The organism is Streptococcus gingivalis, assembly GCF_035544715.1.
In the GTDB taxonomy this organism is placed as follows: Bacteria; Bacillota; Bacilli; order Lactobacillales; family Streptococcaceae; genus Streptococcus; species Streptococcus gingivalis.
In genome coordinates this window covers 1,152,530-1,210,200 of record NZ_JAYKTO010000001.1, presented here as the reverse complement: position 1 = coordinate 1,210,200, position 57,671 = coordinate 1,152,530, and the positions used below count along the sequence as shown (strand labels likewise).

General features: G+C 42.4%; 50 protein-coding genes (1 of these 50 cut by a window edge). 46 read left to right on the top strand and 4 right to left on the bottom strand.

What is annotated here, in order from left to right; genetic code table 11:
* Positions 1-378, bottom strand: the start of a protein-coding gene (locus SM122_RS05950; RefSeq protein ID WP_324737874.1) for a 5'-nucleotidase, lipoprotein e(P4) family. It extends 480 nt beyond the left edge of the window; the window shows 378 of its 858 coding nt (coding positions 1-378); its start codon is at positions 376-378; its stop codon lies off the left edge, out of view.
* Positions 379-812: 434 nt separating this feature from the next.
* Here SM122_RS05950 and SM122_RS05945 point away from each other — a divergent pair, with 434 nt between their 5' ends.
* The 21 genes from SM122_RS05945 (at position 813) to SM122_RS05845 (ending at position 18,743) form a co-directional block, all read left to right on the top strand.
* A complete protein-coding gene (locus SM122_RS05945; protein WP_045759043.1) occupies positions 813-1,814 on the top strand; it encodes a uroporphyrinogen decarboxylase family protein in 1,002 nt (333 codons plus the stop codon).
* A 17-nt stretch (positions 1,815-1,831) separates the two neighbouring features.
* A complete protein-coding gene (locus SM122_RS05940; protein WP_049482364.1) occupies positions 1,832-2,032 on the top strand; it encodes a hypothetical protein in 201 nt (66 codons plus the stop codon).
* Positions 2,033-2,130: 98 nt separating this feature from the next.
* Positions 2,131-3,132, top strand: a complete 1,002-nt coding sequence (locus SM122_RS05935; RefSeq protein ID WP_272107055.1) for a uroporphyrinogen decarboxylase family protein — start codon at positions 2,131-2,133, stop codon at positions 3,130-3,132.
* 28 nt (positions 3,133-3,160) lie between these two features.
* Positions 3,161-4,039, top strand: a complete 879-nt coding sequence (locus SM122_RS05930) for a transporter substrate-binding domain-containing protein (protein ID WP_049514944.1) — start codon at positions 3,161-3,163, stop codon at positions 4,037-4,039.
* 66 nt (positions 4,040-4,105) lie between these two features.
* Positions 4,106-4,798, top strand: coding sequence for an amino acid ABC transporter permease (locus SM122_RS05925; RefSeq protein ID WP_049514943.1), 693 nt, complete (start codon positions 4,106-4,108; stop codon positions 4,796-4,798).
* Positions 4,799-4,801: 3 nt separating this feature from the next.
* The gene (locus tag SM122_RS05920) at positions 4,802-5,488 is read left to right on the top strand and encodes an amino acid ABC transporter permease (protein ID WP_003004305.1); all 687 of its coding nucleotides are present in this window, start codon (positions 4,802-4,804) and stop codon (positions 5,486-5,488) included.
* Between the two features lie 19 nt (positions 5,489-5,507).
* Positions 5,508-6,272: an amino acid ABC transporter ATP-binding protein gene (locus SM122_RS05915; protein WP_195327183.1), complete on the top strand. Its 765-nt coding sequence runs from the start codon at positions 5,508-5,510 to the stop codon at positions 6,270-6,272.
* Between the two features lie 105 nt (positions 6,273-6,377).
* Positions 6,378-6,776 (top strand): DUF1310 family protein, encoded by a 399-nt coding sequence (locus SM122_RS05910; RefSeq protein ID WP_070448947.1) that lies wholly within the window; start codon positions 6,378-6,380, stop codon positions 6,774-6,776.
* A gap of 19 nt (positions 6,777-6,795) precedes the next feature.
* Entirely contained in the window at positions 6,796-7,203 is a 408-nt protein-coding gene (locus tag SM122_RS05905; RefSeq protein WP_024056359.1) for a DUF1310 family protein, read from the top strand.
* A gap of 14 nt (positions 7,204-7,217) precedes the next feature.
* Positions 7,218-7,604, top strand: a complete 387-nt coding sequence (locus SM122_RS05900) for a DUF1310 family protein (RefSeq protein WP_024056358.1) — start codon at positions 7,218-7,220, stop codon at positions 7,602-7,604.
* 163 nt (positions 7,605-7,767) lie between these two features.
* Positions 7,768-8,163: a DUF1310 family protein gene (locus SM122_RS05895; RefSeq protein ID WP_024056357.1), complete on the top strand. Its 396-nt coding sequence runs from the start codon at positions 7,768-7,770 to the stop codon at positions 8,161-8,163.
* Positions 8,153-9,748 carry an alpha/beta hydrolase family protein gene (locus SM122_RS05890; RefSeq protein ID WP_070448949.1) on the top strand — a complete coding sequence of 532 codons (1,596 nt, stop codon included), beginning with the start codon at positions 8,153-8,155 and terminating at the stop codon, positions 9,746-9,748. Before SM122_RS05895 ends, SM122_RS05890 begins: the two co-directional genes overlap by 11 nt.
* Positions 9,727-10,107 (top strand): hypothetical protein, encoded by a 381-nt coding sequence (locus SM122_RS05885; RefSeq protein WP_024056354.1) that lies wholly within the window; start codon positions 9,727-9,729, stop codon positions 10,105-10,107. The genes SM122_RS05890 and SM122_RS05885 overlap by 22 nt, the downstream gene beginning before the upstream one ends.
* An 18-nt stretch (positions 10,108-10,125) precedes the next feature.
* Positions 10,126-10,425, top strand: a complete 300-nt coding sequence (locus SM122_RS05880; protein WP_024056353.1) for a hypothetical protein — start codon at positions 10,126-10,128, stop codon at positions 10,423-10,425.
* A 355-nt stretch (positions 10,426-10,780) separates the two neighbouring features.
* Positions 10,781-12,910 (top strand): ATP-dependent Clp protease ATP-binding subunit, encoded by a 2,130-nt coding sequence (locus tag SM122_RS05875; protein WP_324737873.1) that lies wholly within the window; start codon positions 10,781-10,783, stop codon positions 12,908-12,910.
* A 225-nt stretch (positions 12,911-13,135) separates the two neighbouring features.
* A complete protein-coding gene (locus SM122_RS05870) occupies positions 13,136-13,381 on the top strand; it encodes a hypothetical protein (protein ID WP_003009969.1) in 246 nt (81 codons plus the stop codon).
* Between the two features lie 156 nt (positions 13,382-13,537).
* Complete coding sequence (gene yajC / locus SM122_RS05865; RefSeq protein ID WP_003004444.1) at positions 13,538-13,864, top strand: preprotein translocase subunit YajC; 327 nt, start codon at positions 13,538-13,540, stop codon at positions 13,862-13,864.
* A gap of 154 nt (positions 13,865-14,018) precedes the next feature.
* Positions 14,019-14,768, top strand: coding sequence for an isoprenyl transferase (locus SM122_RS05860; RefSeq protein WP_024054624.1), 750 nt, complete (start codon positions 14,019-14,021; stop codon positions 14,766-14,768).
* Positions 14,769-14,777: 9 nt separating this feature from the next.
* Positions 14,778-15,581, top strand: a complete 804-nt coding sequence (locus SM122_RS05855; protein ID WP_024054625.1) for a phosphatidate cytidylyltransferase — start codon at positions 14,778-14,780, stop codon at positions 15,579-15,581.
* A 36-nt stretch (positions 15,582-15,617) separates the two neighbouring features.
* Positions 15,618-16,877 (top strand): RIP metalloprotease RseP, encoded by a 1,260-nt coding sequence (rseP, locus tag SM122_RS05850; RefSeq protein WP_049523159.1) that lies wholly within the window; start codon positions 15,618-15,620, stop codon positions 16,875-16,877.
* 15 nt (positions 16,878-16,892) lie between these two features.
* On the top strand, positions 16,893-18,743 hold the full coding sequence (locus SM122_RS05845) for a proline--tRNA ligase (protein WP_023919525.1): 1,851 nt from the start codon (positions 16,893-16,895) through the stop codon (positions 18,741-18,743).
* Between the two features lie 54 nt (positions 18,744-18,797).
* Here SM122_RS05845 and SM122_RS05840 read toward each other — a convergent pair whose 3' ends face one another.
* Positions 18,798-19,349 (bottom strand): hypothetical protein, encoded by a 552-nt coding sequence (locus tag SM122_RS05840; protein ID WP_023919523.1) that lies wholly within the window; start codon positions 19,347-19,349, stop codon positions 18,798-18,800.
* Positions 19,350-19,826: 477 nt separating this feature from the next.
* Here SM122_RS05840 and SM122_RS05835 point away from each other — a divergent pair, with 477 nt between their 5' ends.
* From SM122_RS05835 to SM122_RS05740, 20 genes are all read left to right on the top strand, one after another.
* Positions 19,827-20,114 (top strand): WXG100 family type VII secretion target, encoded by a 288-nt coding sequence (locus tag SM122_RS05835; RefSeq protein ID WP_049474440.1) that lies wholly within the window; start codon positions 19,827-19,829, stop codon positions 20,112-20,114.
* A gap of 131 nt (positions 20,115-20,245) precedes the next feature.
* A complete protein-coding gene (esaA, locus tag SM122_RS05830; RefSeq protein WP_070465181.1) occupies positions 20,246-23,269 on the top strand; it encodes a type VII secretion protein EsaA in 3,024 nt (1,007 codons plus the stop codon).
* The gene (gene essA / locus SM122_RS05825) at positions 23,266-23,721 is read left to right on the top strand and encodes a type VII secretion protein EssA (protein WP_272107061.1); all 456 of its coding nucleotides are present in this window, start codon (positions 23,266-23,268) and stop codon (positions 23,719-23,721) included. Before esaA ends, essA begins: the two co-directional genes overlap by 4 nt.
* Entirely contained in the window at positions 23,722-23,964 is a 243-nt protein-coding gene (locus SM122_RS05820; protein ID WP_003013697.1) for an EsaB/YukD family protein, read from the top strand. It abuts the gene before it with no gap.
* A gap of 1 nt (position 23,965) precedes the next feature.
* Positions 23,966-25,255, top strand: coding sequence for a type VII secretion protein EssB (gene essB / locus SM122_RS05815; protein ID WP_272107062.1), 1,290 nt, complete (start codon positions 23,966-23,968; stop codon positions 25,253-25,255).
* Between the two features lie 3 nt (positions 25,256-25,258).
* Entirely contained in the window at positions 25,259-29,662 is a 4,404-nt protein-coding gene (gene essC, locus SM122_RS05810; protein ID WP_324737872.1) for a type VII secretion protein EssC, read from the top strand.
* Between the two features lie 9 nt (positions 29,663-29,671).
* Positions 29,672-30,040 carry a hypothetical protein gene (locus tag SM122_RS05805; RefSeq protein ID WP_272107064.1) on the top strand — a complete coding sequence of 123 codons (369 nt, stop codon included), beginning with the start codon at positions 29,672-29,674 and terminating at the stop codon, positions 30,038-30,040.
* A gap of 1 nt (position 30,041) precedes the next feature.
* Positions 30,042-32,183 (top strand): hypothetical protein, encoded by a 2,142-nt coding sequence (locus SM122_RS05800; RefSeq protein WP_324737871.1) that lies wholly within the window; start codon positions 30,042-30,044, stop codon positions 32,181-32,183.
* The gene (locus SM122_RS05795; RefSeq protein ID WP_272107068.1) at positions 32,176-33,135 is read left to right on the top strand and encodes a hypothetical protein; all 960 of its coding nucleotides are present in this window, start codon (positions 32,176-32,178) and stop codon (positions 33,133-33,135) included. The genes SM122_RS05800 and SM122_RS05795 overlap by 8 nt, the downstream gene beginning before the upstream one ends.
* 13 nt (positions 33,136-33,148) lie before the next feature.
* Positions 33,149-33,517: a hypothetical protein gene (locus SM122_RS05790; protein ID WP_272107069.1), complete on the top strand. Its 369-nt coding sequence runs from the start codon at positions 33,149-33,151 to the stop codon at positions 33,515-33,517.
* Positions 33,518-33,708: 191 nt separating this feature from the next.
* Entirely contained in the window at positions 33,709-34,263 is a 555-nt protein-coding gene (locus tag SM122_RS05785; RefSeq protein WP_272107070.1) for a hypothetical protein, read from the top strand.
* 144 nt (positions 34,264-34,407) lie between these two features.
* Positions 34,408-34,812 carry a DUF3592 domain-containing protein gene (locus tag SM122_RS05780; protein ID WP_272107072.1) on the top strand — a complete coding sequence of 135 codons (405 nt, stop codon included), beginning with the start codon at positions 34,408-34,410 and terminating at the stop codon, positions 34,810-34,812.
* Positions 34,813-35,011: 199 nt separating this feature from the next.
* On the top strand, positions 35,012-39,406 hold the full coding sequence (locus tag SM122_RS05775) for a PolC-type DNA polymerase III (protein WP_324737869.1): 4,395 nt from the start codon (positions 35,012-35,014) through the stop codon (positions 39,404-39,406).
* Between the two features lie 95 nt (positions 39,407-39,501).
* The gene (locus SM122_RS05770; protein WP_101770791.1) at positions 39,502-40,812 is read left to right on the top strand and encodes a DUF262 domain-containing protein; all 1,311 of its coding nucleotides are present in this window, start codon (positions 39,502-39,504) and stop codon (positions 40,810-40,812) included.
* Complete coding sequence (locus tag SM122_RS05765) at positions 40,806-42,683, top strand: DUF262 domain-containing protein (RefSeq protein WP_134974598.1); 1,878 nt, start codon at positions 40,806-40,808, stop codon at positions 42,681-42,683. The genes SM122_RS05770 and SM122_RS05765 overlap by 7 nt, the downstream gene beginning before the upstream one ends.
* A 101-nt stretch (positions 42,684-42,784) precedes the next feature.
* Entirely contained in the window at positions 42,785-43,048 is a 264-nt protein-coding gene (locus SM122_RS05760) for a type II toxin-antitoxin system RelB/DinJ family antitoxin (protein ID WP_009732165.1), read from the top strand.
* Positions 43,041-43,319 (top strand): type II toxin-antitoxin system YafQ family toxin, encoded by a 279-nt coding sequence (locus SM122_RS05755; protein ID WP_134974599.1) that lies wholly within the window; start codon positions 43,041-43,043, stop codon positions 43,317-43,319. Before SM122_RS05760 ends, SM122_RS05755 begins: the two co-directional genes overlap by 8 nt.
* A 37-nt stretch (positions 43,320-43,356) precedes the next feature.
* Positions 43,357-44,034, top strand: a complete 678-nt coding sequence (locus SM122_RS05750) for a hypothetical protein (RefSeq protein WP_272107076.1) — start codon at positions 43,357-43,359, stop codon at positions 44,032-44,034.
* A gap of 314 nt (positions 44,035-44,348) precedes the next feature.
* Positions 44,349-47,201 carry an AAA family ATPase gene (locus tag SM122_RS05745; protein WP_272107077.1) on the top strand — a complete coding sequence of 951 codons (2,853 nt, stop codon included), beginning with the start codon at positions 44,349-44,351 and terminating at the stop codon, positions 47,199-47,201.
* A 364-nt stretch (positions 47,202-47,565) separates the two neighbouring features.
* Entirely contained in the window at positions 47,566-48,807 is a 1,242-nt protein-coding gene (locus tag SM122_RS05740; RefSeq protein ID WP_272107079.1) for an aminopeptidase, read from the top strand.
* A 91-nt stretch (positions 48,808-48,898) separates the two neighbouring features.
* On the opposite strand, the gene def is transcribed toward SM122_RS05740, so the two are convergent.
* Positions 48,899-49,513, bottom strand: a complete 615-nt coding sequence (def, locus tag SM122_RS05735; RefSeq protein ID WP_003004253.1) for a peptide deformylase — start codon at positions 49,511-49,513, stop codon at positions 48,899-48,901.
* 60 nt (positions 49,514-49,573) lie between these two features.
* Complete coding sequence (locus tag SM122_RS05730; protein ID WP_272107081.1) at positions 49,574-50,260, bottom strand: Crp/Fnr family transcriptional regulator; 687 nt, start codon at positions 50,258-50,260, stop codon at positions 49,574-49,576.
* A gap of 145 nt (positions 50,261-50,405) precedes the next feature.
* On the opposite strand from SM122_RS05730, the gene SM122_RS05725 reads away from it, so the two are divergent.
* The 5 genes from SM122_RS05725 (at position 50,406) to rpsO (ending at position 57,309) form a co-directional block, all read left to right on the top strand.
* The gene (locus SM122_RS05725) at positions 50,406-51,569 is read left to right on the top strand and encodes an MFS transporter (protein WP_195529607.1); all 1,164 of its coding nucleotides are present in this window, start codon (positions 50,406-50,408) and stop codon (positions 51,567-51,569) included.
* Between the two features lie 105 nt (positions 51,570-51,674).
* Complete coding sequence (locus tag SM122_RS05720) at positions 51,675-52,826, top strand: MFS transporter (RefSeq protein WP_195529606.1); 1,152 nt, start codon at positions 51,675-51,677, stop codon at positions 52,824-52,826.
* Between the two features lie 2 nt (positions 52,827-52,828).
* Positions 52,829-53,557 (top strand): pseudouridine synthase, encoded by a 729-nt coding sequence (locus tag SM122_RS05715; protein ID WP_070665115.1) that lies wholly within the window; start codon positions 52,829-52,831, stop codon positions 53,555-53,557.
* A gap of 372 nt (positions 53,558-53,929) precedes the next feature.
* On the top strand, positions 53,930-56,629 hold the full coding sequence (locus SM122_RS05710; RefSeq protein ID WP_272107082.1) for a Cna B-type domain-containing protein: 2,700 nt from the start codon (positions 53,930-53,932) through the stop codon (positions 56,627-56,629).
* A 410-nt stretch (positions 56,630-57,039) separates the two neighbouring features.
* Positions 57,040-57,309: a 30S ribosomal protein S15 gene (rpsO, locus tag SM122_RS05705; RefSeq protein ID WP_003004251.1), complete on the top strand. Its 270-nt coding sequence runs from the start codon at positions 57,040-57,042 to the stop codon at positions 57,307-57,309.
* Positions 57,310-57,671 lie beyond the last annotated feature (362 nt).

Genomic DNA, 57,671 nt, shown 5'->3' with positions numbered 1-57,671 from the left:
CCAATCTTTAGGATTGAAGGCCGTACCATCTTTGACGTTTTGAACTTGGTAAGGGCTGTTGTCTAAAACAGTTTCGTCCAAATCCAAGACGATGGAATAAGGCTTATCAGAAGGAGTTTGGAGGATCACTTTCAAACGGTCAGTAGCGACATTGTAGCCTTGTAAATACAAAGCCTTGGTTTCTGCTGCCTTTTGGTACCAGAGAACAGACATGGTATTTTCTTGTGAGCGCTGCTGATCATAGGTCATCGTCACCTGATTTTTAGTGCTACTTGCTTTTGTCTCTTGCGTTTTGTTGGTGTTGCTTCCACAACTCGTCAGTAAAATGACAGAAGCAAGAGCAGAAACGATGGTAAAGGTGGTTTTTGTTGTTTTCATAAACCGTACACTCCTTAAAATTATTCTATAAAAATTATACTCCTTTCAATCTTGCCTGACAAGAAAGAGAAGAAGGTGTCTAGGAATCGGTGAAAAGAAAAAGAAGGAAAAACGCTGCTATGAAAGGTTTCTTCGCCTCAACATATGCTATTTTTTCCTTTAAAAGAAGGGATATAGTTTTCTGCTATAACCGGATCAAGAAAAGATCAAAGCATCCCTTTTCTTCTAAAATGAAACAATAAAGAAAGATACTCGCAAGTCCCTATTTTCAAGCACTTGCGTTTTTTTGATGCCTTTCTCAATAAAGAAATTTTAAGGCCTTGATAGGGAAAATATATTAGTCAGCTACTTTTTGAGGTGATATCATGGTTACAAATTCCAGAAGGAAAGCAGTCAGTCTTTCTGTTGGAGAAATATTGAGGAGGATGTACAGTATGAGTAAAAAAGAATTGGTTCTTCGTGCCATTCGAGGCGAAACAGTAGAGCGAATCCCTGTAGGATTTTGGCTCCATTATGTGACCCAAGAAGAAAAAGAATTGGGTCTAGACAATCCGGCTGTAGTAGAAAAAAGTATTAAGGGCCACCAACACTATGTAGAAGAAATTTCACCTGATTTTGTCAAGATCATGAGTGATGGCTTCTTCCGCTATCCGAGTGCTCTTTATTCGAGAGAGATCAGATCGATCCGAGAATTGAAGGATATTCAACCGATTGGAGAGCATCATCCATGGATTGAAAAACAAATCGAGGTGGTCAAGGAAATTTGTTCTCATTTCCATGAAGAGATTGCTTCTTTCTACAATATCTTCTCGCCCATTTCTTATTTGAAACGCTGGTTCCGTACGGATCAATCTCGTGGAGACCAAGTGATTGCAGACTTTATCAAGGAAGATCCAGAAACTTTAGCTCATGTCCTTGACGTGATTGCAGGAGACATCGCTACTTTAAGTCGTCGCTTGATCCAAGAAGCAGGTATTGAAGGTATTTACTTTTCAACCCAGCAGATCCAAGATGAGCGTGTGACAGATGAAGAATACCGCAAGTTCATTGAGCCTAGCAGCATCGCTGTCCTAGAAGCAGCCAATGAAGCTGGAGGCATCAATATCCTTCATATTTGTGGTTTTGAAGGGGCCAGCAATGAAGTGGAGCTCTTCAAGGATTATCCAGCCCAAGTCATTAACTGGGCGACCCATCATGAAGGCCTTAGCCTAGCCGCAGGTCGTAAACTTTTCGGCGATCGTGCCGTCTTGGGTGGCTTTGTCAATGGCAAGAAAGGTTTGCTCTACCAAGGGGAACGAGAAGCTATTGAGCAAGAAACGCGTCGCTTGGTGGCTGAAGCCGGAAGTCGTGGTTTGATTCTTGGAGCAGACTGCACCGTGCCAGATGATTTCCAATTGGAACGCTTAGATTGGGTGCGTCAAGCAGCCGTATTGTAAAAAGAAAGGAGAGGGAGATGAAAAAGATCAATGTATGGTGTATCCTGGTAACCGTTTTGTTTTTGCTTCTCGGGCTTAGTAAAGTTGCTCTAGCAAGCAGTCATGGGATTGTACGGAAAGATCCGGACATCGAAAAATTGGAGAAAATTCCAGCCCATAGTCTCTCTCTCCTTCGCCCCTCTGATATAGCGGGAATTTTACTTCTTGAAGATCAGTGATAAAAAAAGATGAAGAGCTTGATAAAAAATATATATTAGTCAAAGCATAATTGAAGTGATAAGATAACAAACAAGAAAAGATGGAACGAGGTAAGAACATGTCAGCAAAAAGAGAATTAGTGTTAAAAGCTTTTAAAGGAGAAGCAGTTGATCGTGTGCCAGTTGGATTTTGGCACCATTTCACGACAGAAGAAGAGTGGCTAAAAGGATTTTCAAATCCTGAAATTATTGAAAAAAACCTGAAGGGTCATCAAAACTTCCTTCACAAGGTCCAACCAGACTTTGTCAAACTCATGAGTGATGGCTACTTTGCTTATCCAAATCCAGCCATTCACAAAGGCCTTGAAAACATCTCTGACTTAGCAGGAATTGAACCTCTCGGAGCCGATCATCCATGGATCACAGAGCAGGTAGAGCTTGTGAAAAAAATCCGTGTCGGTTTTGAAGAGGACATTGTAGCCATCTACAATATCTTTGCTCCAGTAACTTACTTTAAATGGTTGGTCGGAGAAGTTTCAGGAGGAGATGACTTGATCGCAAACTTCATCGATCAAGATGCTGCAACCCTTAAAAAAGTATTGGATACGATTGGTCAAGATATTGCAAGTTTGAGCCAACGCATCATTAAAGAAGCAGGAGCAGACGGGATCTACCTCAGTGTTCAAAGTATCCAAGATGCGCGCGTGAGCCAAGAAGTTTATAAAAATAGTATTGCACCGAGTGAACTCCATGTCTTAGAGACAGCTAAGGAAGCAGGTGGGGTAAATATCCTTCATATCTGTGGCTACGAAGGGGCTCGCAATGATATCCATCTCTTCACAGACTACCCAGCTCAAGTCATTAACTGGGCAGTTGGACCAGAAGGAATCAGCCTAGCAGAAGGACGCGAAATCTTCGGTGGACGTACGGTTCTTGGTGGCTTTGAAAATGGCAAAAATGGTCTTCTCTATACAGGAGACAAGGCTGCGATTCAAGCAGAAACCAAACGCATCATCGCAGAAACCGGAACCACAGGCTTGGTCATCGGTGCCGATTGTACGATTCCAAGTGACATTGATGAAGAGCGAATCGAATGGATTCGTGAAGCTGCAGCAGAATAAGAAAAAATAGAATCAGGGAGAACAGAGTATGAGTAAAAAAACATGGATTATCGGTGGGGTGGCCGTTCTTGCCCTTGCAGGTGCAACCATTCTTGGACGGAGCTTGAACCATGCAAACGATAGCAAAGGCTCAACAGGATCTAATAAAGTAACAACCTTGAAAGTAGCCCACACGCAAAACTACGTGCCTTATGATTTCGTCGATGAAAAAGGAGAATCAGATGGTTATGAAGTAGCCGTTCTCAAAGCTATTGACGAAAAATTACCAGACTACAAGTTTGAGTACACTGGAACAAGTGATGACGACCTTTTGATCGGTCTAGAATCTGGTAAGTATGATATCGGAACTAAAGGAGCTTGGTATACAGAAGAACGCGCCAAGAAATTTATCATTCCAAAAGAACCAATCGGAGCAAGTATCATCGGGTTTACCGTACGAAAAGAAGATGCGGATAAATACAAGAACATTGATGACTTTGCGAAAGAAAAAGGGAAATTGGTTCCAATTTCACCACAAAATGCGCAATGGAATGTTATTAAAGAATACAATGAAAAGCATAAGGACCAACAAATCGAATTAACAGCTGCCGAATCGTTCAAAGTCGCAGATGCTTATGCTTGGGTACTTGAAGGTCGTTACGATGCCTTCTTTGACATCAAACTTTCCTTTGAAAAAGCTGTCACAGATAAAGATGGTTCTTACCACCAATACGCAGACAAACTCAGCTGGTTTGCCTACAAAGGAATTCCAACTTATCCATTGATCCATAAGGATAAGAAAAACGAAAAATTTGCGGAAGAATACAGCAAGGCCATCAAAGAATTGGAAAAAGATGGAACGCTTGCGAAATTGTCGAAAAAATATTTCGGTGAAGATGTCTTCAGTTATGTAGATAAAGAGAAATAAGATGGAACTGGGTGCGCATAGCCCCAGCTTCCTTATTTCTATCCGGATATAGAAAGGAAAAGAAACATGGTCTCATACGACATTTCCAAGGTCTGGTCATTTCTTCCAACCTTGGTCCAAGCTCTACCAGCGACCTTAGCTTTGATGGTGTTAACGACGCTTCTTGGTTCTGCATTTGGCTTGGTTTTGACTTGGGCACAAGTATCAGAAGAGAAGGTAGGAGCAGGTCTGGCAAAAGGCTATGTCTTTACTTTGCGTTGTACCCCTCCGATTGTCTTGCTCTTCTTGGTCTTTTATGGGCTCCCCCAATTTTTGAACTGGTGGTTGGGTATTGACATTGATCACTGGTCCAAGTTTGTCTTTGTTCTTGTGGCCATGTTTCTTCTCTTTGCGGCTATGATTTCTGAGGTCTTTAAGGCAGCCTATTTGGCCATTCCCAAAGGTCAGATGGAGGCAGGCTTGAGTATTGGCTTGACGCCAGCTCAAACCATTTGGCGGATTGTCCTTCCCCAAGCCTTTCGCGTGGCTCTTCCAAATATGACGACGGCCATCTTGAACCTCATGCGCGACGCCGCTTTGGCTTATACCATTGGCTTTATCGATATCATGGGAGCAGGAAACAACTTGATCAGTCGTAATCTTGGGAATTATTCCCTCGAGACCTATACAGCCGTAGCAGTGATTTACTGGGGAATTGCCCTTGTAATCTCCCTCTCAGCTCAACTCCTTGAGAAACGACTCAGCGTAACAGAAAGGTAGCTTATGGATTTCAATTTTATTAGTAAAACATTTCTAGCCACCTTGGGTGGTGTTCCAGTGACCCTTCTGATCATGGTCGTATCGATCCTCTTGAGTTTTTTTCCAGCCCTCTTTTTGGCGCTCGGTCAGATCTATAAGGTCAAAGGGGTTCGCAGTTTCTCAGTGGTTTACTTAGCCTTTATTCGCGCGACTCCTCCGATTCTCTTAATTCTCTTCTTTTATAGTCTCTTTCCCAGTCTCTTAAATAGCTTTTTTAAGAGTATTGGCAGTCACTTTAATGTCTTTGAGATCAATCCCATTTACTATGCCTTTATCATCTTTAGCTTGATGACAACAGGGAGTCTGGCTGAAATTCTACGCTCAGCCATCCTGACGGTAGATAAGGGCCAGCTAGAAGCAGCGCAAGCCATTGGTTTGACCAATCGTCAAGCCTATATCCGCATTGTTTTTCCACAAGCCCTGCGTTCAGCCCTTCCAAATTTGTGTAACCTGGTCATCAACTTGGTCAAAGGAACTTCCCTTGTCTTTGTCATGACGATCAAGGATATCACCGCCATCGCCAAGGTCGAAGCCTCTTATGGTTATCAATATTTTGAATCCTATCTCGTGATTTTTATTCTTTATATTGTCATTTGTGGGGTGATTCAGTGGGGATTCAACCTCTTGGAAAAACGCCTGACACTCGCATAGAAGAAGGAGAAATAAGAAGATGTTAGAAGTAGAACACGTATCGAAAAAATTTAAGGACCACCAAGTCCTGGTAGATGTTAATCTCAAGGTCAACCAAGGGGATGTCGTCGTTATTTTGGGTCCATCTGGATCAGGAAAAACAACCTTCCTTCGCTGCCTCAATCACTTAGAAAAGGCAGATACAGGCCACCTAACCCTAGGTGGAAAAGAGTATGACCTCTCAAAACTCAGCAAAAAAGAGATTCTAGAAATCCGCCAAAAGACAGCCTTTGTCTTCCAGCATTACAATCTATTTGCCAACAAAACAGCACTTGAAAATATCTTGGAAGGCTTGATTGTAGCTCGGAAGATTCCAAAAGAAGAAGCCATCCAACGGGCGGAATCCGCCCTTGAAAAAGTTGGTCTCCTCGCTTACAAGGATTACTATCCTTCTCAATTGTCAGGTGGTCAGCAGCAACGGATCGGAATCGCGCGTGCCATCGCAGTGAAACCAGACGTGATCTTGCTGGACGAGCCGACTTCAGCGCTAGACCCAGAATTGGTTGGAGATGTCTTAGATGTCATGAAACAGCTAGCCAAAGAAGGAGTGACCATGGTTGTCGTAACCCATGAGATGGGCTTTGCGCGTGATGTGGCCAACCATGTCATCTTTATGGATGGCGGGCATATTATTGAAGAAAATGAGCCCCATGAATTCTTCAACAGTCCAAAAGAAGAACGAACCAAACAATTCCTATCACGGATTTTATCTGACGCCACTTATAGTGTCGAATACATGATTTAACAAGAGGCACACCTATGTAGGGTGTGTTTTTTGGATTCTGGAAAAAATTTAAAAATTAGCTCAATTTTTAAAAATCATTACGAATAATATAAGTGAGAGGGAAATATGACTGATAAAAAACAACGATTTGTACTACTATTCTTACTGACTTTGTTTCTAGGAGGTTGCAGTCTTTTTACGGATAAAGCTGCTGAGAGAAGAGAAATGATTCAGATTGCAGAAAGCACGAAAATGGAGCGAGCGATAAGACACTTGTTAATCAGTATCGATCCGAAAGCTTTCACTTCAGAAGGAGTCATTCACTCCTATACCCTGATAAAAGGTGAATTGGAATACAATCCAATGGGAGGGATGAATGTTTATCTCGTGATCAATGGCGATAAAAAGTTAACGATCGATACGACTATTCAAATGGAAGATTCAGGACAGTTCGAAGCAGGTAGTTACGGTATTTCAGCAAAATTAGATGATCTGTTAAGTAAAGCAGAAGAGACTGGGAAATAAATTCATAGTGGAGTCATTCATGGAAGCATCAAAGGAAAATATGAGAACTAAAATAATAGGGACGTTATGGTTATTGCTAACCACTTTGTGCCTAGGAGGATGTAGTCTTACTACCGGACGATCAGAGCAACGAAGAGAAATGCTAGAGATTGCAGAGAGTAAGCAATCAAAAAGAGTTCTCGAAAATATATTGAGACAAGAAGATCCCAATGCCTTGACAGCGGAGGGGATTGTGAAGTCATATAAAATTAATATCCACCGGCTGAGATCTCATCCCATGGGAGGTTTGACGATAGAAATGATGGTTAATGAGGATGAGAATTTAACCATTACGACAACCTTAACCCAAGAGTCTGATGGTCATATGGAACAGAATGGAGTAGTCATTTCAGGGGAATTATCCAAGAAATTAGTAAACGATAAATAAGGAATTGCAAGAGAATGAAAAAAAGATACAGTATGACCGTAATCATGATTCTGTCAGGGCTATTTCTAGGAGGATGCAGTCTTATTACCGGACAAGCTACAAAGAAACAAGAAATGATTCAGATCGCAGAGAGCAAGAAGATGAAAGTGGCGATTGAGAATATGTTAAAAAAATTAGATCCAAAAGCACTTACACCAGAAGGAAAAATTAAAACGTATAAAATTTCTAAAGATGATTTAGATTATAATCCAATGGGAGGACTATTAGTAAAAATAGTCATAAATAATGATGATAAGTTAGTTTTGAGCACAACTATACAAGAAGATGCTACTACAGGGAAATATGAAGAGACCTATTTTGGGAAAACAGAGGAGTTAAGTGATTTATTAACCAACAATTAAAATAGGTAACCAGAAACATTTTCTGAATCAAAGCTGGTATGTTACATCAATAGTTAGTGCTTGTAACCTTTTGGCAATGTTTTTTAACAAAAGTAACATTTCAGACGTTGATGGAATTTTGTATAATAAATTTTAAGAAAACTAGAAAAAGAAACGGGAAGAAATGAAAAAAAGTAAATTTATTGTGTTGATAATGGTAGTATTTAGCCTGAGCTTAGGAGGCTGTAGCTTTTTTAATGGACAATCTGCAAAAAAACAAGAAATGATTCAAATCGCAGAGAGTAAGCAAATGAAAGTGGCGATTGAAAAATATTTAAAAAAACAGGATCCAGAGGCATTAACTCCAAATGGGAAAATAAAGACTTATAGGATTTTAAAAGACAAATTAAAATATAACCCAATGGGAGGACTGATTCTAGAGGTAGTCATTAACAATGATGATACATTAATAATCAATATGACAGTTCAAGAGGAAGATTCTGGGGAATATACCGTTGCAGCGTCTGGGATGCCAAAAAAGTTAACGAGACTAATAAGAGGAGAAAGTGATGGTCATTAATTCTAATTTTTCGGATCTTCAACATCAGAAAACATCCTTATTGGAATATCAACCGTTAGAAATGGGTCAAGATTATTCTATTAACGATGGAGATGATTATATTGGTAACTTAGCTCACATCTATGATAGTGTAAATGGCAATGAAGAACAGGTCTTTGTACTAACGGATAGTGGCAAGGGGGTTGAACAAGATCCAGTCCCCTATTCTGCTTCTGATGAAGATCGCGCCCAAATCCATGATGTGACAGTTTTGATGAAGGGATCTGAAACTGAAATAAGTACACAAAAATTACTCCATGATACATTTACAGATTGGGTAGGGACAGATTTGCCAGCAGCTTCCAATATTTTGAACCCTGGTGGTGCAAGCGAGTATGCAACAGAATATGCGAAGAATTATGCGCGAGATAAGGCTAAAAATGGTTTTAACAATGCTGTAGAAGCTTTTGAAGATGCAATTATTCCTACATCTGTTAATCTTCCACCGGAGGCCACTCCCTTAGGTAGGTTCATACAAAAAGCGATGGACAATCCTGTCAGCAATTTCATACAGGAAAAAGCATCAGATGCGGTCGGCTTTTTTGCAGAAAGAACAGCCGAAGAACAGGTTAAATTTCCTGCTTTAATGGGAGCTGCTTTTTTAAAAAAATACAATGATGAAAACGGTACTTTCCCGCCTCCGCAGTTTAAAGATGCTGCAGCTCATTTGAAAGAGGTGATCCGAAAATACCCCAATGCCAAGATCGATCTATACGGTCACTCTCTGGGGTCTATGAATATTCAGTATGCGCTTGCCTGTTTGACGGAAGAGGAAGCTTCTCATATTGGGACTGTCCATCTATACAATGGCCCTAATGCCTATCCTATTTTAACACCCGAGCAAAAAGCGCGTATAGATTCGCTGAAGTACAAAATTTACAACCACATTGACCATAAAGATTTGGTTAGCTTGGGCTATCAGGATTCTGGAAGCAAGGAATCCAGTGGGATTGTCAAGCACCTCAAAACTAAAAATTTGATAAATACTGGCCTGCAGCACATGATGCATGGTTATATCTATGATAAGGATGGGAATTTGGTTCTTGAAAAGGGAACGGAAGCCATCACTCGCAAGGAAATCATTGAAGAGCGGATGAAGGTTTACTATCGCCTAAAGGATAAATTACAAAAAACAGGTGGTGGACTGAGTTCAAGTGAACAAATCTATCTCGATGCCTTGCAGGCACGCTTGGCTTCTGATGAGCTGATTCGAGTAGTGGATGAAGGGCTGGAGCAAGCTCAGAAATCTAAGGCACGACTGGATACAGATTTAGAAGCTTTGGAGAAAGTATTACAGACCGTTCCGAAAGGCTTCATTCTCAATCTTTCCGAAGTAGAAGAGGCCTATGCACAGGCTGGTGCAACAAGGCAAACAGTTGTCACTCAAGTAAGAGAAAGGTTCGACAATCGTTTGGCTGCATATCAGTCCTTATCGAATGAATTTCATGCTTTAAACGAGCAAGTGAATACAGGAATTGAGCTCTTAAAAGCAAAAGATCAAAAAATAGCAGGAGAAATGAACCAGTGGGAACAACTAGCTTATTAATTTCATCTACTCTTTCAAAAAAGGAAAAGAAACTAGATCACTTGGAAAGAGAGTTCCAAAAAGCGCGCTTGGAGCTAGATGAAAAGCGTTGCCTAGTGGAAAGAAAACAGCAGCTCTTCACCCAGATGCTGGAAGAAGAGTATGCGATGGCAGCTTCCTTTTTACAACAGCAGGAGATTGATAGCAGTTGTGAATGGGAGTCCCTCCATCGCTGTATCGAAGAGTATGATCTCGAAGCTAGAGAAGCTGCACAAGTAGCCTTAAAACAGATCGAAATCGAGGAAGAGAATTTATGGCAATCCTACCGGAAAGATAGACGCCAACTGGAAGAGGAGTTTGCACAAGATAAAGTTTCATAGTATAGAAGAGGAGGAAGTATGGGTGATAGTCCAGTCAAAGATTTCTTTGATTTAGATATGAAAGATAAGATGAGGATCATCGAAAGCCGAAAGAAACTTGAAAAAGATTTAATCCGTGTTGTCTATGCGCCCATTTTATTGGCCTGCAAGGCAGGAGTTGAGAAACGTTACAATGATGGATTGACTGCGATTACAACAGTAGCTGAAGAAGACGTCCAGGTAGTTGGAAAACAACTGGATCAGTCCATGGTGGGTCAATTTGCTAAAAACGTACAGACGGTTATTCAAGAAAAAGCTGGTAAATTTAAATCTATCTAGCCAAGAACTTCTATTTAAATATAGAATCTGGAGTGACTCCAGATTTTTTTAATAAATTTAAAAAATTATGTAAAAAAGTGTTGACAAAGAATTCAGTCTGCGTTATAATAATTTATGTAAACAAAAAGAGGTTGAAAAACCTACTGGTTTACAAGATCAATAGTGGAAAGGAGATGGTGATATGCTATTTCCAGAATTAAGACAACTAATTGATAAAAGGAAAAATAGAAACTGTTAGCCTGTAGGGCTATTATTATATAAATGAATTTAAATTATGTAAACAATCAAACAGCAGCCAATTGGTCTGCTAATTTTCAAGAATGAATTAAAATTATGTAAATTAGAGGTATACAATATGAACAACAACTTTAACAATATGGATGATCTTTTCAATCAACTAATGGGAAACATGGGTGGTTTTCGTTCTGAAAGCCGTCGCTACATGATCAACGGTCGTGAAGTGACACCAGAAAAATTCGCTATTTACCGCCAAACTGGTCAACTTCCAAATGAAGGAAGCGAGCAAGTGCAACACCATCAAGGTAAAGGAATGAAACAAGATGGGATCCTTGCAAAACTTGGTCGCAACTTGACCGAAGAAGCTCGTGAAGGAAAATTGGATCCGGTCATCGGACGTAATAAAGAAATTCAAGAAACTGCTGAAATCTTGTCTCGTCGTACCAAGAACAACCCTGTCCTTGTAGGGGATGCCGGTGTTGGTAAAACAGCAGTTGTAGAAGGTTTGGCACAAGCTATTGTGAACGGGGATGTTCCAGCTGCTATCAAGAATAAAGAAATCATCTCGATTGATATTTCTGGTCTAGAAGCTGGTACGCAATACCGTGGTAGCTTTGAAGAAAATATTCAAAATCTGATCCAAGAAGTCAAAGCTATGGGAAATGTTATTCTCTTCTTTGATGAAATCCATCAAATCCTTGGTGCAGGTAGCACAGGTGATGGTCAAGGCTCTAAAGGTCTTGCGGATATCATCAAACCTGCTCTTTCACGTGGGGAATTGACAGTCATTGGTGCAACGACTCAAGATGAATACCGTAACACTATCTTGAAGAATGCAGCTCTTGCTCGTCGTTTCAACGAAGTGAAAGTCAATGCTCCATCAGCTGAAGATACTTTCAAGATTCTCCAAGGGATCCGTGATCTTTATGAAAAACACCACAATGTCATCTTGCCAGATGAAGTTTTGAAAGCAGCAGTTGATTATTCTATCCAATACATTCCACAACGTAGCTTGCCTGATAAGGCCATTGACTTGGTCGATGTAACAGCTGCTCACTTGGCGGCTCAACATCCAGTAACAGATGTCCATGCTGTGGAACATGAAATTGAAGAAGAAAAAACCAAACAAGAAGAAGCTGCGGCTAAAGAAGATTACGAAGCAGCTTTGAAAGCAAAAGTTCGTATCGAAGAGCTTGAAAAGAAAATTGAAAACCATACAGAAGACCATAAGGTAACTGCAACAATCAACGATGTGGCTGAATCAGTAGAACGGATGACGGGTATCCCAGTGTCTCAAATGGGTGCAACTGATATCGAACGTTTGAAAGATATGGGTCACCGTTTGCAAACCAAGGTTATCGGTCAAGATAAAGCCGTTGAAGCAGTGGCACGTGCCATCCGTCGTAACCGTGCAGGATTTGACGAAGGGAACCGTCCAATCGGTAGCTTCCTCTTTGTAGGTCCTACTGGTGTCGGTAAGACTGAATTGGCTAAACAATTGGCTCTTGATATGTTCGGAACCAAAGATGCCATCATCCGTTTGGACATGTCAGAATACAGCGACCGCACAGCCGTTTCTAAATTGATTGGTACAACTGCTGGTTATGTTGGTTACGATGACAATAGCAATACTTTGACAGAACGTGTTCGCCGTAACCCTTACTCAATCGTCCTTCTCGATGAAATTGAAAAGGCAGATCCTCAAGTGATCACCCTTCTCCTTCAAGTCTTGGATGATGGTCGTTTGACAGATGGTCAAGGGAACACGGTCAACTTCAAGAACACTGTGATTATCGCCACTTCAAACGCTGGCTTTGGTTACGAAGCTAACTTGACAGAAGATGCGGATAAACCAGAACTCATGGATCGTTTGAAACCTTACTTCCGTCCAGAATTCTTGAACCGTTTCAACGCTGTCATTGAATTCTCACACTTGAGCAAGGAAGACCTTTCTAAGATTGTTGATTTGATGTTGGTAGATGTCAATAAGACCCTTTCTAAGAAAGAAATCGACTTGGCAGTGAGCGATGCAGCTAAAGAATATATGACTGAAGAAGGTTATGATGAAGTGATGGGTGTTCGTCCACTCCGTCGGGTAGTTGAACAACAAATCCGTGACAAAGTCACAGACTTCCACTTGGATAACTTGGATGCCAAACATCTCGAAGCAGACATGGAAGATGGTGTCCTTGTGATCAGAGAAAAAGACACAAAGAAGGAAGAAAACACTGATAAACAAGCAGACTAAGGCGAATTAGTTTGTGAAAAATAGAGACTGCTATCATATAGCAGTCTTTATTTTTTCTTCCCACCTGGGGGAAATTATTCGCCGTATGAGGCGAAAAATACCCTATTTGGGCTAAAAAAACATCAATAATTAGTGAAATTAATCCAATTTGAGCAAAATTATTAATAAATAAAGAAAATAAGTATATAATCTATACAAGAATAAAATTTGAGGAATGGAAGTAAGATGAGCAATACAATTGATATCTACTCAACTCCCGAATACAGAAAAGTGGAAGCCGTTGTTCAACTGATGGTTGACGGTCGCTTGACGAGCTATCGTGTCGCAACTGAAACAAACATCAGCAAAATGAGCCTAGCGACTTTGACGAAGGGAACGAGTAAAATCAAAAATATTACCTATCAAACGGCTTTGGCCTTGATTGATTGGTATGATGAGAATCATGAAAAGTATGGCATTACGATTGACTAGTCAGTAGCCCACTTTTCGTGGTTTTTTTCTTTTTCATCAAAACTTGCCTCCTCTCTGAGACTGAGGTCTGATTTTGCTTGAAGAGGATGGGGAAACTTGAAAAGACGGGCGAAATTTGATATAGTATAGCATATATGAAAATTAAAGGAGAAACATATGCAAGGCGGAAGTTTGCTAATTATGCTCGTTCTTATGGTCGGTTTGATGTACTTCATGAGCCGTAGCCAAAAGAAACAGTACCAAAAACGGATGGAAAGTTTGAATAAACTTCAAAAAGGAAATGAAGTCATCACGATTGGTGGCTTGTACGGAACCATCGATGAAGTCGATACAGATCGCAAGACCGTTGTCTTGGATGTTGATGGTGTCTACCTGACCTTTGAATTGGGAGCGATCAAAACAGTTCTTCCTGTATCAGAAGGAATCTCAGCTACTGCTACAGAAGGCGCTAGCTCAGATGCCGATTCAGCCATCGAAGAATAATCATCAAAGAAGAGGCAAAGGCCTCTTTTTTGGTGGGCAAATAGGACGATGTGATGAAGGAAAGCCTTGCTGGTTCAAAAAAGAGGCCAGAGTCCCTATTTTATGGGGATTTATGGTATAATGAAGCGATAAATATTGAAATAGGTAGAAAAACATGTTTCGTTTTAAGAAAAAAGAAAAAATCGAGATACCTTTAGAAGTCCCGAAACACATTGGGATCATTATGGATGGCAATGGTCGCTGGGCGAAAAAGCGGATGCAACCGCGCGTCTTCGGTCATAAGGCGGGGATGGAAGCTCTCCAAGAAGTGACGATTGCAGCAAAAAATATGGGGGTTCAGGTCTTGACGGTCTATGCCTTTTCTACGGAAAACTGGACACGCCCTGAAGATGAAGTCAAGTTCATTATGCACTTGCCGGTCGAGTTTTATGATCATTTCGTCCCCGAATTGCATCGCAACAATGTCAAGATTCAAATGATCGGTGATACCAAGAAATTACCAAAAGAAACGCTGGAGGCTTTGGAAAGAGCAGAAGCAATGACCCATCTCAATACAGGCTTGATCCTGAATTTCGCACTCAATTATGGTGGACGTGCTGAGATCACTCAGGCCGTGAAGCAGATCGCCCAAGAAGTCTTGGATGCGAAGTTCAGTCCAGAAGATATCACAGAAGAGATGATCGCAGATTCTCTCTATACCGAGAGTTTGCCACGCGTCCTAAGGGATCCAGATTTGATTATTCGTACCAGCGGAGAGATCCGTTTGAGTAATTTCCTTCCTTGGCAGGCTGCTTATAGTGAGTTGTATTTCACAGATGTGATGTGGCCAGATTTTGGAGAGGAAGCACTACGAAGTGCCATAGTAGAATATAGCCATCGCCATCGGAGATTTGGTGGTGTTTAGGAGAAGATGATGACGAAAGATTTACAAAAACGTGTGATTTTTGGAGGAATTGCCCTGCTCTTTTTCATTCCAACAGTAATGGTTGGAGGGGTGTTCTTCCAGATTGTGATTGGCTTGATCGCCATGCTAGGGGTTCATGAATTGCTCAAGATGAAGGGACTTGAGACAGCGACCTTTGAAGGAGCGCTAGCCATGTTAGCGGCCTTCGTCCTGACTTTGCCGATTGAGGACTACCTCCCTTACCTTCCAGCAGATGGCAATATGATTGCCTATGGTTTGGTTGTCTTGATTCTCATGGGGACAACTGTTCTTGCTCAGAATTACAATTATGAAGATGTAGTCTATCCCATTGCGTCTAGCTTTTATGTTGGACTTGGTTTCCATTCCTTAGTAGATGCGCGTATCGCTGGAATCGACAAAGTTCTGCTAGCTCTCTTTATTGTCTGGGCTACAGATTCAGGTGCTTACCTGGTCGGAAGTCAATTTGGGAAACGCAAGCTCATGCCTGCAGTCTCGCCGAATAAAACGATAGAAGGCAGTCTTGGCGGAATCTTGTCTGCAGTTGCGGTAACCGTGATCTTTATGATTGTGGATCGTTCTGTGGCGGGTGGACATGGTTTTCTTGCTATGATCTTCTTTACCATCCTCTTTAGTATCGCAGGTCAGTTTGGAGATCTGGTAGAGAGTGCGATTAAACGCCACTTCGGTGTGAAAGATTCTGGGAAATTTATTCCAGGACATGGTGGTGTTCTAGACCGCTTTGATAGTTTGATCTTTGTCTTTCCCTTGATGCATTTCTTGGGCTTGTTCTAAGACAGAAGAGATAGAAAGGAAACCACGTATAGAACGATGCAGTTTATTGCCTTTATTGTTATTTTTGGAGTGATCGTTCTCGTTCACGAGTTTGGTCATTTCTATTTTGCAAAAAAATCGGGCATCCTGGTGCGAGAATTCTCGATTGGGATGGGTCCCAAGATCTTTGCCCATATTGGTCAAGATGGAACAGCCTATACGATTCGCATTCTACCTTTAGGTGGCTATGTTCGTATGGCTGGCTGGGGTGAGGATACAACTGAGATTAAAACCGGAACGCCTGTTAGCTTGACGCTAAATGAGGCTGGCAAGGTCGTCCGGATCAATCTTTCAGGAAAGAATCTGGATCAGACAGCCCTTCCCATGAATGTTACCCAGTTTGACTTTGAAGACAAACTGGAAATTACGGGTTTGGTTCTCGATGAGACCAAGACTTATAGTGTTGATCATGATGCGACCATCGTTGAGGAAGATGGGACGGAAGTGCGGATTGCGCCGAGAGATGTTCAGTATCAGAATGCCAGCATTTGGGGACGGTTGATCACCAACTTTGCGGGTCCTATGAACAACTTTATCCTCAGTATTGTCGTTTACTCACTTCTAGCTTTTATGCGTGGTGGTGCGATTGACTACTACAGCAACAATGTTCAGGTGGCCCCCGATGGGGCGCTGGCTAAGGTCGGTGTCAAAAGTACTGTTCAGATCCTTCAAGTCAACAACGATACCGTTAGCAACTGGGATGAGCTGACAGATGCTGTTGAGAAAGCAACTAAGGACAGCAAGACGGCTCCTGAATTGACCCTGAAAGTCAAAACAGACGGCCAAGAAAAAGAAGTCAAAGTGAAGCCAACCAAGTCAGGGAATCGTTACTATCTGGGTGTGACAAACGGCCTCAAGACTGGATTTGTGGATAAACTCTTGTCTGGTTTTACAGATACCTGGAATACAGCGACACGGATTTTGGGAGCTTTGAAAGATATCATTTTCCACTTCAGTCTCAATAAACTGGGTGGTCCGGTTGCCATCTACAATGCCAGCTCACAAGCTGCTCAATTAGGGATTCCAGCAGTCTTGTCTCTTATGGCCATGCTCTCTATTAATATTGGGATCTTCAATCTAATCCCGATTCCAGCTTTGGATGGGGGTAAAATCTTGATCAATTTGATCGAGGTCGTCCGGAGAAAGCCACTGAAACAGGAAGTAGAAACCTATATGACGCTTGCAGGTGTAGCTGTAATGGTTATTTTGATGATTGCTGTCACCTGGAATGATATTATGAAATTATTTTTGAAATAGAAAAGGATATTGTCCATGAAACAAAGTAAAATGTTGATTCCAACGCTTCGCGAAATGCCAAGCGATGCCCAAGTCATTAGCCATGCTTTGATGTTGCGTGCAGGTTATGTTCGCCAAGTATCAGCTGGTGTCTATTCTTATCTGCCGTTAGCAAATCGAGTGATTGAAAAAGCAAAAGGCATCATGCGCCAAGAATTCGAAAAAATTGGAGCAGTTGAAATGCTTGCTCCAGCCCTTTTGAGTGCGGATCTCTGGCGTGAATCTGGTCGTTACGAAACTTACGGGGAAGACCTCTATAAGTTGAAAAACCGTGAAGGCTCTGACTTTATCTTAGGTCCGACTCACGAAGAAACCTTTACCGCTATTGTGCGCGACTCAGTAAAATCTTACAAACAATTGCCGTTGAATCTCTACCAAATTCAACCAAAATACCGCGATGAAAAACGCCCACGGAACGGTCTTCTGCGGACCCGTGAGTTCATCATGAAAGACGGTTATAGCTTCCATGCCAACTACGATAGCTTGGATGTCACTTATGATGAATACAAGGCAGCTTATGAGCGGATCTTCACCCGCAGTGGCATCGACTACAAAGCCATCATCGGTGATGGTGGTGCCATGGGCGGAAAAGATAGCCAAGAGTTTATGGCTGTTACACCTGCTCGTACAGACTTGGATCGTTGGGTTGTTTTAGACAAATCAGTAGCTTCCTTTGATGAAATTCCAGCAGAAGTCCAAGAAGAAATCAAAGCAGAATTGCTCAAATGGATGGTCTCTGGTGAAGATACCATTGCCTATTCAAGTGAATCCACCTATGCTGCCAACTTGGAAATGGCTACTAACGAATACAAGCCAAGTAACCGTGTTGTAGCGGAAGAAGAAGTGAAACGCGTGGAAACACCAGGTGTCAAATCGATTGATGAAGTAGCTGCATTCTTGAATGTTCCAGAAGAAGCTACTATCAAGACTTTGGTTTACATCGCAGATGGTGAGCCTGTTGTTGCCCTTCTCGTAGGTAATGATCAGCTCAATGAAGTGAAGTTGAAAAACCACCTCGGCGCAGACTTCTTTGAACCTGCAACCGAAGTGGAAGTGAAAGAATTATTAGGAGCTGATTTTGGCTCTCTCGGTCCAGTTGATCTTCCTGAAAATGTTAAGATTATCGCAGACCGCAAGGTCCAAGACAGCCGTAATGCAGTAGTCGGTGCCAATGAAACAGGCTACCACTTGACTGGTGTCAACCCAGGACGTGACTTTACTGCAGAATACGTCGATATCCGTGAAGTTCGTGAAGGCGAAATCTCACCAGATGGGAAAGGGTTCTTGAACTTTGCACGTGGGATCGAAATCGGTCACATTTTCAAACTCGGTACACGCTACTCCGCTAGCATGGGAGCAGATGTCTTGGACGAAAACGGTCGTGCAGTTCCGATCATCATGGGCTGCTACGGAATCGGTGTCAGCCGTCTTCTTTCAGCTGTTATGGAGCAACATGCACGCCTCTTTGTCAATAAGACTCCAAAAGGGGAATACCGTTACGCTTGGGGAATTAACTTCCCTAAAGAATTGGCGCCATTTGATGTGCATTTGATTCCAGTCAATGTCAAGGATGAAGCAAGCCTTGCTTTGACCGATCGGATCGAAGAAGCTTTGGTGAATAAAGGCTACGAAGTCTTGGTGGATGACCGAAATGAACGCGCTGGTGTCAAATTCAGCGATAGTGATTTGATTGGACTTCCAATCCGCGTAACAGTTGGTAAGAAAGCAGCTGAAGGCATCGTTGAAGTGAAAATCAAAGCGACAGGAGATACCATTGAAGTTCATGCGGACAATCTCCTTGAAACTCTTTCAATCTTGAACAAATAAGAAAAAGCTTTCTGAGCTCTCACCAGTGTGGTGATGAAACTCAGGAAGCTCTTTTTATTTTTCTTCTTTGAGGCCTTGATCTTTGAAATAGGTAAAGAGATCTTGAGGTTTGCCATTGAGGTATTTCTTGAACTCGGCTCTTTCTTCCTCCCCTTGATCCCCGTAGATGGAAGCAAACTCATCTTTCTTGATTTTTGAGAAGTCAGCTTGTAAGACCTTGGCATAGGATTGTTTATCTTTCGAAATTTGAATGCGGAAGCTAAGACCAGGCTTGCCATTTAAGCTTTTATAGATATCGCTATGTTCTAATTCTTCTTGGTAGATTTCCTTTAACTCGGAAAGATCCATGTCTTGCAAATCTGAGGAAATGGGTTCAAAACTAAGAAAAGTAAAAGAGACAATTTCATCTTTTTTGTAGCCGATTTGAATTTTGTTTTGGTGGTGATCGCCGAGGTCACTAACAAAGGTCTTGTTTTGGACTTGCTCCTTTTTGGTTTGAGTGGCCTCTTGCTTGGAAGAAGCGTTAGTAGTCCCTTTGCCTTGTTGGCCTTGGCTACAAGCGGTAAGAGCTAGTAGACAGACAGAGACAAGTAGAAATTTTTTCATATATACTCCTTATAGGTTAATGGTGTTCGATCTTGTATGAAACAAGTTTTGAACAGGTTTCATTATACCATAAAAGTTTTAAAAATGAAAAAATATACAAAAGTCATCGAAATTTGCTTTTAAAAACACCTAAAATCAACAACTTTTATCTATGTGTTGAGTTAATATAAAAGGACAGAGTGTCTTCTTTTCTTTCCAGAAATAATACTAGTTGGAGACTATTAGGGCAAGGAATTCAGGAAATATATTACGATTTTATGACAAAATGTTACACATCTGTAACAAAGTTACAATATTTTATCAGTTACCCCTCTAAACTTGACATTCTGGCAATATTTCATTAAGATACTTTTAAGTAAATAATACAAAAAGGGAGCAAAAGGTAAAATATACAGTTATCTGGCATTTTACTAATTCGTACTAAAATGTATTGTTTATGAAAAAAATATAAGGGTATCAGCCCAAAAGGAGAAACACATGGCTCAAATTAAATTAACTCCAGAAGACCTACGTCAATCAGCACAACGCTATGCACAAGGTTCTCAAGACATCGATCAAATCCTTACTACTTTGACTCATGAACAACAAGTCATCGACGCAAACTGGGATGGATCTGCATTTGATAGCTTTGAAGCACAATTCAACGAATTGTCTCCAAAAATCAAACAATTCGCTCAATTGTTGGAAGACATCAACGGTCAATTGATCAAAGTTGCTGATATCGTTGAACAAACTGACCAAGATATCGCTGCACAAATCCACTAAGATAGTCTTGGAGGTGATCTTACTTCTTGTAGGTAGATCACCCTTTTGTCTTTTGATATATAGAAAATAGGGGTTAGATTCTTAATTCCTAACCCCTATTTTGTATCTATGAATTAGAAAAAGGAAAAGGTATGGAAGTTAAAAATAAAAAATGGTTAAAATACATTGGTCAGAGCGCAGTTGTGCTCCTTTTGATGGGATCTGTAGTGGGTCTTTATACGACGGTTCAAAAGGACCAAAAGCAAAACGAAGCCAAGACCGTACAAACGACAGAAAACACCAAGCTCAATATTGCGGTGGTCAATGAAGACAAGGCGGTTAAACTGAATGATAAAGAATACAACCTTGGGGCTAGCTATGTAAAGAATATCGAACGGGATAATTCGCAAAACTGGTCTGTCCTCCCTCGTGGAGCCGCTGAGTCAGGGCTTGCAGATGGCAAGTACCAGTTGATGATCGTCATTCCAAGTGACTTCTCAGAGAAGGTCTTGGAAGTGAACGCAGTCAATGCAGAGAAGACAACTGTGACGTATAAGGTCAATGCGGCTGGGAATTCTCAGGTTGAGAACGAGGCCAATAAAGTCGCTAAAGATATCGTTTCAGACTTGAATAGCCAGTTGGTTGATATGTATATGGTCAGTATTCTAAGCAACCTTTATACAGCTCAGAAAAACGTGGAGACAAGTAACAAGATCCAATCGACCAACATTGGTTCTTACCGAAGCAACTTGCTGGATTCGGCTTTAGATTCCAAAAATATCTTCCCGAGTCTCTATAGCTTGTCGACATCATCTGTCGAGTCGAATAATGCCTTGAAGACAGTTCTTGAGTCTTATACCCAGGCTTTTGATCAGTTGACCCAATCTCAGGATCAGTACGGTCAAAACTTCGACACATTGATTAAGCAACGCTCTGAGGACAAGATCAGCCATGAAGAGTTCATGAACCAGCTGATGTCTATGAATCAGTCTGTTGTCAGTGAAAAGACGCAAGAGTTGTATAAGAATTTACAACAAAACCAAGAAGCGATTACCAAGCAATTGAGTCAACCAGCTGAAACAGAAGGAGATGCTTCAGGTACCAAGACCTATGCAGGCTTGACCAAAGATGTGAATGATCGTGTGGCAGACCTCGAAAAAGGGATCAAGGCAGAACGTGACAAATTAGATGAGCACGAAAAGAACATCGAGTCTACTGTAAAAGCGAAGATCCTTGACTACTATGGTCTAAAAGAAGGAGACAAAGTCACCCTTCGTACCTTGATTGGGAAGACAAAAATCGAAACTCTCAGCAATGCTCGTAATAAAGCGGATGATGACATTCGTCAAGCAATTGAAAAACTTCCGTCTTTAGATCCAGCTAGTCTTAATCTGAATAAATATGGCAACCTCAATTCAGCAATTAATTTTGATAGTACTTTTGCTGGGACGATGGCGAAAGCAAATGGAAATGCTGATGAATTAAAAACTTTGGCTGCAGAAGTAGATGCCAAATCAACTGCAGTTGCCGATGTCCTCAATGCTAAATCTGGAAAACAGAAGGTTAGCATCCAAGTACCAGCAGGAGTCAAGGTTGATACTTGGACCTATGATGGACATACTTATGCAGGTAGTGGCGAGCAGGAAGTCGAACTGAAAGATGGCAAACAAATCCAAATTCACCTCGCTGAAGATGGAGGAGCTATGCCAAGCGCGATTGATGTTGAAGTTCTTGTGAATGGGGTTTCTTCAACCAGTGTGACCGTATCTGCAGAAGACTTGAAAACAGCTGTTGCTAACTATGCGTCGAAAGCTAGTGAAATCGCCTTGGATTATCAACGCGCAGGAGCATTGATCGATGCTTACTATCCAAAAGATGACAAGGGAGATCGTCAATCGCTCTATGATCCAATCGAAGATATGGATTTGACGGAAGCCTTGGTCAATGTCGTGAAATCCGCGGTTACAAGCAATATCAATGACTACCGTAAGAGTATTGAAACGGATGAATCTGGGGATGCAACGAAGAGTGTGAAAGCCCAGTTAGATGGTACCCTTAAACAGTTGCAAGACTTGGGACCACAATTGCAGGCTAATCTTCAAGCCATCGAAAACACCAACAAGGATCTAACCCAAAATATCAACGATCAATTGAAGCAGTATGCAGACCTTCAAAAACGCCTAGAAGAGATCTCAAAAGCGCAAGAAACAGTGACACAGGCTCAAACCAAGACCGATGCAGACTTGTCAGCTCTTGGTTCTGAATACACCTCCTTGTTGACTTCGACAGAAGGTGTTAAGAGTTCATCTCGTAGCAATGTGGACGCTGCCAACTCTACCAATGAAATCTTTAGCCAATTGAACAAAGAATTGGAAAGAGCCCAAGGCAATACAGAGAAATTGTCTAGCAATGCAGAGAGCTTGATGGGTGAATTCGATAAGGAATTGTCTGAAAATGGAAACTTCGTTGAAGCCTTCCGCAAAGTCTTCAACAATGCTTACGAAAATGGTGTGCCAAATGAAGTCTTGCTCGACTTCTTGTCAAATCCAGTTGCAGAGAAATCTTCTTCTGTGAAAGCGACCATCAACGTCTACCGTCCATTTATCTGGATCTTTATGCTAGAAATCTTGAGCCTCTTTACAGCTTATCTCTTTGCGACTCAGCCAATCATCCGTAAGGTGAAAGATCGCTTCAAATTAAATCGCTTGCAAGAATCAGATCTCTTGTCTGTCGGTGTCCTTGTGGGACTTTCTCTCATCCTTGGACTGGTGATCGGAATGATTTCAAGTATTCAACTCTCTGTTGGTCGTGAATATGTACCTTCATGGGTATTCTTAGCGGTTCTAGCAAGTTTTGTCTTGGTACAACTGCAATACCTCCTCTTGAAACACTTCCGTGTGATTGGAATGGGACTGGCCTTCTTCATGTTGATCAGCTATGTCTACCTATCAAGCGCGATCGGAACGACCGCGACCTTGTCAGGCCTTCCAGCACTGGTGAAAAATGTCAACCTCCTTTCTATTTTAGAAGGACAGTTTGCGGGTTACTTTGATGGACAAACAGCCGGTATCGGCGTCTTCTTCGGATTGTTGGTCTTCTTCGGTCTTTTGGCGGTTGCCAATATCTTCATTCCAAAGAAGTTTACTCAAACAAAGGAAATTGAATCAAGCTTATGAAAAAAATGATGTATCTTCTCTTTGTCTTTAGTCTCTTGCCAGTAGTTGTTGTTTCTGCAGATGATTTTATCGATAATCGTCTGCAGGTCAACAACTCACGTCTTGAGACAGAGCAGGAAAAGACACTCGGGGGCCAATTGGATGCGACTGAGTCTCTTTTCAATGAGAAGGATCAGAAAAAATTAGCAGATGAAAAACGCAAGCAAGAGAAACAATTGACCGATTCAGACGGCCAGTTGTTTTCTGCTATAAAGGGAAAGAAAAAAACAGGGCCTGAAGCGGACCTGTTCCAGCCGGAAAATCAAAAATTATCTAAATTTGAGTCCAATGTGGAGGACAATTCGGCCAGTTTGGCGGATTTTATTCCAGCCTTGCAAATGCTGGCTTGGAGTGCCCTTCTCTTTGGGATTGCTGGCTATATTTCTTATCGAATCTATAGAAAAGAGGCCTAAATGGACCAACATATCAATGTCACCTTCCGTATGAATGGGGCAAGCCATGACCTCCGGATCCCAACGCGGATGGAGGTGCGACGCTTGATTCGGGAATTGGATCAGATCTTTGGGTCTGCCATGGAGCCTAGAAGCAAGTATCAGTTGCGCGTGGTAAATAAAGGCATCTTGCTGGATGAAGGCAAGGTGGTACAAGAGTATCCGATCACAAGTGGTGATCTGATCGAAATTGAGGAGTGGTAAGGTGAAAGAAGAACAATTTACACTGGAAGAACAAGTCTTCCGTTTTGAAAAAGAAGAAACGAGCTGGCGACTGGACCTCAAGCGTTCAGAAGTGGATAGCCAGGATTTGCGCAATTTATGGATTTTGGATCTCCATCATCCCCTGTTTTTAGAGCAGAGCATGACGGCCGATCAAGACCAGATTCATCTGACCTATCAGACAGATGCGCTGGGCTTGAGTGCAGAAGAAATCCAAGAATTACCCGTATCAGACCGTCTGCGTCTAGCAATCAATGTCTTGGATTTGGCGCCAGCATTGGAGCTTCCAGTGACCTTTATGTTGCATCCCGTCAATCTGTTTGTGACCAAGGATGCACAAGTCAAGATTGCTTACCGCGGGGTTCCGGGAATGATGGTGCCACGCAAGTGGGATCAGGTTGAATTCTTGCGCCAGGCTAAGTGCTATGCCGTTACTCTTTTTGGTGACTGGGACTTCATGGAGCTCTATCAAGGGACGCTTGAATTAGAAGATCTGCCAGATTTCTTGGTAGAAATCCGTGATGCCGCTAGCTTAGAAGAGATGAAAGCTCTCTTAGAGAAAGCCTACCAAGAACGCAAGGAAGAGGAAGAAAAGACCTTGACCTTGGTTTCAAGCCGTCAACACCGAATCTTTAAGTTGGCAACAGTATGGCTTTCAGCTGTAGTGGCCCTCTTACTCTTGCCTTTGATCTATTTAGTCTTTTTCCAAGCACCCTTTAAAGAAAAGTTGCTTCAAGCGGATACAGCCTATCTCAAAGTAGACTACACCGGTGTGATCGATGAGTTGGAAGGAGTAGCTCCAAGCAGTCTTCCAACGACACAGAAATATGAGTTGGCGACGTCTTATTTGCAAGGCTTGAATTTCTCAGAGGACCAAAAGAAGGTCATCCTTAACAATGTTACGCTCAAGTCAGACAGTCTCTATCTCCACTACTGGATCTATATCGGCCGTCATGACTTTACCCAAGCGCTGGATACAGCCAAGCGGATCGACGATTCAGACTTGATTATCTATGCCCTTCGTAAAGAAATCAAGGCGACACGTGATAGCGAAAAACTCTCTGGTGAACAGCGCGAGAAGAAACTCTCTGAGCTAGAGGGCGAATACAAGAAATACTGGGATGCCCGCTCTAAACTCTTGGAAGCAGAGACAGATGAAACCAAATCTTCTACTAGCAGCTCAACAACGGCTTCATCTACGGAAGGTTCCTCAACAGAAAGCTCGTCTTCCACAACTGCAAGCTCGACTGAGTCTAGCGAACACAAGGAGTAGTCTATGAAAAAACGTATCATACTCTATAAAAAAGGTTTTCGCTATGAGCTAGCGCTAGAAGAGGGAAAAACAGCGACCGTATCGAATCAAGAAACAGCTCAGTTGACCCTGGCTTCGCAAGAAAATCCCCTTCATTTCCAATGGAGTCAAGGTGAAATCTTCTTCCAGTATGGTGAAGACAAGGGCGTGCTTGAAAATAGCAAGATCCTTGGAGATGTAGTCTGCTACTTGGCGGCAGGAGAAGTCCATACCTATGAACTGCTAGATAAGGAAGAAATCCTCGTAGCAGATGAAAAGGGTGCAGATGTGCGCTTGCACTATCCAGTACGCTTTCTCCTTGTGAAAAAAGAGCAGACTTGGACTTGCCAGCTCTTATCTGGAAAACTCTATCATAACCACAAACTCGTCAGTGAAGCGACTTTTCCACTGGCCTTTGGGGATGAGCTGGCGATTGGGGATGTGACCTTTAAGCTCTATCCAGAAGAATTTGGCGTGGAAGGGGCTGCCGAAGTAAGTCCTTATCTAGTGCCGCGTTTGCATTCACGCTATGACTTCTACAAGGACTATCCAGAGTACCACCGGTCTCCGCGGATTATCTACCGGAGTTCGGAAGACAAGATCTTGATCAATCCTCCGGGAGCGGAGCCTCAAAAGCCATCAGATGAACTCTTGAAGTTGATCATGCCACCCCTCATCATGGTTGGGGTGACCCTCTTGATCACCATTTTCCAACCGCGGGGTCTCTATATCATTGCGACAGTCTCCATGTCTGTGGTCAGTGTGATCTTTTCGGTCCAAGGCTTCTTCAAGAATCGTAAGAAATACAAAGAAGACAAGAAAGAACGCGTGGAGCTCTACCATCTCTATCTCAAGGACAAGGCCAAGGACTTGGAACAGCTATCTCGTAAGCAACGAGAAGGCATGTTTTACCATTTCCCAGCGATTGCAGACTTGACTAAGATGGTCAAACGCTATGACTCGCGGATCTACGAAAAAACACCGCTTCATTTTGACTTTTTGGCCTATCGTTTGGGCTTGGGCAAGGTTCCAACCAGCTATGAGCTCAAATATGGTCAGGAAGAACGCAGTGGAAAGAAAGATGCCTTGGAAGAAGAAGGCTATGCCCTTTTCCAAGCGCATCAGAAGATCGACAATCTTCCAATTATAGCCAGCCTCAATCGGGGACCGGTCGGCTATGTCGGCCCTCGTCCCATCGTGCTCGAGCAGTTGCAGCTCCTGGTTGCTCAATTGGCTGTCTTTCACTCTTACCATGATCTGACCATTATTCCGATCATTCCAGAAGAGGAAAAAGAAAGCTGGGATTGGATGCGCTGGTTGCCTCATGCAACTCTGCAAGATATGAATGTTCGTAGCTTTGTCTACAATCAGCGGACACGCGATCAGGTCTTGAACAGTCTCAACCAAATCCTCAAGCTCCGCAAGGCGCAAAAAGAGGAAGAAAAAGCCAATGACACCAAGATCTTCCACCCTCACTATGTGGTCCTCATCACCGATGAGACCTTGATTTTGGATCATGTCATCATGGAGTTCTTCCGCGAGGATCCGACAGAGCTCGGCTGCTCCATCATCTATGTGGCAGACGTGCTCTCATCTCTTTCTGAAAATATCCAAACCGTTATCTCCATCAAGGACCGTAACCAAGGGCAATTGCTCTTGCAAGAAGGGGTTCTTCGGGAGCTCGACTTCCGATTGGATCACTTCCCTGAAGGCTATGACAAGGAAGCTATCTCGCGTGGCCTTGCCCCACTGAAACATATCCAACAGCTTAAGAGCTCGATTCCGGACTCGGTGACCTTCCTTGAAATGTACCAGGCGGAGACCTTCGATGACCTCAAGGTCTTGAGTCGTTGGGAGAGCCATGCTCCTTACCAAAGTTTGGCCGTTCCGATCGGGCTGCGCGGTAAGGACGATTTGGTCTACCTCAATCTCCATGAAAAAGCCCATGGACCCCACGGTTTGATCGCAGGGACAACCGGTTCTGGTAAGTCTGAAACCATTCAGTCTTATATCCTGAGCCTTGCTGTCAACTTCCACCCCCACGATGTGGCTTTCCTTCTCATCGACTACAAGGGTGGGGGAATGGCCAACCTCTTCAAGGATCTGCCTCACTTGCTGGGGACCATCACCAACTTGGATGGTGCCCAGTCCATGCGGGCCCTAGCCTCTATCAATGCGGAGATCCATCGTCGGGAGCGCCTATTTGGCCAATATGGGGTTAACCATATCAACCAATACCAAAAGAAATTTAAACTGGGTGAAGCGACCGAACCGCTTCCTCACCTCTTCTTGATCAGTGACGAGTTCGCCGAACTCAAGGTCAACCAACCAGACTTCATCAAGGAGTTGGTCTCTATCGCGCGTGTCGGGCGTTCCCTCGGGGTACACTTGATCCTTGCGACGCAAAAACCTTCTGGGGTCGTGGATGACCAGATCTGGTCTAACTCCCGCTTTAAGCTAGCCCTCAAGGTGGCAGACCGTGGCGACTCTATGGAGATGCTGCGGACGGCAGATGCGGCTGAGATCACCCAGACCGGTCGGGCTTATCTCCAAGTGGGGAACAACGAAGTCTATGAACTCTTCCAAACCGCTTGGTCAGGAGCAGACTACCAGCCTGAGAAGGACCAGCTAGGGATCGAAGACCATACCATCTACTTGATCAATGAACTGGGTCAATACGAAGTCCTCAACCAAGACCTCTCCGGTCTAGACATGGCAGAAGAAATCAAGGAAGTGCCGACAGAGCTAGATGTCATCGTGCAAGAAATCAATCACTTGCACCAACAAGAAGGCATCGCAGCTGTGGCCCAACCATGGTTGCCTCCCCTCAAAGAGCGGATCACGCTGGATGAGTTGGACAAGGTCGTACCGATCGAGGCTTGGCAAAAACGGACAGCTCCAAGCGTCCTGATCGGGGTCGCCGATATCCCGCAAGCGCAAAAGCAAGAAGCAGTCGCTATCGATCTGTCAAAAGATGGGAATATCCTCCTTTACGGAAGTCCAGGTACAGGAAAGACCACTTTCCTACAAACAGCCGCAATGGATCTGGCCCGCAAGCAGAACCCAGAAAATCTGACCATGTACCTGCTTGATTTCGGAACCAATGGTCTGGCACCCTTGACTCAATTGCCGCATGTGGCCGATAGCCTCTTGCTGGATCAGACGGAGAAAATCCAGAAATTTATCCGAATCATCAACCGCGAGTTGGATCGCCGCAAGAAGCTCCTTTCTGAGCATGGAGTCGGCACTATCGCCCTTTACCGTGAAGTGACCGGCAAACAAGAGCCGACCATGGTCATCCTCATGGATAGCTATGAGTCTATGAAGGACGAACCTTATGAGACAGACCTCTTCAAGCTCTTCATGCGGATCTCCCGTGAAGGTCTCAGCATCGGTGTGCACTTGATCATCACAGCTAGCCGTCAGAACAACCTACGAGCTCAGCTCTATTCAAACTTCAAGCACCAGCTGACCTTGCCACAAAATGATATCTCTGAAGTCCGCGGTATCGTAGGAGCAACCCCACTGGCGTCTACGATGGAAGACATTAAGGGACGCGCCCTCATGAAGCGTGACGAAGTCGATGTCGTCCAGTTCGCCCTACCCGTCGCAGGAGACAATGACATCCAAATCATCAACAACCTCCGTGACCAAGTCCAAAGCCTCAAAGAGATGTGGACAGGTCGCACCCCAGCAGGCATCCCAATGGTGCCAGATGAGTTGACAGAAGCAGCCTTCTACGGACGTGAGGATGTGATATTAAGTTATTTGAAAGGAGATGTTCCAGTCGGTTTAGATGTTGAGACGGTTGATCTCATTTCTTGGAAAGCAAAAGACGGTAACCTTCTTTATTTAACAGAACAGGATGAACAAATGACGGGATTAGTTAATCAACTAATCAAAGCTAAACAAACTTTTGTTATTATTGCACCACCTCACCAATCATTTGAAGGAATTGAAAATATTACAGTAGTAAATAATAAAGATGAATATCATGAATTATTATCTGTCATCGAACAAAAAATTGATGAGAGAAGAAAAAATGGTAATTCAAATCATGTTGTAACACTAGTTGTATATAATTTAACAGAGTTAGTTGAAATAATGGACAATGAAACAATTGCTATTTTAGCTAACGTGCTTGAAAAAGGACAAAAAGGTGGGTATGCATCTATTGTTATAAGTACACCTAGATTAAGTAGATTAGTTGATAAAGCCTCTATAGTAGTAAAATCATATAAATTAGCATTAGTAGGTATTAGACTAAATGACCAAACGATCATAAATGTTAACAATAAACCAAATATGAGAGAACCTCAATTAGATGAACAACTTCATTATTATGTCCAAAATAAAATGGCAAGAAAAATTAAAGTACTAATGAAATAGGAGAAATTTATGTCAGCTTCACAGAATACTATAAATTTGCAGAATGAGATAACCGCTATAGATACTAAAATTACGGCACTTAACAATGCATCATCTAAAATTGATGGGGTAAAAGTGAAAGTGAAGACGACAAAAGATGATATGTCTTCCCTTCATATTGCTGGTCAAAAATACGATGAAGAGTATGAAGATGAGCAAAATGGAATTAAGGCTTGTAAGAAAAAGATTACTTCAAAAAAATCTTCGGTTAAAGAAATAATTGATGAACAAATTGGAGTTTTACAAACATATCGCATGATTGTTAGTGCTGAATTGCTGGCTTCTAAAGCAGCAGATAAGCTACGTGAAGAGTACGAAAAATTGAAGGGAGGAAAATAATATGAAGGTTACTGTTAAGGATAAAGAAGGATTGCAAACACATGCTACTGAATCAGAAAATTCTGCAGCGGAGTATGTCAATAACATAAGTGCAACTGAGCGACAGTTTACGATGAAAGTTGAAGGAAGCTATACGTCAGCTATTAATAAATTTCAAGAGAGATTAAATTCGATTTCAACAATATTACATGAAGATTTTCCTCAATCTTTAGAGAAATATGGGGAAACGATTCTAACTTATATTGCAGACTTAGGTGATGCGGGATTTTCACCGAGTCAAGTAATTAAGACCAAAGATGATGATATAGAAAAAATTAAAAATTGGTTAACAAGTGAAAAAAGTAAAGAATTTTCCACTATATTAGGGGATCTTACTCCAGCAATAACAGCAGCCAAAGATGCTTTAGCATTATCTCCAAAACCATATGAAATGTCGGAAAAACCAACGGTTGAATCAATACAAAAAGATATTGATGCTAAATTAAAAACGTTATCAGATGCTAGAGAAACAACACATCAAGCATTAAATACAGCCTTGAATACTTTTAAAACTAATTTACAGGAAGTTTCTGCTTCTCTTGCTGGAATAAATGCTGCTATACTGAATGCAGCAAATATCGGTACTTTATCAATTAGTGAATTAACAAAGATGATCAAAAATGGACAATTAACTGATCAGAATATGCAATTAATTAATTCAATACAAGATGCAAAGGATATTGATGTGCTTCGATTGCTGCTAAATGAAGGTGATGATAAGAAGGATTTCTTTACAAAATTAGGTTCGGTAGAATCTAAACATGTGAGTAATGCTATGATGGATCTGCTTTACTATCGAGTAAATCAAGAATACAATTTAGCCCTAACTTATGAGGATAACAAACAAAATATTCAAACATTTGTTGTAACTATTTCTGAACAAGATAAAGATGCTGCCAAAGATTATTTTGAAAAATTAACAATGGCTGGTGATCGATATGCCTCTATTCTAAGTACAAGAGCAAGAGGATTGATGCCAGCATTACCTGCTTCAAATGCAGATGCATCAGTATGGGCCAAATATGAAAGCGAGAGGGCTGATGCTATAGCAAAATATCCAGAAATAGAAACTAAAATGGCAAAGGCAGGGGTCTTAACCAGTTTGTTTGAATCATTAGCAGTTGCAAATGTCGGGAAGAGTGAAACAATTATTGGAGGTAGAAAATACGATGTGACAAGTAAAATATCGAATTTACAATTTGTAGATGGTGGTTTTACATATGATTTAACCACAAGAGAATTGAAAAATGGAATAAAAATAAAAGTAGAAGAATCTACAGAAAAAATTTCTTCAAACTCATATACGGATTTTGATAAAGTAGTTAAAAGTGAGAAATTTGAGAATCTAAGAGAAATTCGTGAGAAGCGAAATGATGCATTAAAGGACTATGCTAAAGAACTTCTTGGTGTGATAGCTGGTAAAGTGGTTCCAGGAGGAGATTCATTCGTAGAATTAGTATTTTCACAGGATGATGTTTTAGAAAAGCCAGGAGCAACACTTTCCTATATCAATTCAGGTGGTAAAGCAGCCCTTCAAGAACTTCATTCAAAAATCGGTGGAGAATATTTTGGAGATTATGCTACATTAGTCTCGCATATTGATGGTTTAAAAGAAATTGATGCTGAAGAAGCTAAAGCAAAAAAAGATGCTACAGGAGCATTTTTTTATGCTGGAGGTCGGACTATGTCAGGGGAATCCACAGGTTATGTTAAATATGATATGACCTATGATTTGCAATCTATTATGGCTCGTGATGATATAGAAAAAAATGGGTTACGCGGATATTATTACGACATGGTTTCAGATGATGAAAATACCCTAATAAATGAAAAAATAGATAATGTTAAAAAATATGAAGATAAAATGCAATCAAGTCGTCCTGAAATGGAGTTATCATCCTATGAAAGTTATGAATTTTTAACAGGTCAAGGGGGATACACTGTTGAAGATATTGGGATTGAAAATATAAATAATGATATAAAAAACGTATCAGATAATAAAGAAATTCCATTCAATATGTCAGAATATGAAGAGTGGCAACATAAGATATATGGATTAGGAGATGGACAGAACAAAATCCTAGAAAGGAATATTAATGGATAAAAAAATAAAAATATTATTTTGCATCCTTCTTGTGACGATAGCAAGTGCGGGATTTTTACTACTACGAAAAAGTGGGCAAAAACAGACGCAAAACAACTCAAAAGTTTTGAAATATATAGATGCGAAAACTGAGAAACCAACAATTCATGTTTTTGATGACAATAAATTTGTATTTGTTGCGCAAAAAGATGGTTTAGGAGGTATTGCATTTGGTCAAGATTATATTTCTGTTTTGGATGTCCATCAAAAACAGATCAATGAAAGTATGATTGATAGAGAGAAAAATGGCTCACCTAAAATTGCAAAAGACGAGTATTTTAATATTATTTCTTATGATTTGAATGCTGCTGGCTTCCCAAGTAAAAAGACAGAACTATATCAATTATTAGGGAAAAAAGAGTATCGAGGCGCATACGATATCAATCAGTATTATGCAGATAACAAGGATTATATACCTGTAACTTTATATAAAGTTGGAAATAATGCAAGTAAAGACATTATGGTTGATATTACAAATCAGAAAGTTGAAAATATTGATAAATTTGGTGATTTACAGAAGACCAATTTTTCATATAGGGGACTTGAATTAGGTAAGGGAGGAGTATTCGACAGTTTACGTAAATTAATGGAGGAAAAATACCATTTGAATTTTGCAACTGGTTATATTGATACATTTATTGCAAATAGAGATCGTGAAAAGATAGATATCTCCAATACTAATTTTGCTCAAGACTATCCAGAAATGGCTAAGGATATAAAGGATTTAGCTCGTTTATATATGAGACCTAACCAGTACTCAACCAAAGAGTGGTTTGATACAGTTCTTCATTGGTTTGCACCAAAGGGGCAGGATGTATTAGAGGTCTATGCGACAGATCCAAAGACCGGTGAGAAGACACAAATAAAATCCTACGATGAATTGCAGGTTTGGTCTGCTAATCATCCAGAGTAAATAGGAGGTAAACATGGGATCAAAAAATGGTACTGGAACAATAGCGGTTAATAGCAATCAAATATTAAATACTAAAGCCAAGTTAGATAAAGCATTTTTAAATGAAAACGCAAAGCCATCCGTTTGGGTAGATGATAGTTCATTAGAAATCATGAATAGCACATACAGTAGCTTTAAGGAAGCGACTGAAAATATTTCTGCAGCAATTGTGGGATTCAATCAATATTTAGATTCAATGGCTACTGCATTTGAAAAAAAAGACACAGAGTTAGCCTTCGATATTCAAGATTTACAGATAAAAAATTCTTTTAGTCAGAAGAGATATGATAAGAACTCTGCGTATAATGATAGTAAATATCGTAGTTTGCCAGGTGCTGAATAATAATAATTGATTGTATAGTTTATCATTTTTATTAATTGTGATTAAGAATAGAGGACCAAATTGGTTCTCTCTTTTTCATTCCTTCAATTCCCTCCACCTAGTGACGAACTTGCTCTTCATACTAATTTCCGATATGATAGTAGAAAATGTTTTTTGAATCTCACTCAATCACAAAAGAAGGGAAATGTTCCATGAAAAAGATGATGGTATTGCTGGCGAGTGTACTTGTTTTAACAGCCTGTGCTCAGCCGAAAAAAGAGGCCAAGGAGGCAACTGCAAGCAAAACGGAGCAAACTACAAAAGCCTCCTCATCTACTAAAGAGGAAAAGGGCTTGAAATTTGTAGTTGCGCCTCAATTTGAAGGAAAGGCATCGGATTTGATGGAACTGGGGAAGAAGTTAGTTAAGGAGCATCCGGAAGTTGGTGATCAAGGGGATATCACTGTATATTATACAGGGAGCACCTATACTGTAGAACAACAGGAATATGCAGTATTTATGTTGGTCAACAAAACGACAATGAATATTGACCATGATGCGACCTTTAAAATTAGCTGGAGTTATGATGGCCACTCGATTTATCAAGATCAAGTAGTCCAGTATAGTCTATCGAACAATCCTAAGTTACCGACCCAATCAGCGACTCTCTTGTTGCTTCCTTTGACGAGCGAACAAAGCTCGATCGTAGAGAAGATATCAGATGAAACGAAGATGAGTCTGAGTATTACAGACATTATGATGAAGTAGCTGATGGACATGCCTGATATTAGAATACTTATAGTCATTGCTGTGGCTGTTATTGGATTTCCTTTGTTTACCGTACTCTTTTTTGGACATTTTTATAGACGAGAAGTTAGGATTAAGACCCTCTCTTCAAAGAGCATTGAGGGAGTGGTAGTTGGCTATAAGAGGGCACAAATTGTAGCGGCTCCAATTGTCGAATATAGAGTGGGTGGTCAGACCTATCGAAATAGCCTGAAATATTATTGGGTGGTGCGGGCAACACTTCCTTGGAAAACGAATCAAGCGGCTAGCGATATCGATTTGATGGCACAAAGGATAACCAGCTACACCAATTCTACAGTCTCAAAGGGCAATCTTTTTCAAGATGCTTTTCCACTGGGATCGAGCATGACGGTCTGGTATAATCCAGCCTGTCCAAAAGAATCATATGTTGAACGCTATGGTGGATTAGACAGGCTTTTTAAACGGCAGATGTGGATTGGAATCTGGATGTTAATTTTATTTCCTATTTTGGCAGTTGTGGCCATCATCATGGGGATGAAGTATAAATGATAGATCAGCCCTAACGGAATAAATAAAAGATGAAAAGAAATCACTGTCCTATCGGTGATTTTTTTGTCTTCACTTCTCTCTCGAATTAATCCTTAAATTGTGATAAAATAAAGGTTACGAATGTTTTTGACTGGTCTGTTTTTGCTTAGAAGCGGGCTACTCAAAAGCGAGCAAAAGAATCAAGATCAAGGGAGAAACAATGTCCAACACCTTTGAAATTTTAATGGATCAGCTGGATATGCCGCTGGAGATGCGATCTTCCAGTGCCTTTTTGCATGCGGAGATTCAAGAAGTCGTGGTGCACAAGGTCAGTCGGGTCTGGGAGTTCCGCTTTGCCTTTGCGGAAGTCTTGCCGATTGCTTTGTTTAAGGAATTGCGCCAGCGCTTGAAGGATGAATTTTCAAAGACAGGAAACCAGGCGACCTTTACTATCCAAGTGGCTAATCAGGACTTTTCTGCAGATTTATTGCAGGCCTACTACCGTGAGGTCTTTGAGGAAGGGCCTTGCGCTAGTCAAGGATTTAAGGGGCTCTACCAAGACTTGCAGGTGCGCGCGGAAGGGCAGGAATTGATCATCTCAGGGCCTTCTTCGATTGATACGGAGCATTTTCGTAAGAATCATTTGCCCAACCTTGCCAAGCAGTTGGAAGCCTTTGGTTTTCCGCATTTCACCTGTCGGGTGGAGTCTGATGAGGAGTTGACAGAGCAAGAAGTGGCGCGCTTTGAGGAGGAAAATGAAAAGATTTTCCAAGCGGCCAATGAAGAGACCTTGCGGGCTATGGAATCCTTGGCCCAGATGGCTCCGCCACCAGCTGTTGAAGAAAAGCCTGCCTTTGATTTCAAGGCTAAGAAGGCGGCAGCTAAGCCTAAGCTAGACAAGGCCGAGATCACTCCGATGATCGAGATCACGACAGAAGAGAACCGAATTGTCTTTGAGGGTGTGGTCTTTGACGTGGAGCACAAGGTGACGCGGACCGGTCGGGTCTTGATCAGCTTTAAGATGACCGACTATACCTCGAGTTTTTCCCTTCAGAAATGGGTGAAAAATGAGGAAGAAGCCCAGAAGTTTGACATGATCAAGAAGAACAGCTGGCTACGGGTGCGGGGAAATATCGAAATGAACAATTTCACGCGCGACTTGACCATGAATGTCCAAGATATCCAGGAAGTTGTGCATTATGCCCGCAAGGACCTGATGCCAGAAGGCGAGCGCCGGGTAGAATTCCACGCGCATACCAATATGTCGACGATGGATGCCCTGCCGGAAGTTGAAGAGTTGATCGCCAAGGCAGCTGAGTGGGGTCATAAGGCGGTGGCTATCACTGACCATGGCAATGTGCAGAGCTTCCCACATGGCTTTAAAGCAGCCAAGAAAGCTGGGATCCAGTTGATCTATGGGATGGAAGCCAATATCGTAGAGGACAAGGTGCCCATCACCTATAACGAGGTGGATCTGGACCTCAATGAAGCGACTTATGTGGTCTTTGACGTGGAAACGACGGGACTTTCAGCTATTTATAATGACTTGATCCAGGTCGCTGCTTCTAAGATGTACAAGGGCAATGTCATTGAGGAGTTTGACGAATTTATCGATCCAGGCCATCCTCTGTCTGCCTTTACGACCCAATTGACAGGGATCACCAATGAGCATGTCCGTGGGGCTAAGCCCTTGGTGCAGGTCTTGAAGGAATTTCAGGCCTTCTGTGAGGGAACGGTTCTCGTCGCCCACAATGCTACCTTTGACGTGGGCTTCATGAATGCCAACTACGAGCGTCATGGTCTTCCCAAGATCACTCAGCCAGTCATCGATACCCTGGAATTTGCCCGTAATCTCTATCCAGATTTTAAACGGCATGGCTTGGGGCCATTGACCAAGCGCTTTGGAGTAGGCTTGGAGCACCACCACATGGCCAACTACGATGCGGAAGCGACGGGGCGCCTGCTCTTTATCTTCATCAAAGATGTCGCTGAAAAGCATGGGGTGACCAATCTCAAGGACTTGAATATCGATTTGATCGATGAGAATTCCTATAAGAAGGCGCGGGTCAAGCATGCCACCCTCTATGTCAAGAATCAGACTGGCCTTAAGAACATGTTTAAACTGGTCTCACTTTCTGGGACCAAGTATTTCGAAGGAGTCCCTCGGATTCCCAAGACTGTGCTGGACGCCCACCGCGAGGGCTTGATCCTCGGATCGGCCTGCTCAGAAGGGGAAGTCTTTGATGCGGTCATGTCGCAAGGTGTGGATGCGGCAGTCGAAGTGGCTAAGTACTACGACTTTATCGAGGTTATGCCACCGGCTATCTATGCGCCCCTCATTGCCAAGGAGCAGGTCAAGGACATGGACGAGCTCCAGACCATTATCAAGAGCTTGATCGAAGTGGGGGATCGTCTCGGCAAGCCCGTTCTTGCGACAGGAAATGTCCACTATCTGGAGCCGGAAGATGAGATCTATCGGGAGATCATTGTCCGTAGTCTCGGTCAAGGGGCCATGATCAACCGGACCATTGGGCACGGAGAAGATGCCCAGCCAGCGCCTCTGCCAAAAGCGCATTTCAGAACTACCAATGAAATGCTGGATGAATTCGCCTTTTTGGGAGAAGACTTGGCGCGCAAGATTGTTATTGAAAACACCAATGCACTCGCAGAGACCTTTGAGCCGGTCGAAGTGGTCAAGGGGGACCTCTATACGCCATTTATCGACAAGGCCGAAGAAACGGTTGCGGAATTGACCTATAAGCGGGCCTTTGAGATCTATGGTAATCCGCTCCCTGATATTGTCGATCTGCGGATTGAAAAGGAATTAACCTCTATCTTGGGGAATGGCTTTGCCGTGATTTATCTGGCATCGCAAATGCTGGTGCACCGTTCCAATGAGCGGGGCTACCTGGTTGGATCGCGTGGATCTGTCGGATCTAGCTTTGTAGCGACCATGATCGGGATTACCGAGGTTAATCCGCTTTCGCCTCACTATGTTTGTAGCCAGTGCCAGTACAGTGAGTTCATCACAGACGGTTCTTATGGATCTGGTTTTGATATGCCGGACAAGGATTGTCCAAACTGTGGCCACAAGCTCAGCAAAAACGGGCAGGATATTCCTTTTGAAACCTTCCTTGGTTTCGATGGGGATAAGGTACCCGATATCGATTTGAACTTCTCCGGGGAAGACCAGCCGAGTGCCCACTTGGATGTCCGTGATATCTTTGGGGAAGAATATGCCTTCCGGGCAGGAACGGTAGGAACGGTCGCAGCTAAGACTGCCTACGGCTTTGTCAAGGGCTATGAGCGTGATTTTGGCAAGTACTACCGAGATGCCGAGGTCGAGCGCTTAGCTCTCGGTGCCGCTGGGGTTAAACGGACGACCGGTCAGCACCCGGGGGGAATCGTTGTTATTCCAAACTATATGGATGTCTACGACTTTACTCCAGTCCAGTACCCGGCAGATGATGTGACAGCTGAATGGCAGACCACTCACTTTAACTTCCACGATATCGATGAGAACGTCCTCAAGCTCGATGTCCTGGGACATGATGATCCGACCATGATTCGTAAGCTTCAAGACTTGTCAGGTATTGATCCGAACGATATCCCTATGGATGATCCAGGGGTCATGGCCCTCTTTTCTGGGACAGAAGTGCTAGGGGTGACAGCCGAACAGATCGGAACACCGACAGGGATGTTGGGGATTCCAGAGTTTGGGACCAACTTTGTTCGGGGCATGGTCGAAGAGACCCATCCGACGACCTTCGCAGAGTTACTTCAGCTCTCTGGTCTGTCTCACGGTACCGACGTGTGGTTGGGAAATGCCCAAGACTTGATCAAGGCGGGCATTGCCGATCTATCGACCGTTATCGGGTGTCGGGACGACATCATGGTTTACCTCATGCACGCGGGGCTCAAGCCTAAGATGGCCTTTACCATCATGGAGCGCGTGCGGAAAGGCATGTGGCTTAAGATCTCAGAAGAAGAGCGCAATGGCTACATCCAAGCCATGAAGGAAAACAATGTCCCTGAATGGTACATCGAGTCCTGTGGAAAAATCAAGTACATGTTCCCGAAAGCCCATGCGGCGGCCTATGTTATGATGGCCCTTCGTGTGGCCTACTTTAAGGTGCATCATCCTCTCTATTACTACTGTGCTTACTTCTCGATTCGGGCCAAGGCTTTTGACATCAAAACCATGGGGGCAGGACTTGAAGCCGTGAAAGCGCGGATGAAGGAAATCGCTGAGAAACGCAAGAACAACGAAGCTTCCAATGTAGAGATTGACCTCTACACCACCCTTGAGATTGTCAATGAGATGTGGGAGCGGGGCTTCAAGTTTGGTAAGCTAGACCTCTATCGCAGTCAGGCGACAGAATTCTTGATCGATGGGGATACCCTGATTCCACCATTTGTTGCGATGGATGGTCTGGGAGAGAACGTCGCCAAGCAAATCGTGCGAGCGCGTAAAGAAGGAGAATTCCTCTCTAAGACCGAGCTCCGGAAGCGTGGCGGTGTTTCGTCCACCCTGGTTGAAAAGATGGATGAGATGGGTATTCTTGGCAATATGCCAGAGGATAATCAGTTGAGTTTGTTTGATGATTTGTTTTGATGGATAAATGATTTTTATTCAAAAGAATTAGCCACTCTTAACTACAGATTCATATGAATTTGTAGTTTTTTAAAAATACAATAAAGGCGGATGAAATGGGTATTCAATTTACTTCAAAAAAGGTTGGAGAGCTATTGAAAGAAGGGAATTTGCGGATTCCTTCTTATCAAAGACCTTATAAGTGGAACAGAAAGCATATTCGTAATCTTTTTTATGATTTACGAGATGCTATGGAAAAAAAGGAATATCAAGTTGGCTCTGTTATCTTTCATGATAATGGTGGATACTTAGATATTGTAGATGGGCAACAACGACTAATTTCTATTTCCTTGTTTCTTCATTCATTAGAAAAGTTAAAGGATTATGAAGGTGCTAATCAACTTTTAGGTGCTGAATTTGGAGAGATATCCTGCTATCATGCAAGCGAAAATTATAACGAGTGGGAAAATTTAACTCAATTGGTAGGTACAAGCCAGGCAAAAGAAATTTGCGAATTTTTATTGGAAAATTGTTCTATTTCTTGTATCATCATGCCAGAGGAACGTTTGGCAGAAGCCTTTCAATTATTTGATTCTCAGAATAATCGTGGAAAATCTTTAGAACCTCATGACTTACTCAAAGCCTATCATCTGCGTCAACAAGACTCAGAAGATGAAAAAATTGTTGAGAAATGGGAGCAGTTTGTGGAAGATGACGATTTAAGTCTGAAAGATCTGTTTGATAAGCATCTTTTCCGTATGAGACGTTGGTCTAGGGGAGAAACAGGACTAACTAACAAGCGTTATGGTTCTTATCTGCGTTTTACAGAAGATTTTATTGACGATTTTAAAGGTGTTGATTTAAATCAGAATTTTCCATACCTAGAATTATATCGTCATATTGAAAACTTCCCTATGTCAATTACTATGCCAATCATAGATGGAAGCAAATTTTTTGAATATATTGAATCTGTTCATCAAATGATTAAAGACCATATAGATGTTTTAAATAAACAGTTAGGAATTTTTAATGATCCTAAGAGTGAAGAAAATGGTTCAGATTACCCTGAAGGTATGTTAAAAATTTACAATAGTTCAAAGGGGCGCTATCGCAAGTGCCACAATCTGTTTCTAAACATTTGTTCTCTCTTTGCGGAGAGATTTGGAAAAGATAAGCTATCAAAGGAAATAGTAGAAACCTTGTTTATTTGGGCTTACTACCCCCGTGTGAAGTCTCGAGCCATATATGACGCTACTGTAGGAAACTACGCTGCAGGCGGGAAGTTCAGACAAAGAGAAGTTCAAAAACTATTTCAAGTTTTAGCCCATGCTGTAACTCCGAATGATTTCATGGTTAAGATAGATAGAGAATTATTTGAAAATTATACGATGGAACAAATTATAGAAGAGGAAAAAGATAAATGGTAGAAACACATATAAGCTTATCCGTTAACCGTTTGTTAAATGAAGATACCTATGCTATTCCTCTTTATCAGAGAAATTTTGCTTGGACTTATGATGAAATTGAACAATTATTGAACGATGTGGCAGATGCTTTTCAAGAAAAGAGAGACAATTATTATATTGGAACATTAGTTGTTAATGAAGAGAATGGTCTTTTCAAAATCATTGATGGTCAACAACGAACAACAGCTCTTAATTTGATTGCCTTAGCTTTGAAACATGAGTTTAGTTTTGATAGATTGAAAGCTGTCAATCTTACTTTTCCAGCTAGGAGGAAGTCAAACGAGAATATCCAAAAGTTGTTTACCAAGGAAAAAATTTCAGAGGACGATGAAAATGAGTTAACTAGAGGTTACCGACATGCTAAAGATGCCTTGAAAAAAGTGATAGAGGAGCGCCAGCTTGATCCTCAGCCTTTATTTCATTATCTTTTTGATAATGTCATCATTTTTCGTAGTATTCTTCCTAAAGATTTAGATTTAAATCTTTATTTCGAACGTTTCAACTCTCGAGGAGAACAACTAGAAGCTCATGAAATTCTTAAGGCACAAATGATAGCTAAATTTGGAGAAGACCAAGAAACGGCCCAAAAATTTGCGAGAATCTGGGATGCTTGCGCGGAGTTTGATAAGCCGGTAGCAAGTCAATTTAAGATGAGGCGGAAGAGGGCAGATAATTTTCAGGAGCGTGAACGTATTTTCGGATGGCACTTTTCAAATTACTCATTTCATAATATTTATGATGATATTGATTTTTATCAAAATGAAAGAAGAAAGTTATCTGATATATTAGGGAAAAAGGTCAATGAAAAAATTATAGAAGAGGAAAAAGATTGTGGTGACTATACCCAAGTTATTGATTTTCCGACCTTCTTACTCCATGTATTGGCGATTTGGGAAGGTAAGGATACCAGTGAGGTTCAGTTAGATGATAAGAAACTCTTAACTCTATTTGATATAAAAAATAAAAATGAGACTTGGGTTATTGAATTCAGTGAATTCCTTCTTAGAATGAAACATATTTTTGATAATTTCATTGTTAGAAATTCAAATATGGATTCTTCAAGCAGAAATAAGGATGAATGGTTTTTGCAGAAGGGGACTTATTATGAATACCAGCCAAATGGAAAAGCAAAAGAGCATTACATAGTTGAAGAACGCTTTACTAAGAATACATTTTCAGATTCAGAAATTAACAAAAACATCATTCTTCTTCAATCTATGTTTGCTGTGACTTTTACTGCCAATCGTGATAGTCGTTGGTTATATGAAAGTTTGCGATTCCTCTTCAACCATATTGAAGAGTTAGATCAACCGGAATTTGGTTCTTATTTTAAGGATTTTCTTGAAATAATGGCTGTAAGATTTGCTGAGGGAAGATTATTCACCGAGGAAGATATGATCAAGAAATATGGTGATATTCCTGTTTATGCATTCAATTTTGTTGATTACATCTTGTGGAAAAACCGTGAAGAATTAGGAAGAAAGTATAAAGGTATAAAATTTGATCAGTTCAAATTTGCATATCGTCGTTCTATAGAGCATTGGTTTCCGCAACATCCAAATAGTGATGAAAGAGTTGAGAAAATGGATGATCAATTCTTACACTCCTTTGGGAACCTTTGTATCATTACAGATAGTCAAAATTCGAAATTTGGGAATTTAGTTCCGAGTGCAAAATATAAACAGTGGGAAGGAATTTTTGATCGTCAGAGTTTAAAATTACAAATAATGGCTAGCATTACAGAAAAAACTAAATGGGAATCGGATCAAATAAAAGGATTGGAAAAAGAAATTTTACCTATGGTCAAAAAATTTATAGGAAGTAAGTTATAAGAATTACCTTGAATATCAATTTTAAGATGCTATTGTATATCCAATAGATTTACATTAGCCTTCTTTTTTGTTATAATAATTAATAGAAAGAAGGTGAGAATATGTCAAAGACGAGCATGAGTATTCGTTTGGATAGTGAGGTTAAGGAGCAGGCCCAACTAGTGTTTAATCATTTAGGGATGGATATGACCACAGCTATCAACATTTTCCTCCGTCAGGCTATTCAATATCAGGGCTTACCTTTTGATGTTCGATTAGACGATCATGGGAAGTTGCTCCAAGTCGTAACGGATGTAGAGCAAAATCGGAATATGAGTCAACCCTTTGAATCAGTCTCAGACTTGATGGAGGACCTGCGTGCTTAAGATTCGTTATCATAAACAGTTTAAAAAAGATTTTAAGTTGGCAATGAAGCGTGGTTTGAAGGCAGACTTGTTAGAAGAAGTTTTGAATTTTCTGATACAAGAAAAAGAACTTCCTGTCAGATATCGTGACCATCAATTGACGGATTCCAAGCATTTCCAAGGTGTTCGGGAGTGTCATATCCAGCCGGATTGGCTTTTGGTTTACAAAGTAGATAAGGACGAATTGATTTTAAACTTGCTGAGGACAGGAAGTCACAGTGATTTGTTTTGATGGGTTCAACAATCCTCGATCAGTTTGGGGTTGGCTAATGATAGAAAAGAAAAAAAGAGCAATACCCTGGAAGTCAGGGAAAATCATTTCCATTCGCCTACGAAACGGCGTCTATGTCTTAGCACAAATGGTGCGAGAGCCCTATCTGGTATTTTTTAACCATTTTAAGGAGGAAAATAGCTGGAAGGGAGTAACCTTGAAAGAGGAGAATATTCTCTTTTGTAAAGCAGTCACTCGTCAGTTTCTACGCTCTAGTCCTGTAACGATTGTCAAAGATCTTGACCCTCTCTTAGATTATCGGTTACCCAAAGAATGGATTTATAGCCATATGGAAGGGCATCCGATTACGGTTTCGGTGAAGGGACGGGAGCGCCAAGTAGCTGGTTTTGGCCAACGGCTTTCCTTGGTTCAGGCGGATAAGGATAGTGGCCTACCAGAGGATAATCCTCTAATGGGCCTCTTCCAAGCCTATATCCTACCAGACATCCAAGAGCAAGATTGGGAGCGGGTCGGTCAGGCTGAGCTCATGTCACTTGAAGTCTTTCCAACGCTCAATGAACGTCTTTATCTCTGTTTTCTTTATGGGGAAAATGTGAATCCAGAGTTAGATATCTCATTAGGAATGCCCCTACCCGATGAGTATGAAATCTATCTCGATATTCTTAGCAGCAGCCCAGAGGCACGACGTCTCTATCTGGGTGAGGAGGATGACTAAGGAAGGAATAGAACATAAAGGTTGACATTTTTGCGGAAGACAAACCAGCTGAAAAAGTCTTTGTCTACAAGCTAGAAGTGGCAGACAATGTGCTGCTCCTTTCCACCGCCATGATCTCAGGAGCGATTGCTCTAGCCGGCTTATTTTCAGCCTTGAAAGATTAACTGATAGCCTCTATTTTCCTGTTGAAAATAGAGGTTTTTCAGTCCTTTCAGATCTGATAAGTGTTTTCTTTGGCACTAGATTGTGTTACAATTTTTAGTGACAAGTGTTTATAACAAGGAAACAGAAAAGATGAAACAGAGGAAATGCGCGTGGCAAGATATTTAGTAGGGCCTTACAACAATAGTTGGAACTTTATGGATGCGATTGAAAAAGCGCAGGATGGGGATACCATCGAGTTTGAAAATGGGTATGTCTTTCAATGGCCGACAAATAAAGTGATCGAGATCGACAAGAACCTTCATTTTGTGGGGCATGTGGTTCCAAATCCAAATGGCAATGGGCGCATGTTTAACAACATCATTGAGGCTTCCTTCCGATTTGTAGAGGGAGCTCAGGTGACATTTGAAGATCTGTGGTTTAAAGTTGGTGGGAATTATACTGCCTTGCTCTTATGGAATAGCTCAGATATCACCTGTAAACAGGTCTATTTTGAAGCAACCACTCCGACAAATAGTGAATTTTTTATCTATATGGATACGCATTCGAAGTTGACACTGGAAGGAGTCGGGATGAAGGTTCCGGAAAAACACCAAAGTGCCATCGGTATGTCCGCTTCGGAATTGACTATTCGCAATTCAACGATTTTTTCTAAGATTGATCTGTCAGAAGGATCTAAATTGACCTTAGAAAATGTCCATATTGAAAAATTTGGGAATAATACGATCCATGCCAAGGACTCAGAAGTGATCGCAAAAAATTCAACGATTACAGGCGGGGATCTGGAAAAGGATTTTCCACCAGTTTGGTTGAGGAATGTCATCTGGGAGTCTGAAAACTGTAAAATTGAGTTGCCTACTGGAACTGGAGTCTGTCTTGACAATAATGTTCAATTCAATTCGGATTCGGATCGTATCACCTCCCTCAATTCATTCAATAGTATGATCCGAGCTCACCAGGCTACATTTACAGAATTTTTATGCGTCTATGAAGAGTCCTTTGCTTCCCTGACTGGAGAAACAACCTTCTTGAATGAGAATGCCGAAACCATTTCATTTGGCGTTTTTGATGATGGTGTGCTGATGGCTGAGCATATGATTTGTCATAAGATTGCGGATCCTAATATACGGCTTCAAGGTGGAGCCTTTGCGAAGGTGGGCACCATGACCTATAAGCAAGGGGATGCGCGTGATCTGACCAAGGAAATTGAGGATGACTGTGATTATCTTGTCGGTAGAGAAGTGGCCAAGGGCAATGCGCAAGTCGTTCCTACGGGACAGGCGACGGATGCAACGGTGGCTCCAACTACCGCAAGAGACTCTGGACCAGAGAAGAAACAAGATGCTCTTCAAGAACTCAATAGCCTGATTGGTCTTGAAAAAGTCAAACATGAGATCAAGAAAATGATCAACATGGTGGAATTCAACAAGAAACGAATCGCCAGTGGCAAGGCTCCTGAAAAGCAAACCTTGCATGCTGCCTTTATGGGAAATCCTGGTACAGGGAAAACGACTGTGGCCCGTCTGTTGGGACAAGTGCTCTTTGATGCGGGTGTTCTCTCAGGGGAAGAATTCCGTTTCGTGGAAGCAACGGAGTCCGATCTGATCTCTTCGAATATTGGAGGAACAGCTGAACAGACCCAAGCCCTGCTTGAAAAAGCGCGAGGAGGCATCCTCTTTATTGATGAAGCCTATAGCTTGGATAAAAAAGATAGCGGTGCAGATTTTGGGATCGAGGCGATCAATACCATCCTCAAATTTATGGAGGACAATCGTGACGACATCATGATTATCTTTGCCGGCTATACCAAGGAAATGGAGGAGTTCTTAAAGACCAATCCAGGCCTTCGTTCTCGGGTACCAAATAATTTCATCTTTGAAGATTTCACAGGAGATGAGATTGTCCAACTAGGTGAAATGATCCTGAGCAAAGGAGACTACAAACTCGAAGACCGGGATTACTATGCGCGGCATGTTAAGCGGGCTTATGATGGCTCGCTAGATAAGAGCAATGGTCGCTGGATCCGTAACCTGGATGAGCAATTGACCAAGACCATGGCAGATCGGGTGGTAGCCCAAGGTTCTGACGATATTGAGACCATCCTCAATAGCGATATCGATGCTGTCCTTAACCAAGGTAAGTATCAAGCCGGAGCCGACAAGGAAGAAGATGGGATGACTGCCCTCAACCGTTTGGTTGGAATTGCTAAGGTGAAAGAGCAAGTCGAACAATTCGTGGCCATGGCTGAGTTCAATCAAAAACGGGCTGAACAAGGTGGCATCGTCGAAGACACGACCTTGCACTCCCTCTTTCTTGGAAATCCCGGTACAGGGAAGACGACCGTGGCCCGCATTTTGGGCAATATCCTCTTCCAAAAAGGGGTTATCAAGCAGAAGAAATTCATCGAAGTATCGCGGAGCAATCTGGTTGGAGGCTACCAAGGTCAAACAGCCTTGAAGACGCGCGAAGTCCTAGAAAGTGCACTGGGTGGAGTCCTCTTTATCGATGAGGCCTATACGCTCTATACCGGTTTAAATGACGATTTTGGGAAAGAAGCCTTGGAAGAAGTCCTCAAATTTATGGAGGATCACCGTCGCGATATCGTTATTATCTTTGCTGGTTACACAAAAGAGATGCACGACTTCTTGCAGGTCAATTCAGGTCTACAAAGCCGGATCCCAACTACATTTGATTTTGAAGACTACAGCCCAGATGAGATCGTGGAGATCGGTTTGTTAGGATTGCGTAAGCAAGGTTACCAGGTCAATGAAGCCCTTTATGGAGAGATTGTAAAAGGGAATTATATGCGTGCCAATGACCATAGTAATGGTCGCTGGGTCCGCAATCTTAATGAAAAACTCTTGCGCCAAGTATCGACGCGAGTAACCCGTGAAGGTAGTACGGATTACAATTCGATTTTGGATCAAGATTTGGAAGCCTTGAGAGAGAATGGCAATACTGAACATCCCCATACGGTAGATGATCGAGGCTATGTTCTTCCTTAAGCTAGAAGGAACAAGAAAAAGGATTCTGCAGGAGCGGAATCCTTTCAGTTGAAGACAAAGTCTTCTTAGAAACTTTCCTTAGGTGAGTACGGACGTCAGCGAACTTCTACGAAGTTCCATGACTAATTATTGAGCCTAAGGTCTCAATAATTCCGAGTGCCTGAAACTATTAAGTTTCAGGCACTTTTCTCACAGCGGAAAGTTTCGGTATTTCTTGATTCGTTCTAAAAAGAACTCATTTTTATTTCTTTTCAGAATTATTTAACCTATCTTATATTAAAAAAGGTTGTTTACGCTTTAAAAGAATTCTACATGGACTTGTGGTATACTAGGAAGAGATCATTCACTTATGAAGGAGAAAAAAATGGTTTTACCAAATTTTAAAGAAAATCTCGAAAAATACGCTAAATTATTGGTTGCGAACGGCCTCAACGTGCAACCTGGCCATACCTTGGTCTTGAACATCGATGTGGAACAAAGAGAATTGGCCCACTTAATCGTGAAGGAAGCCTATGCCTTAGGTGCCCATGAAGTCATTGTCCAATGGGCAGATGATTTTACTACCCGGGAGAAATTCCTCCATGCACCGATGGATCGCTTGGACAACGTGCCAGACTACAAGATCGCGGAAATGAACTACCTCTTGGAACACAAGGCTAGTCGCTTGGGGGTGCGCTCGTCTGATCCAGGTGCCTTAAATGGTGTTGATGCAGAGAAGCTTTCTGCCTCTGCCAAGGCCTTGGGTATAGCCATGAAACCAATGCGCATCGCCACTCAATCCAACAAGGTCAGCTGGACCGTTGCTGCAGCAGCAGGTTTAGAATGGGCGAAAAAGGTCTTCCCAAATGCGGCGAGCGATGAAGAAGCAGTGGATCTCCTGTGGGATCAAATCTTCAAGACTTGCCGAGTCTATGAGGAAGATCCAGTCAAGGCTTGGGAAGAGCATGCAGCTATTCTCAAGAGCAAGGCAGATACACTGAATAAGGAACAATTCTCAGACCTTCATTACACAGCCCCAGGGACTGATTTAACTCTTGGCTTGCCGAAAAACCACGTCTGGGAATCTGCCGGAGCCATCAATGCCCAAGGTGAAAGCTTCTTGCCAAACATGCCGACAGAAGAGGTCTTCACAGCTCCTGACTTCCGTCGCGCAGAAGGTTATGTAACGTCTACAAAACCGCTTAGCTACAATGGGAACATTATCGAAGGCATCAAAGTGACCTTTGAAAATGGAGAAATCGTAGATATCACAGCAGAAAAAGGCGATCAAGTCATGAAAGATTTGGTCTTCAAAAACAAGGGAGCGCGTGCTTTGGGTGAATGTGCCCTTGTCCCAGACCCAAGTCCAATTTCCCAATCAGGCATTACCTTCTTTAATACTCTCTTTGATGAAAATGCCTCTAACCACTTGGCCATCGGGGCAGCCTATGCAACCAGTGTAGAAGGTGGCGCAGAGTTCACAGAAGAAGAACTCGAAGCAGCCGGCCTCAACCGCTCAGACGTCCACGTCGACTTCATGATCGGTTCAAGCCAAATGGATATCGATGGCATCCGAGAAGACGGCACCCGCGTCCCAGTCTTCCGCAACGGAGATTGGGCAATATAGGGAGCAGGACAGAAATCGGTAGACGCAGTCTCGTAAAAAAAGTAAGGTAGTAGTGATGATTCACTACTACCTTACTTTTTTGTCATTTACCCTATTCTAAAATCAAAAGGCCTTCTTTGATTTCAAATGGGTTGTTTGGGTTGATGCGGTCATAGAACATGATGCCGTTGGTGTGGTCGATTTCATGTTGAACGACGATGGAGTTGTAGCCTTTGAGTTTGATGCGTTTCTTTTCCCCATCTTTTGTGAAATACTCAACAGTCACGCGGGCATGTCGAACCACATAGCCTGGGACGTTGCGGTCTACAGAGAGACAGCCTTCCCCGTCGCCAAGCGCCGCATCTTGCACAGAATGGGCGACAACCTTTGGATTGTACATGACTTCTTGAAGGCTATAGGCTTCTTTTGGTGGGTTACCATCGGCATCTTCTGGATTGGGAACCAAAACAGCGATGATTCGTTTCGAGATATCCAGCTGAGGGGCAGCAAGTCCCACTCCTCCTCGGAGGCCAAGTTTTTCAGCCATAACAGGGTCTTGAGAATGGTGCAAGAATTGCATCATTTTTTCACCCAGGATAATTTCCTGATCAGACAAAGGGAAGGTTACATCTTCTGCAACAGCTCGAAGTGTTGGATTTCCTTCGCGGATAATGTCATCCATATCAATCAAATGGGACGCTCTTGTAACTTTTTCAATTGCTTTCATCGTTTTACTCTCACTTTCTTTCTACCCTCCATGATAACACAAAAGAGCCTAAAATTAAAGTTATCTGTCGACGGTTTCCGCATGTTTGATGGACAAATCATTCATCCTTTTTGCATCTAAAATCGTATAGACTCGCCCTTCTCTTTGGATCAACCCCTCTTCGATCATCTGCTTGATGACGCGGCTAAGGTGGCGGTAGCTGATCCCAAAACGCAGGGCCAGCTGATTCATCTTGGGCTTGAGGGTCCCATTTTTATCGCAATGCTCCAGAAAATGCGTAGCGAGGCGTTCCTTGACCGAATAATGAAAGTTGGCAGGAGCCAAATAGTTGATCTGGTGCAATTTCTCAGCCAAGGTCTTGGCCGTAGAGTGCAAAAAGGTTGGATCAAGCAGGAGGCGCTTCTTAAAGTGCTGGGCTGGGAGCTGGACGACTAGCGAGTCTTGGTCTGCAATGACCGATGTGATACAGACCCGATCGAGCAGGAGCTCAATCTCTCCTAAGAGTCCAGGTTTTTCTTGGATTTCAAGAATGGTGTCACTGCCGTTTTCAAGACTATGAACGATCTTGAGCCGGCCATTGAGAAAATAAGGAATGACATCTTGCTCAGAGCCTTGGCGGCAGATATAATCTCCAGCCTGGTAGAGAACGAGGTCCAGCTGGCTAAGACAGTCGCCTGGAAAGATCTGGTCCAATTGGTAGTCTGTGATGATTTCCTTGAGTCTTGTAGATGGGGAAATTTTTTTCATCTCAATCTCCTAAAATAGGACAAATGTCCTGTTTTTCTATTTCTAAATTGATTATACTAGGATTCTATTGAAAATACTAGTTTGAATCTTTTCTGAAAAAACTAGTGAAATCAAAATGTTACCAGTAAAGTGTAGGAAATAAACAATGAAAAAAACAATGGAAAGAATCAGTCTCTTGAGCTTGTCGCTCATGCTGATCTCATCTTTTTCAATTACAGCTGGTTTGCCGGCTATGAAGGCTTATTTTAGCCACTTCGGATATTCAGCAGGCCAGGTGGAACTCTTGGTTTCCCTGCCAGCCTTTGCGGTCGTAGCCATGCTCTTTTTAAATAGCCTGATCGAGCGGTGGATGAGTGAGCGCCAGATGATTGTCGCAGGGCTCTTGCTCTTTTCAACTAGTGGCCTCTTGCCTTTGGTCGTGCAGGACTATCCTCTCATCTTTCTGAGTCGTTTGCTCTTTGGCTTGGGGACAGGAATGATCAATGCCAAGGCTATTTCAATTATCAGTGAGCGCTACTCAGGCAATGATAAGACCCGGATGCTGGGCTATCGGGGGTCTGCTGAAGTGGTGGGCTCTGCCATCTTGACCTTTATTGTGGGACAACTCTTACCCCTAGGCTGGCCAGCGATCTTTGCCGTATATGGTGGTGGTTACTTGATTTTACTCCTCTATCTCCTTTTTGTCCCTTATCCTAAGGAGCAAAAACAGGCTAGCTTGAAGGAGAAAAAGAAAGGTTCCGCACGTCTTCGCTCCCCTCAATGGCGTTTTAGTCTGATGCTAGCTGTGATTGCTGGTATCATCATTTGTTTCAATTCCATCATTAGTCTGCGCGTGCCGGATATCATCGTTGATGCTCGTATGGGAACAGCGACAACAGCTGGAACCGTCTTGAGTCTGATGCAATTAACAGGGATTGTCGCAGGGGTAGGCTTTGCCAGTTTGACACATGTTTTCAAAAAGAACTTGCTCATGATCATGTGCTTTGGTTTCGGTCTGGCTTTGGCCTTGATTGGCTTGTCCAGCCAGCTATGGAGCTTGGTTATAGGAACCCTTTTAGCAGGATTTACCTACAGTACGGGGGTCACCAGTATCTTTTATCACTTATCTGAAAAAATCCCGACCAATCTCCTGAACCTTGCGACCTCGCTGGTCTTGATCGGCTGCAATCTCGGATCAGCCCTCTCTTCTTTCTTCATCCAGTTGGTGACGCCACTAGCTCCCTCCAATCACCTGCTCTTTGTCTGGATTGGCGCTTTGATGGTCCTAACGGGAGTCTTCGCCTCGCAATTGTTAGCACGAACGAAATGATGGAGAAATCATTTCGTTTTTTTAATTCAATTGATTGCGTCCTGTCACTAGCTCGTGTTATTATAGGAGGAGTGTGAAAAAAAGATTAGTTTAAAGGATAGAATAATGAAAAAAATCATGGAGAAAGTGAGTATTCTCGCGCTTTCATTTATTTTGACGACCTCGTTTTCGATTTCGAGTGCGCAGTCGGCCATGTTTGCCTATTACAGGGGAATTCCTCACAGCATGATTGAGCTCTTGGTCTCGCTTCCTTCTGCCGGGATCATGGTTTCACTCATCTTCAATAAATGGATTGGGCGCCTATTTTCAGAGCGTCAGATGATTGTGACAGGCTTAGTTGCTTACGCTCTATGTGGCTTTATTCCCTTAATCAGTCCAGCTTATCCGGTTGTCTTTTTGTCTCGGATTATTTTCGGGATGGCAGTTGGTTTGCTCAATGTTTCTGCCATTGCCATTATCAGTGAGCGCTATAAAGGGAAGGAACGCGTTCAAACCCTTGGTATTCGTGGTTCTGCGGAGGTTGTTGGGACGGCCGTTTTAACCTTTGGAGTCAGCCTTTTGATTCGCTTTGGCTGGCAGGCTGCCTTTCTCGTCTACGGTATCAGTATTCCTATCTTACTTTTGTATCTCTTATTTGTGCCATATGGATCTACGACGGAAGCAGTGGAGGAAAAACACCGGGATGTCAAGATGACAGGGGGGCAATGGCAGACAGCACTCGGCTTAGCGGTCGTTGCGGCAGCTATCGTCTTGTCCAATGTCATGATCACCGTTCGGATTCCAAGTGTGGTAGAACAAGTTGGACATGGCACTGCCCAAACTGCTGGGGTTATATTAGCAGCCATGCAATTTGTTGGGATCTTGGCAGGTTTGGCCTTCTCGCCCTTGACCTATCTATTCCGTGATCGTTTATTATTGGTTTCGGGAGTAGCTTATGGTGTGGCCCAAATGTTGATCGGGGTCTCTCCAAATCTCTTGATTCTTGCCCTTGTAACCATTGCTTCTGGCTTCGCCTACAGTGTGGCTCTTACAACAGTTTACAATGTCTTATCTGATAAGATGCCAGCAGGGGTCTTGAGCCAGGCAACGTCCATTGCGGTTTTGGGATGTAGTACAGGTTCGATCGCAACGACCTTTGTCCTTAGTCTATTAGGGACGATCTCATCTGCTCCAGTCTTCATTTTTGGATTTTCTGGTATCCTCATGATCCTGGTTTCCTTTTTTGGCCTTTGGATTGTGCGAAAGAGCGGGAAATAACTATGCGCCTAGATAAATTTTTAGTGGATTGCGGCGTGGGGAGTAGGACCGAGGTCAAGCAACTCCTCAAGCAAAAGAAAATCGCAGTGAATGGAAAAAAAGAGACAGCAGGAAAGCTGCAGATTGATCCAGACAAGGATCAGGTGACCTTTATGGGAGAAGACCTGGTCCATGAAACCTTTGTGTATTATCTGCTCAATAAACCAGCTGGGGTCATCTCAGCGACTGAAGATGATCACCACCAAACTGTGCTAGATCTATTGGATGAGACAGCCCATCACAAGGAAGTCTTTCCTGTCGGGCGTCTAGATATCGATACCCATGGCTTACTCCTTTTGACCAATAATGGCAAGCTCGCCCATGCCATGCTTTCGCCGAAGAAGCATGTGTCGAAGATCTACCGTGCCCAGGTGGCTGGGATCATGGATGAGGCAGATGTGGCCCGTTTTGAAGCTGGCATTGCCCTCAAAGACTTCACGACCCTGCCTGCGAGATTGCAGATCTTAGAGGTGAATGAGGCAAATGCCAGCTCCTACGTCGAAATCGAAATCGCTGAAGGAAAATTCCATCAGGTCAAGCGCATGGTCGCTGCCTGTGGCAAGGAAGTGGTGGATTTAGAGCGGATCTCTATGGGGCCTCTAACGCTAGATTCAACTCTTCAATTGGGAGCATGGCGGAGACTCCATCCTTCTGAACTCAAGTCCCTAGAGGTCTTCGGAGTTCCCTTATAAGCAAAAAACCAAGAGGCTGGGACAAAAGTCCTAGCCTCTAAATTATTTTTAGATTGTCGAACAAGACGCAGTGGTTGAGTGGGCTCTACTACGCTGATTTCATCAGCTTTTACAGCCCTACTCAACTGTGCGGAGGTGGGACGACAAAATCGAATTCTAACGAATGACCGATTTCTGTCCTACTCTCTATTTTTTCTTTGTTTCAAAAAATTGTACTTAAAATACAAAAAGCATATATATTAGCTTGTCTTCTCAAAGTAAATCGATTATAATGAAACAAGATAGGTTGTGTATAAATTCACAATATGTAGTGATAATTTTTCGACTCACATACCTTATCTAGTAAACGTAGAAAAAGGAGAAAAATCGTTTATGAAAAAGTGGCTCTATTCTGTTGTGACAACAGTTGCCCTATTTTTACTAGCGGCTTTAGGATTTGCCAAACCCAATAGTCCAGCTAAAGTCCATGCAGATACGATCAATGATGTTGTGACATCTGTAAACATCTCGAAATCAACTGGTGGAGCGATTACAGATCCACTCGGTGTTTGGGAGAGTTTTCAAGTTGAAGCAAACTTTGTGTTGCCAAATGGACGTGTAAAAAAGGGAGATCAGACCGTTATCCAACTTGGAGATGGCTTTAAGGTCTTTGAAACGGACACCATTGACCTGCTGGATCCAAGTGGTCAAAAAGTTGCGACAGCAACGGTAGACGATCAAAGAAAGGTCATCACAGTAACCTATACAGACTATCCTGAAAGAATGGCCAATGTGACAGGGAAACTGCGTTTCTTTGCGCGTGTTGACCACCAAGTCGTCAAAGGACAAAAGACACTTGATTTTACTCTTACGATCGATAAGAAAGTGATTTCAGGTGGGAATATCGATTACAAAGGGGTCAATCCAGGTGAGAATCCTCCTACTCCAGAAGTCTTTAGCAAATGGGGTTGGACCAACTCAGATGATAAATTAAAATTGACCTATACCTTGAACATCAATCAAGGCCACACAGCCCTTCATAATATTGACATTAAAGACCAATTGGCCTTTACAGATGGGAAGATCAAAGCAGATTCTGTCAACATCCATACAGGAACTTGGCAGGTCAGTGATGAAGATGGGGCTTATCATTTAAAAGATACCACAAATGTCACGAAGAATTATTCTCCTGTTGTCAGCGCTGATGGTCGTTCTCTAACGATTCATATTGGCGATCTAGCTCCTGAACAAGGGATGACTGTTCGCTATGATGTCTATCTGGACAAGGTTCCAGCCATCAATACATCCTTTAAAAACAATGCTAGCATGACAGCTACAGAAATCAAGGAACAAAATAAGGTTGCAGACATTCTGTATCAGTTCCTTGATGGAAAATTCAATGGTGAGAAATACTCCTTCACCATTCACAAAAAAGGTGAAAATGGTCAAGCGCTTGCCGGTGCCGTCTTTGCTGTGACAGCAGATGATACTGGTGAGCAAGTGGGAACCATTACGACAGATGAGAATGGTGTTGGCACCATTACTGGCTTGATCAAACAAGCTTATACGGTTCAAGAAATTCAAGCTCCAGCAGGTTATGTTCTCTCAGAAGAACCTATCAAGATCAGCAAGGATGATTTTGGAAATGACCTTGCGATTACTCGTGATGTTGTGAACCAAAAAGAAAAAACAAGCGTTGCTGGCCAAAAGACATGGAATGATAATGACAACCAAGATGGCAAGCGTCCATCAAAAATCACAGTCAATCTCCTAGCAAATGGTGTCAAAGTCGCTTCTAAAGAAGTGAAACCAGATGCTACAGGAACTTGGGCTTATCATTTTGATAATCTCGATGTGGTCGATGATGCTGGCAATGTCATTGCCTACACTGTTTCAGAAGAACCTGTTGAAGGCTATGAAGCGACTATTGAAGGAACCAATATTACCAACAGTCGGACACCAGAAGTTGTTGAGATTCCAGTAACGAAAGTTTGGAAAGACAATGATAACCAAGATGGCGTTCGTCCTGACAAGGTCACTGTTCGTCTCCTTGCAGATGGTACAGAAGTAGCTAGCCAAGAGCTAAGTGCAGCGACTGATTGGAAGACAGTCTTTACCAATCTTCCAAAATACAATCACGGCAAACAAATTGTCTACACAGTCACAGAAGACACAGTAGCCAATTACTCTGCTGCGATTGATGGAACAATCATTACCAATAGCTACAAGCCAGGTAAAACCAGCGTTACTGTTACAAAACGTTGGGAAGACAACAATGACCAAGATGGCAAACGTCCAAGCGCCATTAAGGTACAGCTCTATGCAGATGGCAAAGCTCAAGGAAAAGAAGTGGAACTTTCTGCTAAAAATAACTGGACCCATACCTTTAGCAATTTGCCTCTAAAAGCGAAAGGCAAAGAGATTCAGTACCTAGTGAAAGAAGTTGGAACAGTCAAAGGCTATACTAGTACGGTCGATGACAGTAACAAGGGAAATGTAGTGATTACCAATAGCCACACACCAGAAGTAACAGAAGTAGCGGTCAAGAAGATCTGGGATGATGCAGACAATAAAGATGGTCTTCGTCCTGAAAAAATCACAGTTCGTCTCCTTGCGGATGGTCAAGAAGTAGCTGTAAAAGAAATCACAGCTACTGATAATTGGCAGGCAAGCTTCACGGATCTACCTGTATACAAGGAAGGTAAGAAGATTGCCTACACGATTACAGAGGATCCAGTAGCAGGTTATACAAGCAACATTGATGGTTTCACGGTAACGAATCGTCATACACCACCAACAACACCTCCTACCACACCACCAAGCACACCACCAAGCACACCGCCAACGACTCCGCCTACAACCCCACCAACGACACCGCCAACAACACCTCCTACAACTCCACCGACGACACCACCAACAACGCCGCCAAGCACACCGGAAAAACCAGAAACTCCAACTACACCAAAAGAAGGAAAGAAAAAAATTCTTCCATCAACTGGTGAAGTTGTTGCTTACGGATTGACCATACTCGGTGCCCTCTTAGCAATTTTTGCTTTGGCTTTGCTCTTGCGTGGTAAACGGAAAGAGAAATAAGCTTCATACCGATAAAGAGGCTGGGACAAAAGTCCTAGCCTCTCAATTATTTTTGGATTGTCGAGCAAGACGCAGTGGTTGAGTGGGCTCTACTACGCTGATTTCATCAGCTTTTACAGCCCTACTCAACTGTGCGGAGGTGGGACGACGAAATCAAATTCTAACGAATTACCGATTTCTGTCCCACTCTCTTTTGAATAAGTTGCTTGAAGAATGATCCATCAAACTGTCCAAATTCCCAAGGTTCTTTTTAGAAAAGTGAAAAGCTCCTCTCAAAGGAAACATAAGTGTTTGACAGAAAGATGAAATCTTGGTAGAATAAGAAGGTCGAATAGACAACTAACTCTTTCTTGGTAGCAGGATATGCCAAACCTGCCACTCGGATAGAGCATAAAGAAAAGGAGCTTATCATGGCAATCTCAAAAGAGAAAAAAAATGAAATCATTGCACAATACGCACGTCACGAAGGTGACACTGGTTCAGTAGAAGTACAAGTTGCTGTCCTTACTTGGGAAATCAACCACTTGAACGAACACATCAAACAACACAAAAAAGACCACGCTACTTACCGTGGTTTGATGAAGAAAATCGGTCGCCGTCGTAACTTGTTGGCTTACCTTCGTACAAACGACGTTAACCGTTACCGTGAGTTGATCAACTCTCTTGGACTTCGTCGTTAATTCAAGATACAAAGGCCGTCAAAAGCACAAAGCAAAAATAGGAAAATTGACGAAGAAGCTTCAGCTTCTAGGAGATTTTATCTTTTTTGCCAAGTGCTTAGGCCGTGTTCAATTGAGCATATCTTGAAATAAAGCTACTCTAGTTGAGTAGCTTTTTTGTTTTTTGTCACCTTGCCTCGATATACTCAAGTATAATCTTCAGCTTCGGTTCCTAGCATCGTAAGGTAAAATAGACCAGAACTATCTCCCTTCGGGGAGATTTTTTGTTTTCACCAAGATTTTATCCCGAGCTCAAAACAGCCCTCTGAATTCAGAGGGCTTTTTTGTTGTCTTTTTGTTATTGAACGAGATCCATCATTCTA

Coding starts and splice junctions, on each gene's coding strand:
- SM122_RS05945 (WP_045759043.1), top strand. CDS start 813: ATGAGTAAAAAAGAATTGGTTCTTCGTGCCATTCGAGGCGAAACAGTA.
- SM122_RS05940 (WP_049482364.1), top strand. CDS start 1,832: ATGAAAAAGATCAATGTATGGTGTATCCTGGTAACCGTTTTGTTTTTG.
- SM122_RS05935 (WP_272107055.1), top strand. CDS start 2,131: ATGTCAGCAAAAAGAGAATTAGTGTTAAAAGCTTTTAAAGGAGAAGCA.
- SM122_RS05930 (WP_049514944.1), top strand. CDS start 3,161: ATGAGTAAAAAAACATGGATTATCGGTGGGGTGGCCGTTCTTGCCCTT.
- SM122_RS05925 (WP_049514943.1), top strand. CDS start 4,106: ATGGTCTCATACGACATTTCCAAGGTCTGGTCATTTCTTCCAACCTTG.
- SM122_RS05920 (WP_003004305.1), top strand. CDS start 4,802: ATGGATTTCAATTTTATTAGTAAAACATTTCTAGCCACCTTGGGTGGT.
- SM122_RS05915 (WP_195327183.1), top strand. CDS start 5,508: ATGTTAGAAGTAGAACACGTATCGAAAAAATTTAAGGACCACCAAGTC.
- SM122_RS05910 (WP_070448947.1), top strand. CDS start 6,378: ATGACTGATAAAAAACAACGATTTGTACTACTATTCTTACTGACTTTG.
- SM122_RS05905 (WP_024056359.1), top strand. CDS start 6,796: ATGGAAGCATCAAAGGAAAATATGAGAACTAAAATAATAGGGACGTTA.
- SM122_RS05900 (WP_024056358.1), top strand. CDS start 7,218: ATGAAAAAAAGATACAGTATGACCGTAATCATGATTCTGTCAGGGCTA.
- SM122_RS05895 (WP_024056357.1), top strand. CDS start 7,768: ATGAAAAAAAGTAAATTTATTGTGTTGATAATGGTAGTATTTAGCCTG.
- SM122_RS05890 (WP_070448949.1), top strand. CDS start 8,153: ATGGTCATTAATTCTAATTTTTCGGATCTTCAACATCAGAAAACATCC.
- SM122_RS05880 (WP_024056353.1), top strand. CDS start 10,126: ATGGGTGATAGTCCAGTCAAAGATTTCTTTGATTTAGATATGAAAGAT.
- SM122_RS05875 (WP_324737873.1), top strand. CDS start 10,781: ATGAACAACAACTTTAACAATATGGATGATCTTTTCAATCAACTAATG.
- SM122_RS05870 (WP_003009969.1), top strand. CDS start 13,136: ATGAGCAATACAATTGATATCTACTCAACTCCCGAATACAGAAAAGTG.
- yajC (WP_003004444.1), top strand. CDS start 13,538: ATGCAAGGCGGAAGTTTGCTAATTATGCTCGTTCTTATGGTCGGTTTG.
- SM122_RS05860 (WP_024054624.1), top strand. CDS start 14,019: ATGTTTCGTTTTAAGAAAAAAGAAAAAATCGAGATACCTTTAGAAGTC.
- SM122_RS05855 (WP_024054625.1), top strand. CDS start 14,778: ATGACGAAAGATTTACAAAAACGTGTGATTTTTGGAGGAATTGCCCTG.
- rseP (WP_049523159.1), top strand. CDS start 15,618: ATGCAGTTTATTGCCTTTATTGTTATTTTTGGAGTGATCGTTCTCGTT.
- SM122_RS05845 (WP_023919525.1), top strand. CDS start 16,893: ATGAAACAAAGTAAAATGTTGATTCCAACGCTTCGCGAAATGCCAAGC.
- SM122_RS05840 (WP_023919523.1), bottom strand. CDS start 19,349: ATGAAAAAATTTCTACTTGTCTCTGTCTGTCTACTAGCTCTTACCGCT.
- SM122_RS05835 (WP_049474440.1), top strand. CDS start 19,827: ATGGCTCAAATTAAATTAACTCCAGAAGACCTACGTCAATCAGCACAA.
- esaA (WP_070465181.1), top strand. CDS start 20,246: ATGGAAGTTAAAAATAAAAAATGGTTAAAATACATTGGTCAGAGCGCA.
- essA (WP_272107061.1), top strand. CDS start 23,266: ATGAAAAAAATGATGTATCTTCTCTTTGTCTTTAGTCTCTTGCCAGTA.
- SM122_RS05820 (WP_003013697.1), top strand. CDS start 23,722: ATGGACCAACATATCAATGTCACCTTCCGTATGAATGGGGCAAGCCAT.
- essC (WP_324737872.1), top strand. CDS start 25,259: ATGAAAAAACGTATCATACTCTATAAAAAAGGTTTTCGCTATGAGCTA.
- SM122_RS05805 (WP_272107064.1), top strand. CDS start 29,672: ATGTCAGCTTCACAGAATACTATAAATTTGCAGAATGAGATAACCGCT.
- SM122_RS05800 (WP_324737871.1), top strand. CDS start 30,042: ATGAAGGTTACTGTTAAGGATAAAGAAGGATTGCAAACACATGCTACT.
- SM122_RS05795 (WP_272107068.1), top strand. CDS start 32,176: ATGGATAAAAAAATAAAAATATTATTTTGCATCCTTCTTGTGACGATA.
- SM122_RS05790 (WP_272107069.1), top strand. CDS start 33,149: ATGGGATCAAAAAATGGTACTGGAACAATAGCGGTTAATAGCAATCAA.
- SM122_RS05785 (WP_272107070.1), top strand. CDS start 33,709: ATGAAAAAGATGATGGTATTGCTGGCGAGTGTACTTGTTTTAACAGCC.
- SM122_RS05775 (WP_324737869.1), top strand. CDS start 35,012: ATGTCCAACACCTTTGAAATTTTAATGGATCAGCTGGATATGCCGCTG.
- SM122_RS05770 (WP_101770791.1), top strand. CDS start 39,502: ATGGGTATTCAATTTACTTCAAAAAAGGTTGGAGAGCTATTGAAAGAA.
- SM122_RS05765 (WP_134974598.1), top strand. CDS start 40,806: ATGGTAGAAACACATATAAGCTTATCCGTTAACCGTTTGTTAAATGAA.
- SM122_RS05760 (WP_009732165.1), top strand. CDS start 42,785: ATGTCAAAGACGAGCATGAGTATTCGTTTGGATAGTGAGGTTAAGGAG.
- SM122_RS05750 (WP_272107076.1), top strand. CDS start 43,357: ATGATAGAAAAGAAAAAAAGAGCAATACCCTGGAAGTCAGGGAAAATC.
- SM122_RS05740 (WP_272107079.1), top strand. CDS start 47,566: ATGGTTTTACCAAATTTTAAAGAAAATCTCGAAAAATACGCTAAATTA.
- def (WP_003004253.1), bottom strand. CDS start 49,513: ATGAAAGCAATTGAAAAAGTTACAAGAGCGTCCCATTTGATTGATATG.
- SM122_RS05730 (WP_272107081.1), bottom strand. CDS start 50,260: ATGAAAAAAATTTCCCCATCTACAAGACTCAAGGAAATCATCACAGAC.
- SM122_RS05725 (WP_195529607.1), top strand. CDS start 50,406: ATGAAAAAAACAATGGAAAGAATCAGTCTCTTGAGCTTGTCGCTCATG.
- SM122_RS05720 (WP_195529606.1), top strand. CDS start 51,675: ATGAAAAAAATCATGGAGAAAGTGAGTATTCTCGCGCTTTCATTTATT.
- SM122_RS05715 (WP_070665115.1), top strand. CDS start 52,829: ATGCGCCTAGATAAATTTTTAGTGGATTGCGGCGTGGGGAGTAGGACC.
- SM122_RS05710 (WP_272107082.1), top strand. CDS start 53,930: ATGAAAAAGTGGCTCTATTCTGTTGTGACAACAGTTGCCCTATTTTTA.
- rpsO (WP_003004251.1), top strand. CDS start 57,040: ATGGCAATCTCAAAAGAGAAAAAAAATGAAATCATTGCACAATACGCA.